Genomic DNA, 56,403 nt, shown 5'->3' on the forward strand with positions numbered 1-56,403 from the left:
GACCCCCGCATAGCCAAGGCTCAAGGTCTCGCGGTCGACACGTACCGGCCGATCCTGAAGCGGGCGGACCAGTTCCTCTGCGGCGTCCATGAGCATGTAGAGGTCGCAGCCATGCTTCCAGCCCTTGCGCTCAGCGGCAGCAATAAAGACCTCCAGGGGCGCATTGCCGGCACCGGCCCCCATGCCGGCAAGGCTGGCATCGATACGGATTGCTCCGGCTTGCACGCCCACGATCGAATTGGCGACCCCCAAGGACAGGTTGTGATGAGCATGGATGCCGCGCTCGGTTTCCGGCTTCAGAACCCGGTCATAGGCCTCGCAACGGGCGCGATAGCCATCCATGTCGAGCGCCCCGCCGCTGTCGGTCACATAGATGCATGTCGCGCCATAGCTTTCCATCAGCTTCGCCTGCCGGGCGAGTGCTTCGGGCTCGATCATGTGGCTCATCATCAGAAAACCGACCGTGTCCATGCCGAGATTGCGGGCAGCTTCGATATGCTGCTTCGAAATATCCGCCTCGGTACAATGCGTCGCAATACGCACCGAACGTACGCCCAGGGAATGGGCGTGCTTCAACTCATCGATCGTGCCGATGCCCGGGAGCAGAAGGGTGGTGAGCTTCGCATGAGCCACTACCTCGGCCACGGCCTCTATCCACTCCCAGTCCGTGTGAGCGCCAAAGCCATAGTTGAACGAGGATCCGTTGAGGCCATCTCCATGCGCCACTTCGATAGCATCGACTTTGGCATCATCCAGCGCCTTGGCGATCTTGCGCACATGCTCGAGGCCATATTGGTGGCGTATGGCGTGCATGCCGTCGCGAAGCGTCACGTCCTGGATGTAAAGCTTGGTGGTTGTGGGATCAAAAGCCATCAGGCGGCCTCCTTCTGAAGCCGGCGTGTCGCTATCCTTTCCGCGGTCCTCAAGCCTGCGGACGTCATGATGTCGAGGTTCCCGGCATAGGCCGGCAGATAATGGGCGGCGCCCTCGACCTCCAGGAACACACTGGTCTTGATGCCTTCATAGGTTCCGAGGCCTGGAATCCGCGCGGGATTGTTCGACCCGAAGCGCTCGAACTGGATTTTCTGCTTCAACCGGTAGCCTGGCACATAGGTGTTCACTCTGGCTACCATAGCCTCGATCGCGGCTTCGATCTGCGCCTCATCAGCGCCGGACGACAATGTGAACACCGTGTCGCGCATGATCATGGGCGGGTCAGCGGGATTGAGGATGATGATCGCCTTGCCTTTGCCTGCGCCTCCGACCTGCTCGATGCCCTTGGAGGTGGTCTCGGTGAACTCGTCGATATTGGCGCGCGTCCCGGGGCCCGCCGACTTCGAGGATATTGAGGCGACGATTTCGGCATAGTGGACGGTCGCGACCGAAGAGACTGCCGCCACGATGGGGATGGTGGCCTGCCCCCCGCAGGTCACCATGTTGACATTGGGCGCATCCAGATGCCGGTCGCCATTGACCACCGGCACGACATAGGGACCGATGGCGGCTGGCGTCAGGTCAATCATCACCTTGCCCGCAGCGGTCACCACCTCGCTGTTGCGTTTGTGAGCGCCTGCGGAAGTCGCGTCGAAGACGATGCCGATTTCCCGCCAGACCGGAAGCTCGATCAGGCCGTCAACGCCCTCCGCCGTGGTGGCGACACCCAGGCGCTCGGCACGTTTCAGCCCGTCCGACTCCGCATCGATGCCGACAAACGCTGCCATCTCGAGAACGCCGGATGTCCGCATGATCTTGATCATGAGGTCGGTGCCGATATTGCCCGATCCGATAATGGCCACTTTGATCTTTCTGCTCATATGCGGTCCTCGATGAATTTGAAGCTGCACGAACCTATTCCGCCAATGATCGCGCGAACTTCATCGCCTGGCCTAATGGGCGTCATTGGTCCAAGCGCGCCCGTCAGCACGACATCGCCAGCGCGGAGCGGTTCGCTCCGTGCGGCCAGCGTCCGGGCGAGCCAGGCCGCGGCGTTGAGCGGATGTCCGAGGCAAGCTGCACCGGTCCCAAGGGAGGCCACCTGCCGATTTATCTCGAGCACCATGCCGCAGCTATAAAGGTCGAGGCCATCGAGCGGGCGATGGGGTTCGCCCAATACGAAAAAGGCCGAGGAGCCGTTGTCCGCCACTGTATCGGCGAAACTGATCTTCCAGTCGGCTATGCGGCTGTCGACAATCTCGATCGCGGGAGCCACGAAAGCCGTAGCAGCGGCCAATGCCTCTGCATCGACTTCGGGGTCGCTGACGTCGCTCGCCATAATCAGCGCAATCTCGGCTTCCGCCTTTGGCTGGATTACCTGGGAGGCATATAGTTCGCTGCCATTTGCGATCTGCATGTCCTCAAAGAGCACTCCATAATCGGGCTGATCCACGCCAAGCTGCGCCTGCACAGCCTTGGCCGTCAGGCCGATCTTGCGTCCAACGATGCGCCGGCCTTCAGTTTCCCAGACGCGGGTATTGATTTCCTGTATCCTATAGGCGCCATCGCCGTCGCCCGGCTCCAGAACGCTCCGCATTGGGGAAATCGCGCCTCCCCGATAGGCCCGGCGCAGCGCCGCTGCCGCCGCCTCGAAGCCGTGCGAGCTCATGACCAACCTCCCGAATTTTTCGTGATACCGGTTCAATAAGCGGCTGGCTGGCACCATGCAATTTCAGGGGGCTTGCATCTTCTCAAATGGCGGGAATATGATCTGGAGATGGAAGAGAGCAAGGCCATGGATCGGTTGCTTCGGCTGCTTGATATGCTGGTTCGCGACGAGGGACGAACCCCGCTGCGCGCCCATGCCGCCGCGCTCGGACTGCCCACCTCGACGGCATATCGCATGGTGCAGATGCTACGCAGCCATGGCCTATTGGTTCCCGGGGAGCGGGGACATTATAGAGCTGGTCTGGGCCTTGGCAGCCTCGCCGATTATAGCGAGCGCGGCGCGATCCTTGCCGCTTCTGCGCGGCCGCTGCTCAGGCGGCTTGCCCGGGAATGTCGGGCCACGGCGCATCTGGGCGTTATGGAAGGGGACATGGTCACCTATGTCGTCAAGGAATATGGCGGAGGCACCCCGCTTTTTACGTGCGAAGGAGGGCAGCTTGAGGCCTATTGCTCCGCAATCGGCCGGGTGCTGCTGGCAAACCTGCCGGACTCCGGCCGTGAGGCTTATCTCTCCGCCGGGCCCTTTGTTCCGCTAACGTCCCGGACGGTGATCGATCCAGATCGCATCCGCGATCTTTTGACTGCCGTGCAGCGCGATCATTATGCAGTGGATGACCGCGAGATCGCGGAAGATCTGATCTGTGTCGCTGTGCCCGTGGGCAGCAGCAACAATGTGCTGGCGGCGATCTCGCTTTCAATGACCCATCCCATAATGGAGCTGGACCTGGCGCTGAAAGCGCTTCGCACCTGCGCAAATCGTCTGCTCAAGAGACTTGATCCCAGATTGGCGGAGGCTTGAATAGTGCCGTGGCCTGCCCCTCAGAACCTGGTCTGTCACCAAGTGACGCCGATACGATATCGCAGGCTGGCTTTTGCAGCAGCCCGGATCGGTATAGCAAACGTAATGTTATACCATAATATTGACTTTCCGTCGCGGTGCCGGAATGAGTGGCGCCATGACAAGCGAATCTCAGACCCTTCCGCCCATATTGATCGATCGCCTTGCGCTGCGCCGTGGCGACAGGGATGTGTTGAGTGACCTGTGCCTGTCGGTCGGAAAGGGCGAAATCTACGCTCTTCTCGGCGGCAATGGTGCGGGCAAATCGACCACCTTGTCGGCATTGCTGGGATTTCTGCGCCCGGATGGGGGCTCGCTTCGCGTCGCCGGGATCGATCCGGTCCAAGCGCCCGAAAGGGCGCGTGCACGCATTGCCTACCTGCCGGAAAATGTGGCGCTCTACGATCAGCTTTCGGCCTATGAGAATATTGCTTACTTCATGGCGTTGGCGGGAAGCGAACCCGCCAAGGCAGCAATGGACGAAGCGTTGGACGCGGCGGGCCTGCAGGCAGAGGCAAGGGCGCGGCGGGTAAGCGGCTTTTCCAAAGGGATGCGCCAGAAGGTTGCCATCGCCATGGCGGTGCTGCGGGAGGTGCCTGTGCTGCTGCTGGACGAGCCCACAACTGGCCTTGACCCTCGAGCGACAGCGGATTTCAACGCCTTGCTGGCAACGCTCAAGTCGCGCGGTACTGCCATCCTGATGGTCACGCACGACCTGCTGGGAGCCGCGGGCTGCGCCGACCGGATTGGCTTTCTTGCCGATGGACGCATTGTCGAAGAGGTGCGGCAGCCCGCCGAAATCGATGTCGTTGCACTTCATCACCGCTATGGCGAGGCCGTTGCGGCATGAATTCAGCGCGCTTGCTTGCCAGCAATGAATGGCGGCTCATGCGCCGCAGCCGGGTGGCACAGCTTGCCGTATTGATGCTGCTCGCGCTTACGGCTATTGCGACGCTCACCTCATTGGCCCATCGCGACAATAGCGACGCCTTGCGAGCTCGCTTCCAGGCGCAGGCCGACCGGGAGTTCGACGGCCAGCCAGCCCGTCACCCGCACCGCATGGTTCATTACGGGCACTTCGTTTTCCGCCCGCTACCGGCTCTGGCCGCCTTTGATCCCGGCGTCGATGCCTTTACCGGCAGTACGGTCTTCCTCGAAGGTCACCGGCAGAACAGCGCCAATTTCGGCGATGTTCGCCAGTCCTCGCTGCTCGCCCGTTTCGGGCAGCTCACTCCGGCCTTCGTTCTGCAAGTGCTGGCGCCGCTGGTCCTTGTTTTTATCGGCTTCGGTCTGATCGCTCGGGAGCGGGAAGCAGGGACGCTGCGTGTGCTTGCGGCGCATGGCATGACCGTGCGGTCGCTGATCGCCGGAAAGGCCTTGGCGCTCGGCGGGCTTGCAATGGTCATGCTGCTGCCGGTGGTCTTTGCGTTGGCCTGGCTTGTGCTAGCGAAAGGCGCGCCACTGGCAGCGGCCGCAGTGCTGGCCTTGGGCTATGCCGCCTATCTGGCGCTGTGGGTGATCGGCATTGCCGCTGTATCCAGTCTTGCAAGCAATGCGCGCACCTCGCTCATGAGCTTGCTTGGGATTTGGGCGGTGACGACGATCCTGATTCCCCGGGCGGTGCCCGACATAGCCCTTGCCGCCGCGCCGCTGCCGACCCGGCTTGAAACCGACATCGCCATCCAGCGTGACCAGCGGCGCATCGGCGACAGCCACAATCCAGATGATCCCCATTTCGCAGCGTTCAAGGCCCGCATATTGAAGCAATATGGTGTTTCCCAGGTCGAAGACCTTCCGGTCAACTATCGCGGGCTGCTTGCCATGGAGGGCGAGAAGCTGACTTCGCGGTTGTTCGACGACTATGCTGATCGCCAATTCGCCGAGCAGCGCAAGCAGGGCACCATCGCGACGAGCTTCGGCCTGCTGAGCCCCGCCATTGCTCTTAAAAGCCTGTCCATGGCCGCTGCGGGGACCGGCCTTGAGGGGCATCGGCGCTTCCTCAAGCAGGCCGAGGCTTATCGCTATGCCATCGTCCAGCAGCTTAATCGCCTGCAGGCGGAAGCCCTGACCTATTCCGACGACAGCAGCCGCAACAACGACCCGCAGGCCAGCCGCAGGGTGCGCATCGACCCCCGGCATTGGCACGATGTGCCGGACTTTGCCTACCAGCCCGCCTCGCTGGGCGAAAAGCTTAGCGCGGCCGTTCCAGGCGCGGCTTCGCTGCTCGCTTGGCTGGTGGTTGGAATTTTCTCGTTGCGGCTCGCGAGCCGCCGGCTTGGGGAGGCATTGTGATGTCTTTGTGGGCTCACGAGCTCCGCCTGTTCCTGCGCCAGCGGATCGCCATCCCTGCCTTGCTGCTGATGGCCTTTTTTTCCGCCGCCAGCGTCTGGGCCGGCATGGCCGAGATCAGCCGCCAGCGAGAGGTAATCGCCCGCATCCAGCCGCAGCAGGCGGAAGACGAGGCTGCTGTTGCCGCCTGGGTGTCGGAGGAGGGCGATCCCGGCAATGCCGCTTACTATACCTTCCACGCGACTTGGGACGCGCCTTCGAACCTCGCCTTTGCTGCCATTGGTCAGCGGGATGTCGCGCCCTTCGTGTTGCGGGTGCGCGCTCTCGCGCTCGAAAGCCAGATCCACGAAGGCGAGAATTATAATGCCGAAATGGCGCTTCCGGGGCGGTTCGACTGGTCCTTTGTCCTGATCTATCTTGCCCCACTTTTCCTGATCGCGCTGCTGCACGACCTTGTTTCAGGCGAGCGCGAGGCGGGACGGATGACCTTGCTCGGTGTCATGGCGCATAGCGAACGAGGTTTGTGGGCTCGCCGTATCATGTTGCGCACCAGCCTGCTCTTTGCCGCTTTGGCATTGCCCTTCGCCGCGGGAGCGGTGCTCTCCGGCGCTGGCCTTATGGCCATTCCGGTTCTCGGTGCCGCAGCGCTTTACTTCGTCTTTTGGGCGGTGATCTGCATCCTCGCCGGCCGGGCCAAGCTCGGATCGGTTGCCAATGCCGCAACGCTCGCGGCGTGCTGGCTGATCCTGACACTTGTGCTTCCCGCACTGGCGCTTCTGGCGATCAATTCCGGCATACCGGTGAGGCAGGGGGTGGAGCTCACATTGGCCCAGCGAGAAGCCGTTCATGCGGGATGGGACAAGCCGAAGGAGGCGACCATGCGCGCCTTTTTCCGTCATCATCCAGAGTGGCGCGATACCGCTCCGGTTGAAGGCGGATTCCACTGGAAATGGTATTATGCCTTCCAGCATCTTGGCGACCTACGCGTTTCCTCGCAGGCCCGCGCCTACCAAGCTGGCTTGCAGGCACGCGACCTCTGGACACGGCGCCTTGGCTATGTGTTGCCAGCGGTCGGCGCACAAGTTGCGATACACTGGCTTGCCGAGACGGACCTTGCCGCGCAGCTCGCCTATAGCGGCCGGATAAGGGCCTTTCACGAACGGCTCAGGCGATTCTACTACCCCTATATCTTTAATGATCGCCCTTTCAGGCGTGACGACTTCGATCGGGCGCCGCGCTGGGTAGATCGCGTCGGCGGGGCGGCGCGATCTCAATGGCCGAAAGCGTAGGCGTCCATGCGCAGCACACCATATGTGTTGCTTGAATGGAGCCGGTGCGCAGAGGCGTCCGGCCCAGCGGCGCCCAGCGCCACGAACAGCGGCAGCAGATGCTCCTCGCTTGGATGGTTGCGCTCGGCATGCGGGGCGAGCCTGCGGTAGGCCAGGAGGTCGCATATGCGTCCTTCCTTCAGTGCGGCGTCGAACCAGTCGGCGAAGGCGGTGACCCATTCGGGCTCAGCCATGCCCGCCTGTCCGCGCCAGCTCGAAAGATCGTGCGTGAAACTGCCGCTGGCGACGATCAACACGCCTTCATGGGCGAGCGGAGCAATTGCCCGGCCGACCTCCAAATGATGTCCAGGGCCCAATTGGCTTTGTACGGATAGCTGCACCACTGGGATATCGGCATTCGGCCAGGCAAGCATCAGCGGCACCCAGGCGCCGTGGTCGAGCCCTCGTGTGGTGTCGGTTGCGGCGGAAAGTCCTGCCTCCGCGAGCAAATCAACGACTCTTTCGGCAAGGTGCGGATTGCCGGCAGCGGGATAAGAGAGGCGGTAAAGGGGCTGCGGAAAGCCCGAAAAATCGTGGATCGTCTGATTGCGCTCAACGGCGTTGACAGTTGGAATCCGCGTTTCCCAATGGGCCGAAACGGCAAGAATGGCCCGGGGGCGGGGCATAGTGGCTGCGAGTCCCTCCAGAAAATGCCGGGCGGCCACGTCCTCAAAGGGCAGCGTCGGCGCGCCATGCGAGATGAAAAGCGGACGCAGCAAGTGTCTTACGCCTCTTTCTTCCAAAGATGTCGAGTCCGTTGTGGTCATGACATGTCCTATTTGCTGTTGCCCTATCAAAGTTAAGAGAAAACGGATGTGCACTGAATTGAGAAAAATTGACTATCAGCTATGCGTTTCCGTATGACTTGGCCATGGACTGGGACGATCTCCGCACATTTCTCGCCATTGCCCGGCACGGCACCCTTTCCGCCGCAGCCCGGTCCCTGAGTGTAACGCAGCCGACAATGGGACGCCGGCTAGCTGCAATGGAGGGACGCACCGGCGCCCGGCTTCTGCAGCGTCTGCCCGGTGGCTATGCGCTGACCCCCCTGGGCGAGACGGTACTTGGCAGTGCTGAACGCATCGAAGCCGAAGTCCTGGCCGCCGAACGCACGATCACCGGCAAGGACATCGCACTGGAAGGTGTGGTCAGGCTGACCACCGTTGATACACTCCCGCATGACCAGATTGCGGATAATATGAGCTTGAAGTTTCTGGCTGCTACCTATGCTTGCGTGGAGATGGGCATTCGCTGATACAGGCTACGCTTATGCAGCCTTGAACGTAAGCGGCATGTCATTCCACTCGCGGCCATCAAGCTCTCGCCCTCCCGATTTCGGGCGAAATCCACCCCATTGCTTGAAGAAGAAGGCGACCTTTTGCCGTTCGCATTCGTCGCGGACTTGGCGAGCCCACTCGATGTTCATGGGTCTTGCGCCCGGGCCGCTCTCGCCACCGGCGATCACCCAATGAATGCCTTCAAGCTGTAGTTTGCCCACCGCTCCGATAAGCGGCTCAACTGACAAAAAGCGAACAGCAGCGGGAGCTTGGCGGAGATGCTCAATCCTCGATCGAGCCGAAGCGTTCTCGATAGAGACGCCGAACCACATATGCGATGGAGGCGAGCGATCAAGATAGCGGCGGCGAAGGTAGTTGCGCATTAGCGAGCTACGCTTAGTCAACACCTGAAAGACATGCCAATCGGCTTCCTCCATCGTGTCGAAGACCTGATCTATGAAGGATCGTGGTACTTCCTTGTGAAATAAATCACTCATAGAATTGACAAAAATCATGCGCGGGCGACGCCACGACATAGGTTGCGCGATGCGCTCAGGCCGAAGCGTTAGGTCAAATCCGTTCTCGAACGGGTGACCCGGCACGCCTCGGAAGCGCTCTGAGAATCGGGCTGCGTAGCAATTGTCGCATCCACGGGTGATCTTCGTGCAGCCCGTTATCGGATTCCAAGTTGCATCCGTCCATTCGATAGCGCTGCCGTCTGCCATTACACTCCCCAGAACATCACTGGAACATTGCCACGGTGCAAATCGTGTGGCAACCTTTGCCTTTCGCGCTCAGGCTCAAGCCGTCCTGTGTCAAGGTAACGGCTTTGACGACCGCGATGAATAGACCACGATGTAAAGCAGATTGTTTATCGAGCGATCAAACAGTGGAACTTTGAATGGCGAAGAGAAAGTCGATCGATCCAATAAATATGCTCCCCTTGCCGGGTCTGTATGAACTCGCCAAGCCGAAATCTGCCGCTGATGGCCGGAGCGAGATGGGATATCACTGGAAGGTCGGTACGGAGCCGCCAGTGCTCGGAGCCCACAGCGTGGCAAAGCACGAAATATTTGAGCGCTATGTCAGAATTTACATAGACACTTTGACAAAGAGCCATGTTCAGACTCGCCTTAATCTGACCATTGTGGATGGCTTCTGCGGCGGGGGACGATATCGGTTGGATGGAGCCGAAGTGGATGGATCACCCCTGCGTATGCTGCATGCTGTAGAACAGGCTCAACGTACCCTTGAAGAAGCGCGCGCACGGGGCTTCACGATCGCGGCAGACTTCGTGTTCATCGATGAGAATGCAGAGCATCTCGCTTATTTGCGCGATCTGCTCATCAAACGTGGCTTCGGTGAGAGGCTCGACAAGGATGTCCGGCTCGTCAAATCGACTTTTGAAGAGGCCGCGCCGAGCGTGATCGACGCAATTCGGAGGAAGGGACGCGCCCATCGCTCGCTATTTTTCCTCGATCAGTACGGTTGGAGTGACGTCAAGCTCGCCACGGTCCGAAAAATCATGGGCGAGCTGACCAATCCCGAGATCGTTCTGACCTTCATGGTCGATGCGCTGGCGAATCTACTTTGTGAGAAAAACTCCAGCATCAGCGCTCTCGCCAACATCGATCTTAACCGTGAAGATGCCCGTGCGCTCATAGCTATGAAAGACAATAAGGGCTGGAAGCGGATTATCCAGAACACGCTTTACCAGCACATCCAAGGACACACCGGAGCAGCCTTCTACACGCCGTTCTTTATCCACCCGGCCGAATCGCACCGGGATTATTGGTTGCTACATTTATCGAAGCACCATCAGGCGCGAGAGGAAATGGGGAACGTGTTCTGGGGTATACAGAACACGATGGAGCATTTCGGTGGACCTGGCTTAGATGCACTCGGTTTCGATCCCGGCGTCGATATGCGCCAAGGCATGATGGACTACACGTTCGATGATAATGCCGAAGCCCGGTCGAAGAAGCAGTTGCTTGAGCAGATACCGAGGCTGCTTCATACGGCGACGATTGGAGGAGGTCCGGTGACCAAACGTGATCTTTTTGCGTCGCGTGCTAATGATACACCCGTTGTGTCCAAGATCGTGGATAGCCAGCTCGCTGAGTTGCGTGACGCTGGGGAGATCCTTATCCTTGCTAATAAGAAAGACAGCCTAGGCAATGTGGTAGGGAACACAGTGCGCGAGCGCGCCAGTCGTTATTCATGGGACGATCGCATCCAGTTCACACGCCAAATACCAATGTTTTCTCCGTTGCGCGATAAGGCTGCTTGAGGAAGTTACGTTAGCGTGGATGCTCGTCTATATATGTCGATCCGCCTGATGCCCATATGGGACCCCGCGCCGGATCATCGCAGCGCTCTCGCATCTAAGTCATTGAAAAATGGTGGACGCACTAGGGCTCGAACCTAGGACCCGCTGATTAAGAGTCAGCTGCTCTACCAACTGAGCTATGCGTCCACTGATGCGGTGAATTCATGGGCTGAGCCATGAACCCGTGGTAGGCCGCGGCGGTTAGCATGGGATTCGATGGCTGGCAATGGCCAATTGGCAGGCATTCCATAAAAATATGGCTTGCCGGTTCCGCTGCCTACCAGTTGAGCTGGCCGGAACCATTTTTCCGGCGGTCGATCGCCATGATCATGCCGATGCAGAGCATGATCGTCATCATCGAGGAGCCGCCATAGGACATGAAGGGCAGGGGAATGCCGACCACTGGAGCGAGCCCCATGACCATCATGAGATTGACGCAGACATAGAAGAAGATCGTCATGGTGAGGCCTGCGGCGGTCAGGCGGGAAAATTTGTCCTCGGCTCGCAGGGCGACCCGATTGCCCCAGCGCAACAGCATCATGAAGGCAAAGATGAGTGCGACGCCGCCTGCAAGACCCCATTCTTCGGCCATCGTCGCGAAAACGAAATCGGTATGGCCTTCGGGGAGATAATCCAGATGGCTCTGCGTGCCGCGCAGAAAGCCCTTGCCGAAGATGCCGCCTGATCCGATCGCGATCTTCGACTGGCTGATATGATAGCCCGCTCCCAGCGGATCGCTTTCGGGATCAAGGAAGATGAGGACACGTTTCTGCTGATATTCATGCAGAAAGCTGTAGAAGATCGGCAGAACAGCGATCCCTGCAGCCGCGGATCCGATGAAAAGGCGTAGCGGCAGGCCGGCGAGGAAAGCGACGGTTACGCCACCCACCACGATGGTGGTGGCCGTGCCAAGATCCGGCTGCACCAGGACCAGGCCCGCCGGCACGCCGATCAGGACCAGCGGCGGCCAGACCGCGGTCCATTTGCGGATTTCGCCTGCGGGAAGCAATGAATAGAAACGGGCCACCGCCAGGATGATCGCCGGTTTCATGAGTTCAGATGGCTGCAACTGCATGAAACCGAGGTTAAGCCAGCGCTGGCTGCCCCCGCCTACCGCGCCGATCAGTTCGACGAGCAGCAGCAAGATACCGATGATGACATAGCCAGGAAAGGCGAGCTGCTTGAAAAGGCTGACGGGCAGGCGCGAGATGACGATCGCCATGCCAAGGAAAACGATGAAACGGGCCCCTTGCATGGCTGCCCAGGGCGTGAAGCTGCCGCCCGCCGCGCTGAAGAGGACGATGCAGCCGAACGTCGCTATGCCCATGACGAGGAACAGGAGGCGCCACGGCAAGCGCGCTACGGCGGCGGGAACCAGGGTGCTCACTCGGCCCCCGCTGCCGACACGGCATTTTCCGGCGGCAGGGCGATCTCACCCCGCTTCACGGCTTCCTCCAGCGCCACCTTCTCCTTGTATCGCTGCATGGCTGCGGCCATTCGCTGCTCTATGGTGCCACCCCATGCCTTTTCGAGTGGCTCGAGCGCCGCCATCGCCTTTTCCTTGTCATAGAGATAGGTGAGGACATCGCGGGCGATGGGATAGGCCGCGCCCGAACCGCCCCCATGTTCAATGACCACAGCCGCGGCATAGCGGGGCCGGTCGAAAGGAGCGAAGCAGACGAACAGACCATGGTCGCGGAATTTCCACGGCAGGCTGGCGTTGGAGAGCACGCCCCCGCGCCGTTCCGCCATGGTGATGCGGCGGACCTGCGCCGTCCCGGTCTTGCCCGCGAGCAGCACGTCGGGAATGGGCAGCCGGGCGCGGCCCGCAGTGCCGGGACCATTCACCACATCGCTCATGGCATTGCGGACATAGGTCAGGTGCCGGGGATCAAGGCCGAGCGAGCGCGGCTGCGGCTGATTCCTTTCCACGACGAAGCGGGGGAGAAGCTCGCGGCCTGAAGCGATACGCGCTGCCATCACCGCAAGCTGCGTCGGATTGGCGAGCATATAGCCTTGGCCGATGGTCGCATTCACGGTGTCATAGCGTTCCCACGGCTTCCCGAACTTTTTCATCTTCCAATCGGGATCTGGCACGGTGCCATAGCTTTGCGAGGGGAAGGGAAGGGGAAATTTCTGTCCCAATCCCAGCCGCCGGGCCATGCCAGCGATTTGCTGCATGCCGATCTGCTGGGCGAAATGGTAGAAATAGACGTCGCAGCTCTGGTAAATTCCCTTGGCCATGTTGACCGTCCCGTGGCCGCCGCGCTTCCAGCAATGGAAGAGGCCAGTGCCGACGCGGATGGCACCGGAGCAATTGACGGTCGCGTTGGGATCAAGTCCCGCTTCCAGAAATGAGAGCGCCACCATTGGCTTGACGGTGGAGCCCGGCGGGTAAAGCCCCTGCAGCGTCTTGTTGCGCAACGGGACATGGTCATCCTCTGCCAGCATGTTCCATTCCAGATGGCCGATGCCGTCCGAAAAGCTATTGGGATCATAGCTCGGCATTGAAGCCAGCGTCAGGACATCGCCGGTCAGGCAGTCCATGACGACGACAGAGCCGGACTCGGCGCCCAAGCGGCGCGCGGCATAATGCTGGAGACCGGCATCTATGGTGAGACGCACCACATGACCGGGTGTGTCCGGCCGGGTGGTGAGTTCGCGGACGACCTTGCCGCGTGCTGTCACTTCGACGCGCTTGGCGCCGGGCTTGCCCGTCAGAACCTTGTCGAACGCCTTTTCAAGACCATCCTTGCCGATCTTGAAGCCGGGCGTGATAAGGAGCGGGTCCTTGTTCTCCTCATAATCTTCCGCAGAGGCTGCGCCGACATAGCCGATCAGGTGGCCGACTGCGGCTCCAGCAGGATAGTTGCGGGAAAAGCCGCGCGCGGGGGCCACGCCCGGCAGCTCGGGAAGGCGGACCGATACGGCGGCATATTGCGCATAATCGAGCTTGTCCGCGACCTGGACCGGCTGAAAACCCGCGGCTTTCTTGAGATCTTCCTTGATCCGCTGCACCTCCTCGGGGTCCAGGGAGAGGAGCTCGGCAAGCGAAGCCACCGTGGCGTCCTTGTCGTGCAGGCGGTCAGGGATGATGTCGACGCGGAAATCAGTCCGGTTGTTGGCGAGCGGCTTGCCATGCCGGTCAATGATCCAGCCCCTGCGCGGCGGGATGAGGGTCAAGTTGACCCGATTGCTTTCCGACAGCAGCTCATAATGTTCGTTTTCGGCGATGCTGATCCAACCCATGCGGGCCGCGAGCAGCACGCCTATCCCGCCCTGGATGCCGCCGAGCACCATTGCGCGGCGCGTGAAGGTGAAGGACTGGCTGGCCTCAGTCACATTCTTGCCCGAGCCTGCGATGCGGATCGGCTGAGCCATCAGGGCAATCGCCACCGGTCAATGAGGGCGCAGAGGCGCACGACTGCAGGAAAAAGCAATATGGACCAAGCCATTTGCGGTAAGACCACCAGCATCGACCCCCCACCTGCGGACAGGTGGACAAAATATGCGCCACCAAATAGACAGAAAATAATGGCGGCCGCGGCGATTAGCCAGTCCTGCCAATAGTCGCGCCACAAAAGCCTGCTGCTGGCGATCTCTATGCCGATCAGCGTGACGGTCCAAAGGAACATTGAACTGCCGATTGGCTGTCCGCTCATGATGTCATCGAAGAGGCCGAGGGGCGCTGCGATCCAGAGTGGCCAGAGTTCCGGCCGCAACAATCGCCACGCAAGCAGGAATAGCAGGCCGAATGGCGGGAGCGCCGGTGTGACGGCGATCATCGGCATGATGGGAGCAGCAGAGCCCAGCATCACGCTAATGATGGGTGTACCCTGCGTCCGCAGCCGTGAGCGGTCTTGCGCGATGGTAGAGCGGTAGCGCGGCATCAGGGTTCCGCCTGTCCGGTCTGGTTCTCTGGAAATGGCGGTGCCGGCTCAGGCCTTACCACCACACTGGGTTGAAAAATGTGCTGAACAACGACCGTGTCGGCCTTGGCCGGTGTGGCGAGCGGCACAGCGATGGCGGCATCGCCGTCCACTCGCAGGACAATCGCCACGGGGATATTGGGGCGATAGAGGCCGCCCGTGCCGGAGGTCACCATGATGTCCCCCGGCTTGAACGGATTATGGCCCATGCTGAGCGGCCGGATTTCTACTGAACCGTCGCCAAGCCCGGTGGAAATGCCCGCCACATTGTCGCGCGTGCGCCGGATCGGGACGATGTTTTCGGGATCGGTGAGCAAGAGGACGTTGGCGGTATTGGGCCCCGCCTCATAGATGCGTCCGACAAGACCATCGGGAGCCCGCACCGGCTGGCCCGGCCGCACGCCCTGGCGGCGTCCGGCGCTCAGGCGTGCCAAACGCCGGAGGCTTGTTGAGGTCGAGCTGATCATTCGCGCAGCCACAACCTCATTATCCTCGGATTCGACGAGTTTCAAAAGTTTCTTGAGCTGGCGGTTTTCCTGCTCGATCGCTGCGGCTTCAATGAGCCGGGTGCGGTTCGCTTCCACCTGACGGCGCAGTGCGGCATTCTGTGACCCCGCGCGGACATAGGCGACGATATGTTCGTCGGCGCTGCCGATGCCGCTCACCAGCCTGCGTAAAGTGGCCGAGACAGGACGGCTGATTTCCGCAACCCCACTGCGGATAACTGAAAAGCCGGTCGGATCGGCAATGGAGATGGCCGCCAGCAACAGACCCAGCAAAGCGCCCGCGACGGCTATGACATAGCTCGCGAACAATCCATATTGCGCCTTGCGGTTGTAACCGGGGCGCCGGCTGGGGGGCGCCATGTGGCTTCTCCCCCTGTCAGGCGGTTTGCAATACGCCGCGGAAGATCGGGTCTTCCAGCGCCCTTCCGGTGCCGATGGCAACGCAGGTCAATGGATCATCGGCGATGGAGACGGGTAGACCTGTTTCGTCGCGCAACTCCTCGTCAAGGCCCTTCAAAAGCGCGCCGCCGCCGGTCAGCACGATGCCCTGATCCACGATGTCCGCAGCCAGTTCCGGGGCCGTATTCTCCAGCGCAATGCGCACGCCTTCGACGATGGTGCCGATGGGTTCGCTCAGCGCCTCTGCGATCTGCCCCTGATTGATCGTGATTTCCTTGGGAACGCCGTTCACGAGATCCCGGCCCTTGATGTAGATAGTTTCGCCCACGCCATCGGCCGGAGCTTGCGCCACGCCATATTGCTTCTTGATGCGCTCGGCGGTCGCTTCACCGATCAGCAGATTGTGATGGCGGCGGACGTAGGAGACGATGGCCTCGTCCATCTTGTCCCCGCCAACGCGCACCGAAGTGGTATAGGCGAGGCCGCGCAGCGAAAGCACCGCCACTTCGGTCGTACCGCCGCCGATGTCGACGACCATCGATCCGATGGGCTCCGTCACTGGCATGTCTGCGCCGATGGCTGCGGCCATCGGTTCCTCGATCAGGAAAACCTGGGAAGCACCGGCGTTGCTGGCCGCGTCGCGGATCGCGCGGCGCTCGACCGACGTGGAGCCCGAAGGCACGCAGATCACGATCTCAGGCCAGCTTGGGAAGCGGCGATGGCCGTGCACCTTGTGGATGAAGTGCTTGATCATCTGTTCGGCGATGTCGATGTCGGCGATCACGCCATCGCGCAAGGGACGAATCGCCTCAATCGAATCAGGGGTCTTGCCCATCATCAGTTTGGCGTCATCGCCGACCGCCTTTACCCGCTTTATGCCATTCAGGGTTTCCACCGCGACCACCGAAGGCTCGTTCAGAACGATGCCCTTCCCGCGCGCATAGACGACGGTGTTGGCCGTGCCGAGGTCGATCGCCATGTCATGCGAGGAGAATTTGAAAAGTCGCGAAAAGATCATTTCTTATCCTGTCCATCCGAGCCACCGAGGCGCGGCGCCGTACCCTATAATCGCTCATTCCGCAGGCGGAAAGTCACCCAAGGACGCTTTTCACAAATGTTTGGACAACCGCTCGCGGAAAGCGTCCGCTTGGGCTAGTGACGTGCTTATGTCAATACGCCGCTTGCCCGAGCATCTGGTCAATCGCATCGCTGCTGGCGAAGTGGTCGAAAGACCGGCCAGTGCGCTGAAAGAATTGGTGGAAAACGCCATTGATGCCGGCGCGAGCCGGGTCCATGTGCGGCTGTCCTCGGGCGGGCTCGACCTGATCGAGGTGACCGATAATGGCTGCGGAATGGCGCGGGCGGACATGGCCCTGGCGCTGGAACGGCATGCCACATCCAAAATGCCGGACGACGCCATCGAGAATGTCGTGACCCTGGGGTTCAGGGGAGAGGCGCTTCCGTCGATCGCCAGCGTCGCAAGGCTCAGCATTGAAAGCCGGGAGGCTGGGGCCGACGGCTGGAGCCGAATCGTTGATAATGGCGAACTGGTGGAAGAGGGGCCTGCCGCCATTCCGCCGGGGACCCGGATTCGGGTGGAGCAATTGTTCGCCAGGGTTCCGGCGCGGCGCAAGTTTCTCAGGAGTTCACGCGCCGAATTCGCCGCTTGCGCCGATGCCGTGCGCCGCCTTGCCATGGCGCGGCCGGATATAGGCTTCGTCCTCGAACATGACGGCCGCCGCAATATCGCCGTGCAGCCCGGCGAGAGCCGCGAGGCGCGGGTGGCGGCTCTTACGGACCGGGACCTTGGCGGCAATCATGTGGTGGTGTCGCTGGAGCGCGAAGGTGTCACCATCAGCGGCGTTGCGGGGCTGCCCACATATAATCGGGGCGTCGCCGATCATCAGTTCCTGTTCGTCAACGGCCGTCCGGTGAAGGACCGGCTGCTGGTGGGAGCGGTCAGGGGCGCCTATGCGGACCAGCTCGCACGCGATAGGCATCCGGTGGTCGCGCTGTTCGTCGATCTTCCCCCCGGAGAGGTGGACGTCAATGTCCATCCGGCGAAGACAGAGGTGCGCTTCCGGGAACCGGCGATGATTCGCGGCATGATCGTCAGTGGGTTGAAGCGGGCGCTCGACGAGGCGGGCTTCCGTTCCGTGCAGCGTCCGGCGGCAGAGGCACTGGGGAATTGGCGGCAGGAGCCGCTGGCATCGCCGACGCCGTTCAGTCCGATGCCGATCTTCGGCGAAGGCTGGTCCGCCCCCGTGCCCGCAAGCCATCAGCCCGCAAGCCATCAGAATGTGGGCGATCGCCGGACCAGCTTCATGACGCCACCGCCGCAGGCACGCGCCGAGCCTGCCTATTCGCCTGTACCGCAGGCCGAAAGTTTTCCGCTCGGCGTGGCGCGCGGGCAGGTGGCGAAGACCTATATCGTGGCTGAAGCGGAGGATGGGCTGGTCATTCTGGACCAGCATGCCGCGCATGAACGGCTGGTCCTTGAACGCATGCGGCGGGCGATGGCGGGCAGCGGGGTGCCAGCGCAGAACTTGCTTTTGCCGGAAGTCGTGGAACTGGAGGAAGCGGCTTGCGACCGGCTGGAGGGGAGGGCGGCGGAACTGGCGGAGTTCGGTCTGGAACTAGAGCGCTTCGGCCCGGCCGCCGTGCTGGTCCGCGCCACGCCCGCCATGCTGGGCAATGGCGATGTGAAGGGGCTGGTTGCCGATCTCGCGGATGAGCTTGCCGCCTATGACGAGGCGCTGTCGCTGAAGGAGCGGCTTGATCATGTCGCAGCCACCATGGCCTGTCATGGATCGGTGCGCGCGGGACGCATCCTCTCCGTTACCGAGATGAATGCGCTCTTGCGCGAAATGGAGGTGACGCCGCATAGCGGTCAGTGCAATCATGGGCGGCCGACTTGGGTGAAGCTTGGCCATGGCGACATAGAGAAATTGTTCGGGCGAAAATAGGCTGGGATGAGGAACAGGGAGCAGGCCGAAATGGAGCGGCGGCGGGACCGCCTGCTGGGTTCGCTGGCGCTTATTGGCGGGGCGGGCCTTTTCCTGGCGCTTCCCTTCGCGCTTCAGGCGGGCGCGGAATTCTTCCTGCCGCTGACGGCTGCGCTGGTCATTGCTATCGCGCTTGTGCCATTCCTCGAATGGATGGAACGGCAAAGCGTTCCTTCCAAGCTCGCTGCCCTGATCGCGGTGATTTTCTTTCTCACGATCTGCAATGTGGCGTTGGTGCTGATCATCGTTCCGGCCACTGACTGGTTCCGGATACTGCCTCAGCGCATTCCGCAGATTCAGGCCAATCTGGCACCGCTCATAGATTTTTATTCGCAGCTTCAGCGCTTTGTCGATGAAACCGTACAGATGCTGGCAACGGGTCCGGTGGCTGCGGCGCAGACGGCAGCGGTAGAGGCGCCGCGCTCGCTGCTGGAACTTGCCGCAACTTCCGCGCCTTCGGCCATCATCCAGATGCTGTTTGCCTTGCTCGTCATCTACTTCTTCCTCGCGAGCTGGACCAATTTGCGGAACCAGACCATCAGCAGCCGGGAAAGCTTCGATGGAGCGCTGACGATCGCGCGCGTCATTCAGAATGTGGTCGACGCGACCTCCGCCTATGTGACGACCATCTCGATCATCAATCTGAGCCTTGGCATGGCAGTGGCCATCGCGCTTTATCTGATCGACATGCCTTCTCCGCTCATGTGGGGCGGCATCGTCGCGCTGCTCAATTTCATTCCCTATTTCGGGCCGATCCTGGCAGCCATCCTGTTGGGGCTGGGCGGCCTGATGATCTTTAATGATGTGTGGCTCGCTCTGCTGCCGGCGCTCATCCAGATCAGTTTTCATGTGGTTGAGGCAAATGTCGTCACTCCGCTGGTGCTGGGCCGCCGGCTCACGATGAATCCCTTGCTGATTCTTGTGTCCCTGAGCTTCTGGGGATGGGTGTGGGGGACGCCCGGCGCGCTCCTGGCGGTGCCCTTGCTCATCATTCTTCAGACTGTGATCGCAGCAGCGGGAAGGCCGGATATCGCCGGTTTTCTCTTCGAACATGGCACGCTGATGCACGGCTATCGCGATGAGCTTCCGGATAATTTGCAGAAGACCGCAGAGGATGGTTGACAGGCGAAGCGGGCTCTTCTAACTGCGCCTCCTCACCGCAGAACGCGGGTGTAGCTCAGTTGGTTAGAGCGCCGGCCTGTCACGCCGGAGGTCGCGGGTTCGAGCCCCGTCACTCGCGCCACTTCCCTGTTTCCATCCAGGCGAGAAGTGGCTTTAGCGGCAAGATCCAGACAATCCCCGCCACCGCATAAATGATCAGTTGAACCCAGCCCGGCAGGGCTCCGATCTGCTGCGACAGGCTGGCGATGATGAATGCCCAGACCGCGATAATCCCGAGGATGAGGAACATGCCGACGGGTTTGCGCCAACTGGGATTCATGATTGTGTGGTTCCTTCTATAAATTCGCGTTCAGTGACGACCGCGTGGAGCGGCATGTCCCATGGGTCAAGCACAAGATCGTCCCGCTCCTGCCCGGACCAGGCAACGCCGATGCGGATCGCATGGTCGAAGCGGGCGAACACCCGGTCATAATGCCCGCCGCCCTGGCCGAGGCGGTTGAGACGGCGGTCGAAGGCCACCAGCGGCGCGAAAATGGCATCGGGTATGGCAATCGGCGCTGCGGGGGAGGGTTCGCTGATCCCGGCATAGCCCAGCACCAGCTCCTCGCCGGGAGCCCATTGCCGGAACAGCATGTCGGGGGAATTATCCTCCAGGCAAGGCAGGCAGACCGACTTTCCGGCCATGATCAGCGGCTCGATGAAGGCGTCGGCAGGCGCCTCGCTGCCAACGGGCAGGTAGAGCGCTACGCAAGAGTTCGGACCAATCAGCCGCATCAGTGCCGTGGGCGGCGCGTGGAAGGCGAGCTTCAGGGCTATGGGGGGAAGCGATTCAACAAAGCGGGAGCGGCGCAGGCGCGCGTCGCGGCGAATGTCCTGTTTGGAGGAATTTTCCATAAGCCCGTGATTACAGTGGCGGGAGGCTGATGGGCAATGTCTGTCTGATTTTTGATTAGGTGAGACGTCTCATCGGCCCCTATTTCCGTCGTCCCTACCTACGCAGGGGCGACCGCTCAAAATTCCTCGACGGCCGCAAAGGCCAGGGTTCCACCAAAATCAAGCTGAACTGGAAAAAGGGTGGCGGGACCGCCTCGGCCGATTGCCGGAAAATCCTCTGACGCCTCAACGTCAGGTGGGCGCCGTATAATCCGGGCCGGAACCCGGTTAGGGACAGCTCCCTTGGATGTGATATCGCCTCAGGGATGTTCGCTAAAGCTCGTACCAGGCAGTGCCCGCCGTGGGGTAATTTAGGCATTCTCCGGCACGGCCGCAAGCCTTGAGACAAGGGATTCCATCCGGTCCGCAAGACTTTCCAGCGCATCGGCGAGGCGCGGGTCGGGCGCAGGGGGTGCGGCGGGAATTGCGCCGGTCCGGATGTCGTTCAGTTCATCCGCCAGGAATAGCGCGGCAAAGAGCAATTGCCGGACTTCCGTAAGGCCGGGAACCGCCCGCCGGGCGTCCTGGGTCTTGGCATCGATCAAAGAAGCAAGATGCTGAAGCCGCGCCTCATCTCCATCGCGGCAAGTGATGACATAGCTGCGTCCGCCGATCGCCAGGCTAACCTCAGCCATGATGCTCCTCCTTCAGATGTTCGATCAGGCCGTCGAGTTCCGACAGCACCTGTCCGGTTTCGCTCCGAAGCTGGGCATATTTCTCCTGCAACTGTTCCAGCGCCATATTCGGAGCTTGAAGAGCTTCGAGGCGGCTGAGCGCCCGTTCGATTCGCGCTATGGCACTGATCATGCGATCGTCTGACATGCGTTTCAGATAGCACGCCTGCGGGCCGGTGCAAAAACCCCAATTCTGCGCTGCGGTTGACGCTGAGGCCTTGGGGCGACAAATGGAGGCGATTTTTCGCGACTCGGGCGCGCGCCTTTGCCATGCCCTTCGAACAGGAAGCTTTATGACCGTTACGCAGCAGCAGCTCGCCAATGCCATCAGGGCACTGTCGATGGACGCAGTGCAGGCCGCCAACAGCGGCCATCCCGGCATGCCCATGGGGATGGCGGATGTGGCGACGGTGCTGTTTGGAGAGTTTCTGAAGTTCAACCCGAAAGAGCCCAAATGGGCCGACCGCGATCGCTTCGTGCTGTCCGCCGGTCATGGCTCCATGCTGATCTATTCGCTGTTGCACCTGACGGGCTATGCGCGGCCGACCATCGAGGACATCAGGAATTTCCGTCAGCTTCACAGCCCTTGCGCGGGGCATCCCGAGAATTTCGAACTGGCGGGCGTGGAAACGACCACGGGGCCGCTGGGGCAGGGGCTTGCCACGGCTGTCGGCATGGCGATGGCCGAGCGGCATCTGAATGCCACTTTCGGCGATGAACTTGTCGACCACCGCACCTGGGCGATCGCTGGCGACGGATGCCTGATGGAGGGCATCAATCATGAAGCGATCGGCCTTGCCGGGCATCTGGGCCTTGGCCGTCTGATCGTCCTCTGGGATGACAACAAGATTACCATCGACGGCGCCACCGACCTTTCGACGAGCGAAGATGTCCGCGCCCGCTATGCGGCAACCGGCTGGCATGTGGTTTCGTGCAATGGCCATGATTATGCCGATATCCGGCGCGCCCTTGCCGAAGCGGTGGCCGATCCGCGCCCGTCCCTGGTCGCTTGCGACACCACCATCGGTTATGGCGCGCCCAACAAGGCCGGGTCGCACAATGTCCACGGTTCGCCCCTGGGCAGCGAGGAAATCGCTGCTGCCCGCGTGCATCTCAATTGGCCGCACGAACCCTTTGTGATCCCGGCAGACGTCGCGGCCGAATGGAAGAAGATCGGCGAGCGTTCCGCAGCAGCGCGTGAAGCATGGCAGGGACGGCTCGAAACCCATCCTCAGGCAAAGGAATTTTCCCGCCGGATGGCCGGTGAGCTGCCCGTCGATTTCTCGCTTTCCGCCTATATCGACACGCTGATCGCCGAACCCAAGAAGGTCGCCACCCGCAAGGCGAGCGAGATGGCGCTTGAGGCGGTGAACAGTCTGCTCCCCGAAACCATGGGCGGTTCGGCGGACCTCACCGGCTCCAACAATACCAAGACCAAGTCCACGGCTCCGTTCGGTAAGGACGATTATTCCGGCCGCTATATTTATTATGGCATCCGCGAGTTCGGCATGTCGGCGGCGATGAATGGCCTGGCGCTGCATGGCGGGGTCATTCCCTATGGGGGCACTTTCCTGGTCTTTTCCGATTATTGCCGCGCTGCCATCCGCTTGTCGGCGCTTCAGCAGGCGCGGGTCGTCTATGTGATGACCCATGACAGCATCGGCCTGGGCGAGGATGGCCCGACGCACCAGCCGGTCGAGCATGTCATGAGCCTGCGCATGATTCCGAACCTTGACGTCTACCGTCCGGCGGACGTGGTCGAGACAGCCGAGTGCTGGGAACTGGCGCTCAGGGACCAGAATGGCCCCTCGCTGCTGGCGCTCACCCGCCAAAACCTGCCGCAGTTGCGGCTTGAAAAAAGCGAAAACCTGTCGGCCAGGGGGGCTTACCGATTGCGCGGCGCCGTTGCGCCGCGCAAGGTGGTGCTGCTCGCCAGCGGTTCGGAAGTAGAGGTCGCACTTGGCGTCGCCGAGGCGCTTGAAGGGCAGGGGATCGGCGCGGACGTCGTTTCCATGCCCTGCTGGTCGCTGTTCGACGCGCAGGACGCGGATTACAGGGCCGGCCTCATCCCTTCGGATTGCCTCAAGGTTTCCATTGAAGCAGGCACCACATTTGGCTGGGAACGCTATACTGGCCTTGATGGATTGCGCTTCGGCATCGACCGCTTCGGTGCGTCCGCCCCGGCAGAAGCACTGTTCGACTATTTCGGCCTTACGGCCGCGAAGATTGCGCCGCAGATCGTTTCGGCGCTTGGCAAATAAGGAGCTTGAAAAAGATGGCAGTTAAAGTTGCGATCAACGGATTTGGCCGCATCGGCCGCCTGGTGGCCCGCGCGATCCTGGAACGCACCGACCATAATCTGGAACTGGTCAGCATCAACGATCTGGGCGACGCCCAGTCCAACGCGCTGCTGTTCAAGCGTGACAGCGTCCACGGCAATTTCCCCGGTGACGTCAGCGTGGACGGCGACGCACTCGTCATCAACGGCAAGCGCATCACCGTTACCGCCGAGCGTGATCCCGCCAAGCTGCCGCATGCCGCGCAGGGCGTCGACATCGCCCTGGAATGCACCGGCATCTTCGCAAGCAAGGAAAAGGCGAGCGCACACCTGACCGCTGGTGCCAAGCGCGTCGTCATCTCCGCTCCTGCAACCGGCGTCGATAAGACGGTCGTGTTCGGTGTGAACCATGACACGCTGACCAAGGATGACGTCGTCATCTCCAATGCCAGCTGCACCACCAATTGCCTCGCCCCGCTCGCCAAGGTGCTGCATGATGCCATTGGTATCGAAAGCGGTTTCATGACGACGATCCACAGCTACACCAACGACCAGAATACGCTGGACCAGCTGCACAAGGACATGCGCCGCGCCCGTGCCGCCGCACTGTCGATGATCCCGACAACGACCGGCGCCGCCCGCGCCGTGGGTGAGGTGCTTCCGGAGCTGAAGGGTAAGCTCGACGGTTCGTCGGTTCGCGTGCCGACTCCGAATGTCTCGGTCGTGGACCTGAAGTTCATCCCAAGCCGCGAAACCACGGTTGAGGAAGTCAACGGCCTGCTGAAGGACGCGGCCCAGGGCGCGATGAAGGGCGTTCTGGCCTACACCGACGAGCCGCTGGTTTCGATCGACTTCAACGGCGATCCGGCAAGCTCCACCGTCGACAGCCTGGAAACGGCGGTCATCGACGGCAAGCTGGTGCGTGTGCTCAGCTGGTACGACAATGAGTGGGGCTTCTCCAACCGCATGATCGACACCACCGGTGTGGTTGCGGGATTGTTGTAACACCCCTCCCGTTTGGTTCGAGTAGCCTTCGAGCGAAGTCGAGAAGGCGTATCGAGAACGGTTCTCGACATCTCGACAAGCTCGATGCTCGAACCAAACGATATGTGGTACTGAAATAGTTATCGAGGAACAGCTGTGAAGCCATTCAAAACATTGGACGATATGGGTGACCTGACGGGCAAGGCCGTGCTTGTCCGCGAAGATCTGAACGTGCCGATGAAGGATGGCGTGGTGACGGACGATACCCGTCTCCGCGCGGCTGTTCCGACGATCAATGAACTCTCCGGCCGGGGTGCGAAGGTGCTTGTCCTGGCCCATTTCGGCCGTCCCAAGGGGCAGCCCAGCCTGGACATGTCGCTGGCGCAAATTGCCGGGCCGCTTTCGCAGGTGCTGGGAAGGCCGGTGCGCTATATTGATTGGGAGGGCGACAAAGCGGCGGTGGCCGCGCTTCAGCCTGGTGACGTCGCCGTGCTGGAAAACACCCGCTTCTTTGGCGGCGAGGAAAAGAATGACCCGGCGGTGGCTGAACGCTTCGCCGTGCTCGGCGACCTATACGTCAACGACGCCTTTTCAGCCGCGCACCGCGCCCATGCCTCGACTGAGGCCGTGGCGCATATTCTGCCGGCATTTGCCGGCCGCGCGATGGAAACTGAACTTGACGCCCTGCAAAAGGCGCTGGGATCCCCCGAGCATCCCGTCGCGGCCGTCGTCGGCGGCGCGAAAGTTTCGACCAAGCTCGACGTGCTGAAGCATCTAGTGGCGAAGGTGGATCACCTCATCATCGGCGGCGGCATGGCCAACACCTTCCTTGCCGCGCGCGGGGTCGATGTCGGCAAGTCGCTGTGCGAGCATGATCTGAAAGACACCGCCGAAGCCATTCTAGAAGCAGCGGAAAAGGCAAATTGCACGGTCCACCTGCCCTATGATGTCGTCGTCGCGAAGGAATTCGCGCCCAATCCGCCGACTCGGACCGTCAATGTCCATGAGGTCGCGGCTGACGAAATGATCCTGGACGTGGGGCCCGCCGCCGTCGAGGCGCTCGCCGATGTGCTGAAGACCTGCCGGACGCTGGTGTGGAATGGGCCGATGGGCGCCTTTGAGACGCCGCCTTTCGATGCGGCGACCGTGGCGCTCGCCAGGACAGCCGCTGCCTTGACCAAGGAAGGCTCGCTCGTGTCGGTGGCGGGCGGTGGCGATACCGTGGCCGCCCTCAATCACGCTGGTGTAGCAGGCGATTTCTCCTTCGTCTCCACCGCAGGCGGCGCGTTCCTGGAATGGATGGAGGGCAAGGAACTGCCCGGCGTCAAGGCGCTGATGAGCTAAGGAATTTTCCCGTTTTTCGTTGCCGGAAGGCAACACGACCCCCCAGAAGAGGTATGTGCAGATGCTCGATCAGGAAATGCTGAACAAAATTGCCGCCGGTAACGGCTTTATTGCCGCTCTCGACCAGAGCGGCGGTTCGACGCCCAAGGCGCTCAAAGGCTATGGCATCGAGGAAGGCGCCTGGTCCAATGATGAGGAAATGTTCGGCCTGATCCACCAGATGCGCTCGCGGATCATCACTTCGCCGGTCTTCACCGGCGAAAAGGTGATCGGCGCCATCCTGTTCGAACGCACCATGGACGGGGTTGCCGACGGCAAGCCCGTGCCGGCCGTGCTCAAGGAACGCGGCGTTGTTCCCTTCATCAAGATCGACAAGGGCCTGGAAGCTGAGGAAAATGGCGTCCAGCTCATGAAGCCGATGCCGGAACTCGACGTGCTGCTGAAGCGCGCCAAGGGCCTTGGCGTATTCGGCACCAAGGAGCGGTCGGTCATCAACCTCGCCAATCGCGAAGGCATTGCCGCTATCGTGAAGCAGCAGTTCGAAGTCGGTCAGCAAGTTCTGGCGGCTGGTCTGGTGCCGATCATCGAACCGGAAGTGAACATCAAGAGCCCCGAGCGCGCAGAGGCCGACCAGATCCTGCTGGAGGAATTGCTGAAAACGCTTGATGCCATGACCGGCGATGACAAGGTTATGCTGAAGCTCTCTATTCCCACCAAGCCTGGTCTGTTCGATCCGCTGGTCGATCATCCCCGCGTGCTGCGTGTCGTCGCATTGTCGGGTGGCTATAGTCGTCCGGACGCCTGCGCCGAGCTCGCCAAGAACCATGGCATGATCGCGAGCTTCAGCCGCGCATTGCTGGAGGATCTGCGCCACCAGATGAGCGACGCCGAATTCAACCAGTCGCTGGGCGGTGCGATCGAGGAAATCTACACCGCCTCGACCAATAAGGCCGTTTAAGAGGTAAATGATAGCAAGGCTTTGCTCGTTTGCACTGTGTCTGTCGAAGGGCTCCCCTTTCTCAAAAGGAAGGGGCTTCGACAGGGCTCAGCCCAAACTGGTAAGAGATGTTTGATTTAACAAACTTCTCAACTCCTTCGCGTCGGCAATGGCGCGGGCCTCCGTGTCATTGTTGAAATAGGCCCACACATCGCGGCCCTGGCGGGACGACCGTATCGAAATGCTCTGCGTAAAAGGCAAACCATCGCTTGACCGGCAGCCCTTCGGGGTAGAAGGCGCTGCGCCAATGGCGATAGTTCCAGCCTGAGCAACCGATACGGATCATAGGATGCCCAACGAAGATTTCCCCGATCAGTTCGTCCCTCCCGAGCGGCGGGAGCCGTGCCGGCTGTATCTGATCTCGCCGCCCAGTATCGATGCGTCTTTCAGCGATCGCTTGAAAGAGGCGCTGGACGCGGGTGAAGTGGCGGCGTTCCAACTCCGGCTGAAAGGGTTGGATGAGCACGCGATCGCACGGGCCGCCGAGCCGCTGCAGCGCATTTGCGCCGAGCGGGACGTTGCCATAATCGTGAATGACAGCATGGCGCTGGCCAAGCGCCTAGGCGCGGACGGTGTGCATCTGGGGCAGGAGGACGGAGACCCGCGCGAGGCACGCAAGCTGCTTGGCCCCTCGGCCCAGATTGGCGTTACCTGCCATGACAGCCGCCATCTCGCCATGGAAGCGGGCGAGGCCGGAGCGGACTATGTCGCCTTCGGCGCCTTTTATCCCACCGCCACGAAAGAGACACGGCATCGTCCGGACCCGTCGATCTTGACTTGGTGGAGCACATTGTTCGAACTGCCCTGCGTCGCCATTGGCGGCATTACTCCGCAAAACGCGAGGCCTCTGGTGGATGCGGGGGCCGATTTCATCGCTGTGAGTGCGGCCGTCTGGGGCCATCCCGCCGGACCCGCTGCGGCGGTGCAGGAATTTGAGAGCATCTTGCAGAGCAGTTGATTTCGATTGGTCGATTGCTTAGCCCATTTGGGCGCATTGGCGACAAATGTCCGCCATTCCACTACAATCCCAAGCTTTTTTGGGAAGCGGCATCGACGGATCGTAAAAGTGTGCTGGGGCCCGGCCCCAATGGTCCGGTGGGTGTGGTCTGGATCGAGCTGTCCAAGCCGCACTATGGCATTCACGGCACGCCGGAGCCGGCGCTGATCGGTCAGAGCGAAAGCCATGGCTGCATTCGCCTTAGCAATTGGGATGCCGCGCGGCTCGCCCAGATGCTGCGTCCGGGCGTCCGCGCCACTTTCAAGGCATGATGGCCGCTTGCGAAAAGGAGCGGGGGAGGATAGAGGGCCGCTCAACGGCTCTTTAACATCCTTGAAAAAGCGAGAAGCGCGATGAAAATCAGCGGCGTGGACATTCGTCCCGGCAATAATATCGAATATGAGGGCGGCCTGTGGCGCGCCGTGAAGATCCAGCATACACAGCCTGGCAAGGGCGGCGCCTATATGCAGGTGGAGCTGAAGAACCTGATCGATGGCCGCAAGAATAATGTCCGCTTCCGCTCTGCCGAGACCGTTGAGCGCATCCGCCTCGATACGAAGGACTTCCAGTATCTTTACGCCGAAGGAGACATGCTCGTCTTCATGGACAAGGAAACTTATGATCAGATCAACCTGCCGCAGGACCTGATCGGCGATGCGTCGGCCTTCCTTCAGGACGGCATGGACGTGGTGCTCGAAATGTATGAGGACCGGCCGATCTCCGTGCAACTGCCCGAGCAGGTGGAAGCCACCGTGGTGGAGGCGGACGCTGTCGTAAAGGGCCAAACCGCTTCGGCTTCCTACAAGCCCGCCATATTGGACAATGGCGTCCGCGTCATGGTGCCGCCGCACATCACCACCGGAACCCGGATCGTGGTTGACGTGTACGAACGTGAATATGTGAAGCGGGCGGACTGATCCGTCTCCCCTCCTGCTTGCGGGAGGGGCCAAGGGGAGGGCCTGTCAGCCGGCTTCTCCTGTTACATTCCCTTCCCCGACCCCTCCCCCAAAAGCGGGAGGGGGGAGATTGCAATGGTATCTCATTCCGGCCTCATTACTGTCATGGAACGCGCCGCGCGCAAGGCGGCGCCGCGCCTTCGCCGCGACTTCGGCGAAGTCGAGCATTTGCAGGTTTCTCGCAAGGGGCCGGCCGACTTCGTCACGATGGCGGACCAGCGCGCCGAACGGACGCTCTTCGATGAACTGAAGAAGGCACGGCCCGACTGGGGCTTCCTGCTGGAGGAAGCGGGCGAGATTGAAGGCGATCCCACCAAACCGCGCTGGGTCATCGATCCCCTGGACGGCACCAGCAATTTCCTGCACGGAATCCCTCATTTCGCCATTTCCATTGCAGTGCAGGAGCCGAAGCCAGGCGGCGGATGGGGCGAAGTCACCACTGGCCTTATCTATCAGCCGCTGACCGATGAAAGCTATTGGGCGGAAAAGAGCCGGGGCGCCTGGCTGCATGACCGCCGCTTGCGGGTGTCGGGCCGGCGTGATTTGGCTGAGGCGCTGATTGCCACAGGCATTCCCTTCTTCGGCCATGGCGATTTTTCGCAATGGACGCGCATCTTCGGCGCGGTTGCACCCCAGGTAGCGGGTATCCGCCGCTTCGGTTCGGCAGCCCTTGATCTGGCCCATGTGGCGGCGGGCCGGTATGACGGTTTTTGGGAAAGCGATCTCGCCCCCTGGGACGTAGCGGCAGGCGTTCTTCTGGTGCGCGAAGCAGGCGGTTTCGTCACCGATTTCCGGGGTGGGGATCAATGCATGCAACGTAGTGAATTCCTTGCCGGAAATGACGCAATTCACAGCAAATTGCACAAGCTTGTGGCGCAGGCGCTCCGATGAGGCGGACGATAGGTAATATTACGCATTTTTTGCGCTGCGGCAGGCTTGCTCCTAGGCACACATCTGCCTAAAAGCCCGCCGCAAGACGTCTAGCTAGCGAGAGTCTCTTTGGTCGACCTGTCTCAATATCTGCCTATCCTCCTGTTCCTGGGAGTGGCACTGGTGCTGTCGGGCGCTTGTGTGTTCCTGCCGATGGCGGTGGCTCGTCTCACCGGCACGCACAAGCCCAATCCGGACAAGCTGGCTGAATATGAATGCGGCTTTCCCGCGTTTGAAGACCCGCGCAGCCAGTTCGACGTGCGTTTCTACCTGATCGCCATTTTGTTCATCGTCTTCGATCTGGAAGCGGCCTTCCTCTTCCCCTGGGCGGTCAGCCTGGATGAAATCGGCTGGGCCGGCTGGGCGACGATGATGGTCTTCATTCTCGAGCTTGTGCTCGGCCTCGTTTATGCATGGAAGAAGGGAGCGCTCGATTGGGAGTAATACTTGATCCGCGCACCGAAGGGCCTTTCCCGCCCGAAGGAACGCCGCCCGACCGGGCGTTTTTCGACAGCCTGTCGTCCGAAGTCACTGACAAGGGCTTTCTCGTCACCTCGACCGAGGAGCTGTTCCAGTGGGCCCGGACCGGCTCGCTCTGGTGGATGACCTTCGGCCTTGCCTGCTGCGCTGTGGAGATGATCCACGTCAACATGCCGCGCTATGACATGGAGCGCTTTGGCGTCGCCCCGCGCGCCTCACCGCGACAGAGCGACGTCATGATCGTGGCTGGCACGCTCTGCAACAAGATGGCGCCCGCGCTCCGCAAGGTCTATGATCAGATGTCGGAGCCGAAATATGTCATCTCCATGGGCTCATGCGCCAACGGGGGCGGCTATTATCATTACAGCTATTCCGTAGTGCGCGGCTGCGACCGGATCGTGCCGGTGGACATCTATGTTCCCGGTTGCCCTCCGACCGCCGAGGCTCTGCTCTATGGCGTGATGCAGCTTCAGCGGAAAATCCGCCGCGTGGGGACGATTGAGAGATGATCCCTATGAACTGTTCCCTTTTCCGTTCGTGCCGAGCGAAGTCGAGGCACGTCAGCGCCAGGCCAATGTCCCTCGACTTCGCCCGGGACAAACGGGTTTGTGATCGGGCTGTACGATGAACCATCCCGCACCCAAATATGCGAGCAATGAAGGCGTGGCGGACGCAATCCGCGTTGCGTTGGGCGATGCCGTTGTCGAAATCAGGGACGCGGTGGGCGAGGTCAGCGTGACCGTGCAGCGCGACAGCCTGCCCGGCGCCATGGTGAAGCTGCGCGACGATCTTGCCTATCAGCAGCTCATGGAAATCGCGGGCGTTGACTATCCGGACCGGCCCGAACGGTTCGAGGTCTGCTACCATCTTCTCAGCCTCACGAAAAATCACCGCATCCGCGTCAAGGTGACGACTGACGAGGAAGCGCCGGTTCCCAGCATCACTGGCGTCTGGCCGGTCGCAGGCTGGCTGGAGCGCGAAGTCTATGACATGTACGGCGTTGTCTTTTCCGGCAATCCCGACCTTCGCCGCATCCTGACCGATTACGGCTTCAAGGGCTATCCGCAGCGCAAGGACTTCCCGCTGACCGGCTATGTCGAGATGCGCTATTCCGAGGAGGCGAAGCGCGTGGTCTATGAGCCCGTCAGCCTGGCGCAGGATTTCCGGACTTTCGACTTCATGAGCCCCTGGGAAGGGGCGGCCTATGTGCTGCCCGGCGATGAAAAAGCCAAACCGGAAGCTCCCGGCGCACCTTCGCCCGTTGCGGCCGATGGGGAAAAGAAATGACCTCCGCAACCGAAGAGCTGATGCAGCGCGATCCAGCGACTGCGGACGAGACACAGATCCAGAACTACACGATCAACTTCGGCCCGCAGCATCCGGCGGCGCACGGCGTGCTCCGCATGGTGATGGAACTGGACGGCGAGATCGTCGAGCGCGTCGACCCGCATGTCGGCCTGCTCCATCGCGGCACCGAGAAGCTGATCGAATACAAGACCTATTTGCAGGCGTTGCCCTATTTCGACCGGCTCGACTATTGCTCGCCGCTCTCAATGGAGCACAGCTATGTGCTGGCAATCGAAAAGCTGCTGGGCCTCGAAGTGCCGCTGCGCGCCCAATATCTGCGCGTCTTCTTCGCGGAACTGACGCGCATCTGCAACCATATGCTGAACATCGGCAGCCACGTCATGGACGTGGGCGCGATGACGCCGAACCTCTGGCTGTTCGAAATCCGCGAGGATTGCCTCAATTTCTTCGAGCGGGCGTCGGGCGCGCGCATGCATGCCGCCTATTACCGGCCCGGCGGCGTTCACCAGGACGTGCCCTTGAAGCTGCTCACCGACATTGGCGATTGGCTCGACACTCGCCTGCCGCGCCTGTTTGAGGATGCGATGAGCCTGGTCGTCGACAACCGGATCTTCAAACAGCGCAATGTCGACATCGCCGTGGTGGGCAAGGAAGACGCGATCAAATGGGGCTTTTCCGGCCCGATGATCCGCGGTTCGGGCATCCCCTGGGACCTGCGCAAGTCGCAACCCTATGATGTCTATGACCGCATGGAGTTCGACATTCCCGTCGGCACTAATGGCGACTGCTATGACCGCTTCATGGTCCGTGTCGAGGAAGTCCGCCAGTCCGCGAAGATCATGAAGCAGTGCCTTCAACAGATGCCCGAAGGGCCGGTGCTGACCTTCGACCGCAAGGTTGCTCCGCCCCGGCGCGGCGAGATGAAGCGCTCGATGGAAGCGCTCATTCACCATTTCAAGCTCTATACCGAGGGCTTCCACGTTCCCGCAGGCGAAGTCTATGTCGCCACCGAAAGCCCCAAAGGCGAGTTCGGCGTCTACCTGGTCAGCGACGGGTCCAATAAACCCTATCGCTGCAAGATCCGCCCGACCGCCTTTTCCCACCTTCAGGCCATGGATTTCATGACTAAGGGCCACATGCTCGCCGACGCGACCGCCATTTTGGGCGCGATCGACGTAGTATTTGGAGAATGTGACCGCTGATGGCTGACGCACCCCAAATCCCCGACGAGGCTGAAGTCCGCGCCCGCTGGGGCAATTTCGCCTGGACGAGCGAGAACGCCGAAAAGGTGAAGGAAATCATTGCTCGCTATCCAGCGGGACGGCAGCAGTCGGCGGTGATGCCTTTGCTCGACCTTGCCCAGCGGCAGGTCGGGGCGGAGACGCAGACGCAGGGCTGGCTGCCGATTCCAGTAATGGAATATATCGGCGCGCAGCTTGGCATGGCCTATATCCGCGTGCTGGAGGTCGCGACCTTCTACACCATGTATAATCTGGCGCCCGTCGGCCGCTATCATGTGCAGGTGTGCGGCACGACGCCCTGCATGTTGCGCGGATCGGACGATGTGTTCGCCGCCTGCAAGAACAAGGGGCTGGTCAAGGGCAAGACCACGCCCGATGGCCTTTTCACCCTGACGGAAGTAGAATGCCTCGGCGCTTGCGCCAATGCGCCGATGGTGCAGATCAACGACGATAATTTCGAGGACCTGACCTATGAAAGCATGACGGCGGTGCTCGACGCGCTGGCGAAGGGCGAAACGCCCAAGCCCGGCCCGCAGATCGATCGTCAGGTGAGTTGTCCCGAAGGCGGCCCGACGAGCCTCAAGGAAATGGTCACGGAAAATCACGATTACAGGGGGGAATGGGCATGATGCGCATTTCTGCTCCCTCTCCCTGGCGGGGAGAGGGTCGGGGTGAGGGGGTTCAACGCCTCGGTTCCTTCCCCAACGCCGCAAACCCTCACCCAACTCGGCCTAGCGGGCACGGCCCGCAAGGCTTCGTATCCCTCTCCCTTGAGGGAGAGGATTTGGGAGGCCGCGCATGACCATCGCACCCCTTTCCGACAAGGACCGCATCTTCACCAACGTCTATGGCTTCCAGCCATGGAACATCGACGCCGCGATGAAGCGGGGCGATTGGGACAACACCAAAAAGCTGCTGGAGCAGACGCCCGAAGAGATCATCGAGATCATCAAGGCGTCCGGCCTTCGCGGCCGTGGCGGCGCGGGTTTCCCGACGGGGCTTAAATGGTCCTTCATGCCGAAGGAAAGCCGCGATGGCCGTCCGAGCTTCCTCGTCATCAACGCCGACGAGTCCGAGCCCGGTAGCTGCAAGGACCGCGAGATCATCCGCCACGATCCGCACAAGCTGATCGAGGGAGCGCTGGTCGCGGGCTATGCCATGCGCGCCCGCGCCGCCTATATCTATATTCGCGGCGAGTTCATCCGGGAGGCCGAAACCCTCTTCGCGGCTGTCGAGGAAGCCTATGGCAAAGGCTTTATCGGCAAGAATGCCTGCGGTTCGGGCTATGATTTCGACGTCTTTGTCCACCGTGGCGCGGGTGCCTATATCTGCGGCGAGGAAACCGCGCAGATCGAAAGCCTTGAGGGCAAAAAGGGTCAGCCGCGCCTGAAACCCCCCTTCCCGGCGGGCGCGGGCCTTTATGGCTGCCCGACCACCGTCAACAATGTCGAGAGCATCGCCGTTGCGCCTACGATCCTGCGGCGCGGCGCGGCCTGGTTCTCCAGCTTCGGGCGGGACAATAACAAGGGCACCAAGCTTTTCCAGATCAGCGGCCATGTGAACAAGCCCTGCGTGGTCGAGGAAAGCATGAGCATTCCCTTCCGCGAACTGATCGATCGCCATGCGGGCGGCATTCGCGGCGGTTGGGACAATCTGCTCGCGGTCATTCCCGGCGGCTCCTCGGTGCCTTTGGTTCCGGCGAAGCAGATCATGGACGCGCCGATGGATTTCGACGGCCTGCGCGAGCTTGGCTCCGGCCTTGGCACCGCCGCCGTCATCGTCATGGACAAGTCCACCGACATCGTCCGCGCCATTTCGCGGCTTTCCTACTTCTACAAGCATGAGAGCTGCGGCCAATGCACCCCCTGCCGGGAGGGCACGGGCTGGATGTGGCGCGTGATGGAACGCCTGCGCACGGGCGACGCCGATATTTCGGAGATCGACACGCTCTTCGAAGTCACCAAGCAGGTCGAAGGTCATACCATCTGCGCCCTCGGCGACGCCGCCGCCTGGCCGATCCAGGGCCTCATCCGCCACTTCCGCCCTGAAATCGAGCGGCGGATCCAGGAGAATAAGGGCAGCATGCCGATGATGGAGGCTGCGGAGTAAGTCATGCCTAAACTAACCGTCGACGGCGTAGAGATCGAAGTCCCCGCGGGCGCCACCGTGTTGCAGGCGTGCGAGCTGGCGGGGAAGGAAATTCCGCGCTTCTGCTATCATGAGCGCCTGTCCATCGCGGGCAATTGCCGCATGTGCCTGGTCGAGGTGAAGCCTGGGCCGCCCAAGCCGCAGGCAAGCTGTGCGCTGCCCGCTGCCGAAGGGCAGGAAATCCGCACCGACAGCCCGATGGTGAAGAAAGCGCGCGAGGGGGTGATGGAGTTCCTCCTCATCAACCACCCGCTTGACTGCCCGATCTGCGACCAGGGCGGCGAATGCGATTTGCAGGACCAGTCCATTGCCTATGGCAAGGGTTACAGCCGCTATGACGAGAACAAGCGGGCGGTGACCGAGAAATATATGGGTCCGATCGTCAAGACGGTCATGACCCGCTGCATCCAGTGCACCCGCTGCGTCCGCTTCGCCGAGGAAGTGGCCGGGGTCGAGGAAATCGGCGCGATCGGTCGCGGCGAGAATATGCAGATCACCAGCTATCTGGAACATGCGCTGACCAGCGAGCTTTCGGGCAATGTGGTGGACCTGTGCCCCGTGGGCGCGCTGACGTCCAAGCCCTATGCGTTCGAGGCACGGCCCTGGGAGCTCAAGAAGACGCTCGCCATCGACGTGATGGACGCGGTCGGCACCAATATCCGCCTCGACAGCCGGGGCCGTCAGGTGCTCCGCGCCCTGCCGCGCATCAATGAGGATGTGAACGAGGAATGGGCGTCGGACAAGACGCGCCACGCCGTCGACGGCCTCGTCCGCCGCCGCCTCGACAAGCCCTATGTCCGCAAGGGCGGGAAGCTTGTTGAGGCAAGCTGGGACGACGCCTTCGCCGCCGTCGCCAAGGCTGCTAGGAATGCCGGGAACAGCGTTGCGGCAGTTGCGGGCGATATGCTCGACTGCGAAACCATGTTCGCCGCGCGCGAGTTGGTGAAGGGCCTGGGCGGCACGATGTTCGAGGGCCGCCAGACCGGCCTTGCTTATGATGTGTCGAACCTCGCCGCTGTCAATTTCAACACGACCATTTCGGGCATCGAGACCGCCGATGTCATCCTGCTCGTCGGCACCAACCTCCGCTGGGAAGCGCCGCTGGTCAACACCCGCGTCCGCAAGGCGATCCGCAAGGGCGGGGCGAAGGTTTATGGCATCGGGCCCCAAACCGACCTTAGCTATAAGGTCGAGTGGCTCGGCAATGATGCAGGCCTGCTTGCAAAGCTGCCCAAGGAAGCGGCCGATGCGTTTAAAAATGCGCAGCGCCCCGCGATGATCCTGGGCGGTGGCACGCTGGCAAAGGATGGCGTCCATGGCGCGGCTCTGGCGCTGGCCGATAAATTGGGCGTCGTCAAAGATGCCGCCTCGACTGGCTCTGGACAGGGCTGGAACGGCTTCAACCTGCTCCACTTCGCCGCCGCGCGTATGGGCGGGCTGATGCTTGGCTATGCGATGGAAGGCGGGATCAAGGCGATGGCTGCCGCCAAGCCCAAGCTGCTCTTTTCGCTGGGCGCGGACGAAGTCGATTATTCGGCCTTCACCGACAGCTTCAAGGTCTATATCGGCCATCATGGCGACAAGGGCGCGCATTCCGCCGACGTCGTCCTGCCGGGTGCGGCCTATAGTGAAAAGGCCGGAACCTATGTGAACCTGGAGGGCCGGGTGCAGCGCGGGGACAAGGCAGTCTTTGCTCCCGGCGATGCCCGCGAGGACTGGACCATCCTGCGCGCGCTTTCCGACAAGCTCGGCTGCACGCTGCCCTTTGACAGCTTTGAGGCGCTGCGTGCCAAGATGGCGGAGGCGGTTCCGGCGCTCGGAGCCGAGGGGCTGGCTCACTATGAATGGGCACCGCCCAGGCTTTCCGCCAAGCCGGAGGGCGAGTTCGCCTATCCGATCAAGGACTTTTATCTCACCAACAGCATCTGCCGCGCCAGCCCGACCATGCAGCGCTGCTCGGCGGAACTGCTCCATGGCGAGGAATTTGCGGAGGCAGCGGAGTGAAATACTTGACGCTGCTATCTCCCTCTCCCCGGCGGGGAGAGGGTCGGGGTGAGGGGGCTCGACGTTTCGGCTCTTTCCTCACCGCCGGACACCCTCACCCAACCCTCTCCCTCAGGGGAGAGGGCTTTGATGGACGGCCCGCCTTATGACCGCTTTCTTTCAAACCCTCGGCCTGCCGTTTGAAGGCGCGTGGTTTCTTGCCACCATCATCGGCATTCTCGTCATCGCCTTGCCGTTGCTGCTGGTGGTCGCGATGATCATCTATGCCGACCGCAAGATTTGGGCGGCAATGGCATTGCGGCGCGGACCGAACGTCGTGGGACCCTTCGGGCTACTGCAGAGCTTTGCGGACGGCATAAAGGTGTTCCTGCAGGAAACCATCATCCCGTCGGCCGCCAACCGCGCGCTGTTCCTGATTGCGCCGATCATCACCTTCACCGTTGCGCTGATGGCCTGGGCGGTCGTGCCCTTCGACGTGGGCGTGGTGCTGGCCGACATCAATGTGGGCCTGCTCTACATCCTCGCGATCAGCTCGCTGGGCGTTTATGGCGTGGTGATCGCGGGCTGGGCATCCAACTCCAAATATCCCTTCTATTCCGCGATGCGCGCCTCGGCGCAGATGATCAGCTACGAAGTCTCCATCGGCTTCATCCTGATCACTGTCGTGCTGTGGGCTGGATCATTCAACCTTTCGACCATCGTTGAAAGCCAGAAGGGACTTTACGGCTTCGTCAACGCCAACGGCTTTAATCCGCTGCTGTTCCCGATGGCTGTGGTGTTCCTGATCTCGGCGATGGCCGAAACCGCGCGCGCGCCGTTCGATCTTACCGAAGCGGAAAGCGAACTGGTCGCGGGTTATCAGACCGAATATAGCTCGATGAGCTTCGCGCTCTACTGGCTCGGCGAATATGCGAACGTGATCCTCATGTGCGCATTGAACGCGATCCTCTTCTGGGGTGGATATTTGCCACCGTTCGATTGGACGCCACTTTATTATGTGCCGGGCATCATCTGGCTCTTCGCCAAGATCCTGTTCTTCTTCTTCGTCTTCTCCTGGGTGAAGGCGACCGTGCCCCGCTACCGCTATGACCAGCTCATGCGCCTTGGCTGGAAGATATTCCTGCCCCTGTCGCTGTTCTGGGTGTTTCTGGTCTCGGGCTTCCTCATGCTGACGCGCTACGGAGTAGCATCGTGATTGCGCACTGGATTAAATCCTTCACCCTTTGGGAATTTGTGAAGGCCCATTGGCTGACTTTGAAATATTTCTTCAAGCCAAAGGCCACGATCAACTATCCCTTTGAAAAGAACCCGATTTCGCCGCGCTTCCGGGGCGAGCATGCACTACGCCGCTATCCCAATGGCGAGGAGCGCTGCATCGCGTGCAAGCTGTGCGAGGCGGTCTGTCCGGCCCAGGCCATCACGATCGAGGCTGAACCGCGCGCCGACGGTTCCCGCCGCACGACCCGCTATGACATCGACATGACCAAGTGCATCTATTGCGGCTTCTGTCAGGAAGCCTGCCCGGTCGATGCGGTGGTCGAAGGCCCGAATTTCGAATTCTCGACCGAAACGCGCGAGGAGCTGATCTACGACAAGGCGAAGCTTCTTGAAAATGGCGACCGGTGGGAGCGGGCGATTGCCGCGAACCTTGCCGCCGACGCGCCCTATCGTTAATGGGCCGCAACATAACACATATTCGACTCCGTTCGTCCCGAGCGAAGTCGAAGGACCTGATGAGGTGCAGCGTTTTTCGACTGCGCTCGACACAAACGGGGGTTGAGTTTCTGTGATTCACGTCCTGGCCTTTTATCTGTTCGCCGCGCTGGTCATCGCCAGCGGCGCGCTGACGATATTCGCGCGAAATCCGGTGCACAGCGTGCTCTGGTTGATCATGGCTTTCTTCAACGCGGCGGGCCTGATGGTGCTCCTGCAGGCCGAATTCATCGCCATGCTGCTGGTCATCGTCTATGTCGGCGCCGTTGCGGTGCTGTTTCTGTTCGTGGTGATGATGCTCGACATCGATTTCGCGGAGCTTCGTGCCGGGTTCGTCGAATATCTGCCCTTTGGCGCGATGATCGCGACGGTGCTCGCGGCAGAGATCGTGCTCGGTATCGGCGCGTGGAAAGCGGGCGGGGTTGAACTTGCGCAGCGTGTGGCGCCTGTCGCCACGGATAAGCCGAATATCGAGGCCATCGGGGAACTGCTTTACACTCGCTACATCTTTCTCTTCGAAGCCGCCGGAATCATCCTGCTGGTCGCGATGATCGGCGCAATTGTTCTCACCCACCGCGCTCGCGGCGGCGTGCGGGCGCAGAACGTCGCCAAACAGGTTCGCCGCCGTCCTGAAGAGGCAATCCGCATCGTCAATCAGCCCATAGGGCAGGGGGTGGAACTGTGATCGGCGTCCAGCATTATCTGGTGGTCAGCGCGATCCTGTTCGTGCTCGGCGTGCTCGGCATTTTCATCAACCGCAAGAATGTCATCATCATCCTGATGGCAATCGAGCTGATCCTTCTTGCGGTGAACATCAACCTGGTCGCGTTCAGCGCCTATCTCGGCGACATGGTGGGGCAGGTCTTTTCCATGTTCGTCCTCACCGTCGCGGCGGGCGAGGCGGCGATCGGCCTTGCGATCCTGGTCATCTATTTCCGTGGCCGCGGCACCATTGCCGTCGATGACGTCAACCGGATGAAGGGCTGAGCCAAAATCATGACAATCCAGCTTATCGTCTTTCTTCCCTTGCTGGCGGCTGCGGTCGCTGGGCTTGGCAACAGGGCCATCGGCAATTTTGCAGCGAAGAGCGTCACCACTGGAGCGCTTTTTGTCTCCTGCGCCCTCTCCTGGCCGATTTTTCTGTCCTTCCTAGGCGGACATGCCGAAGCGCAGGTGACGCCGGTTCTGACCTTCCTCCGTTCCGGCGATCTTGCCGTCGATTGGGCGCTGCGCGTCGACACGCTGACCGCCGTGATGCTGGTCGTCGTCACGACAGTCTCCGCGCTCGTCCACCTTTATAGCTGGGGCTATATGGAGGAGGACCCGGACCAGCCGCGCTTCTTCGCTTATCTCTCGCTCTTCACCTTCGCCATGCTGATGCTGGTGACCGCCGACAACCTCATCCAGATGTTCTTCGGATGGGAAGGCGTGGGTCTTGCCTCCTATCTGCTCATCGGTTTCTGGTTCAGGAAACCGAGCGCCAATGCTGCGGCTATCAAGGCTTTCGTGGTGAACCGCGTCGGCGATCTAGGCTTCATGCTCGGCATTTTTGGCACCTTCCTGGTCTTTGGCACAGTGTCCATCCCCGAAATCCTTGAAGCGGCTCCGTCCATGGCGGGGTCAACCATCGGCTTTCTTGGCACGCGCTGGGACACGATGACGATCCTTTGCTTGCTGCTGTTCATCGGTGCGATGGGCAAGTCGGCGCAGCTTGGCCTCCACACCTGGCTTCCCGACGCGATGGAAGGTCCGACCCCGGTGTCGGCGCTGATCCATGCCGCAACAATGGTGACGGCGGGCGTGTTCATGGTGTGCCGCCTTTCGCCCATGTTCGAAACGAGCGATGTGGCGCTTGGCGTCGTCACCTTCATTGGCGCGGCCACCTGCCTTTTCGCAGCCACTGTCGGCACCTGTCAGAACGACATCAAGCGAGTGATCGCCTATTCGACCTGTTCGCAGCTTGGCTATATGTTCTTTGCGGCGGGCGTTGGCGCTTATGGCGCGGCAATGTTCCACCTGTTCACTCACGCCTTCTTCAAGGCGCTGCTGTTCCTTGGCGCTGGCTCGGTCATCCATGCGATGCATCATGAGCAGGACATGCGCTATTATGGCGCGCTGCGTAAGGAAATCCCGCTCACCTTCTGGGCGATGATGGCCGGCACGCTCGCAATCACCGGCGTTGGTTTGCTCGGCGTCTTCGGCTTCGCGGGCTTCTATTCAAAGGATGCGATACTTGAGGCGGCTTATGCCTCGGGCAGCGGGGTCGGCGCCTTCTATATCGGCGCCTTCGCGGCTCTGCTCACCAGCTTTTATAGCTGGCGCCTCATCTTTCTCACTTTCTTCGGAAAGGCGCGCTGGGCAGCATCCGAGCATATCCAGCATGCCGTCCATGGTGTGCACGAGAATCCCGAGGAGGAAGCGCCGGCGCATGAGCATGATGATCATGCCGTCCCGACTGGCACTGCTGGCTATCATCCGCATGAAAGCCCGCTTTCGATGCTGGTTCCGCTGGGTGTGCTGACACTGGGGGCGGTGTTCGCTGGCTTTATCTTCCACCACCAGTTCGTCGATGCCGAACATGGCCTGGAATTCTGGAAGGGCAGCATCGCGTTCGACACCCATCTGATGCACGCCATGCATGAAGTGCCGCTCTGGGTGAAGCTCACCCCGGCTGCCGTCATGCTGATCGGCCTCTTCATCGCTTATATGGCCTATATGCGGCCGACGGGTTGGCCGGAGAAATTCACCAGCCAGTTCCGGGTGCTTTACCAGTTCCTCTTGAACAAATGGTATTTCGATGAGCTTTACGACCTGGTCTTCGTGAAGCCCGCCTTCATCATTGGCCGCATCTTCTGGAAGGGCGGCGATGAAGGAACGATCGACCGCTTCGGTCCCAATGGCGCCGCCGCTCTGGTGGTCGCGGGCGGCCAGGTCACCCGCCGCATACAGTCCGGCTATCTCTATACCTATGCTCTGGTGATGCTCATCGGCCTCTCAGCGGCAGTAACCTGGGCGATGGTGCGCTGACATGAACCAGCTCGACTTCCCGATTCTTTCCCTGATGCTGGCCATCCCAATGGCCGCGGCCTTTGCGTGTCTCTATGTCGAGGCGCAGGCGGCGCGGATGATCGCGCTGCTGGCGACGCTTGCCAATCTCGTTCTTGGCATTGTCCTATGGATGAGTTTCGACACCGGCGCAGATGCTGCTCAGTGGCAGTTCACCGAATATGCACCGATCTTCGGCCGGTTCTCTTGGGCGATGGGCATAGACGGCATCTCGCTCATGCTGATCATGCTCACCGTATTCCTGATGCCGATCTGCATCGGCGCGAGCTGGAGCAGCATCGAGAAGCGGGTGGGCGAATATATGGCCGCCTTCCTGTTCATGGAAACGCTGATGATCGGCGTCTTCACTGCGCAGGACATCTTCCTCTTCTACATCTTCTTCGAAGCGGGCCTCATCCCGATGTATCTCATCATCGGCATCTGGGGCGGCGCGAACCGGATCTACGCCAGCTATAAATTCTTCCTCTACACGCTGCTCGGTTCGGTTTTGATGCTGATCGCGATGCTGTGGATGGTGCGGGAAGCCGGCACGACCTCCATCCCTGTCCTGCTCGAATATGATTTCCCGGCGGTTGCGCAAAACTGGCTCTGGCTCGCCTTCTTTGCCAGCTTCGCGGTGAAGATGCCGATGTGGCCGGTCCACACCTGGCTGCCCGACGCGCACGTGCAGGCGCCGACCGCAGGCTCGGTGATCTTGGCAGGCGTGCTGCTGAAGATGGGCGGTTATGGCTTCATCCGCTTCTCGCTGCCGATGTTCCCGCAGGCCTCGGCTGACCTGGCTTGGCTGGTGTTCGCGCTCTCGATGGTGGCGGTGGTCTATACCTCGCTTGTGGCGCTGGTGCAGAGCGACATGAAGAAGCTCATCGCCTATAGTTCGGTCGCGCATATGGCGATCGTTACCGCGGGCCTTTTTGCCTTCAACCAGCAGGGCGTCGAAGGCGCGATGATGGTTATGCTCGGCCATGGCCTCGTCTCGGGCGCCCTCTTCCTGTGCGTCGGCGTCATCTATGACCGGCTGCACACGCGGGAGATCGACCGCTATGGCGGCCTTTCGATCAACATGCCCAAATATGCGGTGCTGTTCCTGCTCTTCACCATGGCCTCGGTCGGCCTGCCCGGCACCAGCAATTTCGTGGGCGAGCTGCTTTCGCTGGTCGGCGTCTATGAGGCGTCGAGCTGGGTTGCGTTCATCTGCGGAACCGGCGTTATCCTGGGTGCGGCCTATATGCTCTATCTCTATCGCCGCATCTGTTATGGCGACCAGAAGAATTCTGACGCGGCGGCCATGCCCGATCTTTCCATGCGGGAAATCTGGCTATTGGCTCCCATCGCGGCCGTTGTTCTCTGGATGGGCGTTTATCCCGAATCCTTCCTGGCGCCGATGCGCAAGGACGTGATCACCATCGCCGCCCGAATGGAGCCGGTGAAGCCGGCGGGCGATGCGCATTTGAAAATGGGTGAAGCGAAAGCCGCCGAACCCGCCCACCATGCTGCCGAAGGGGAGGCACATTAATGATCGACGCACTCTCCCTATCGATGGTGATGCCGGAGCTGATCCTGACCGGCGCTGGTCTCATCCTCCTGATCGTGGCCGCCTATGCGGGCGACCGCGCAACGCAGGCGATCAACTGGCTTTCGGTGCTGGCGCTGCTCGGCGCGGGTCTTTCCATGGTCGGCGCGCCGCAGGGTTCCGCTTTCGACGGCCTTTATAGCGCTGATGCCTTTTCATCCTTCGCCAAAGCTTTGATCTATGTGTCGGCGGCTGCCGCTATCCTGATGGCGCCACGTTTTTTTGCGCAAGGGGAAGCATTGCGCGCCGAATATCCGATCCTGATCGTCTTCTCTTCGATCGGTATGGGGATGATGGTTTCGGCCGCGGACCTGTTGACCCTGTATGTCGGCCTCGAACTCACCAGCCTATCCTCCTATGTGCTGGCGAGCTTCATGCGGCGGGATGTGCGCTCGGCCGAGGCTGGCCTTAAATATTTCGTCCTGGGGGCGCTTGCGAGCGGTATCCTGCTCTACGGCATTTCGCTCCTCTATGGCTTTACCGGCACGACGATCTTTGACGGCGTCGCGACGGCCATGCGCGACGGTATTTCCAATGGCGAGCTTTTCGGGCTGGTGTTCGTCCTTGCAGGTCTCAGCTTCAAGATCAGCGCCGTTCCATTCCACATGTGGACGCCCGATGTCTACGAAGGCTCGCCGACGCCGGTCACCGCCTTCTTCGCCAGCGCGCCCAAGGTGGCGGCGCTCGGTCTCACCGTCCGCGTCGCCATCGAAGCCCTGGGCCCCGGCAGCAGCGCTTGGCAGCAGATCATCATCTTCCTGGCGCTTGCCTCCATCGTCCTTGGCGGCGTGGCTGCGATCAACCAGACCAATATCAAGCGGCTTCTGGCCTACAGCTCGATCAACAATATCGGTTTCGCGCTGATCGGTCTTGCCGCCGGAACCAAGGAAGGCGTTGCCGCAGTCCTCAGCTATCTCGCCATTTATGTGGTCATGACGCTAGGCAGCTTCGCTTGCGTGCTGCAGATGCGCGATGCAGACGGCAAACCGGTGGAAGAAATCTCCAGCCTTGCCGGCCTGTCGCAGTCCCGCAAAGGGCTTGCTGCCGCCATCGCCATCTTCATGTTCAGTCTTGCCGGTATCCCGCCGCTCTTCGGCTTCTGGGCGAAATTCCTGGTGTTCGATGCAGCGGTCGGCGCTGGCCTCACCGCTCTTGCCGCCATCGGCATTGCGGCTTCCGTGATCGGCGCATTCTACTATATCAAGATCGTGAAGATCATGTATTTCGATGAGCCAGCTCCCGAATATGCACGCAGCGGCAGCTTTATCGAAAACGGGATCATCACCATATGTGCCGTCATCATCGTGTTTGGTTATCTGCTGAATCCGATGCTCGACAGCGCCACCGCCGCAGCCGCGCAGGCGCTTTTCTAATGCCAAGCCCCCCTCTCCGCCGCGGGAGGGGACTGCCATGACCGCAAACATCCGCACCATCGCTGAAACAGGTTCGACCAACGCCGACCTTATCGAGCTTGCGGGGAAGGGCGTGCCGGAGGGTCTCTGGCTTCGCGCGGAGCGGCAGACCGGTGGGCGTGGCCGCCTCGCGCGTACTTGGGAAAGTCCGCAGGGCAATCTCTATTGCTCCACCATCGTCCGGTTGCGCCCCTATGATCCGTCGCCCGGCACGTTGGCGCTGGTTGCCGCCATTGCTGTCCATGAAGCCGTGGGCCTTTTCCTCGCGCCGGACAAAGTGATTATAAAATGGCCCAATGATCTGCTGGTCGAAGGCGCGAAGCTCTGCGGAATGCTGCTTGAACGAGCGGGCGATGCGATCATCATAGGTATTGGGCTCAACATTGCGCATCATCCTGACTTGCCCGATCGCCCGGCGACCAGCCTGGCCGCGTGCGGCGCAGGAAATATCGGTCCTGGCTATTTTCTCGAGACGCTCGCAGAGATATTCGCGCGCTGGCTGGAGATTTGGCGGGGGCAGGGGCTTGCGCCGATCCGCACCTATTGGCTGAAACATGCCCATCCGCCTGGAACTGGACTGAAAGCCAATTTGCCCGACGGCTCCACGCTTGAAGGCATCTTCGCCGGGCTCGATAATGACGGCGCCCTGATCCTCCGCTTGGCGAACGGGACCAGCCATGCCATTCATGCCGGCGACATTTTTCTGATTTGAGGACCGTCCCAATGCTGCTCGCCGTCGATGCAGGAAACACCAATGTCGTCTTCGCGCTAGTGAAGGACGGTGAAATCTGCGCGCGCTGGCGTATCGCTACTGATCCTCGGCGCACGGCGGACGAATATGCCGTCTGGTTGAACCAACTTCTTTCCATGGAAGGTTACGCCATGCAGGACGTGGGCGACGTCATCATCGCCACGGTCGTCCCGCGGGCGCTCCATAATCTCGAAGTGCTTGCCAGCAAATATTTCAAGGTGAAGCCGCTTATCGCGGGCGATCCCTCCGCGCCCTGGACCATCACATTGGACGTCGAAGAGCCAAGTTCTGTCGGGGCAGATCGCGTTGTGAACGCCATTGCGGCCCACCACAGCTATCCGGGCGATCTCATCATCATCGATTTCGGGACCGCAACCACTTTCGACATAGTCGATTTCAACGGCGTGTATAAGGGCGGGATCATCGCCCCTGGCATCAATCTTTCGCTCGACGCGCTCGTCATGGCGGCCGCCAAGCTGCCGCGTATCGCGATCGAAGCGCCGAGCAGTGGCTCTGTCATCGGCCGCAATACGGAGGAACAGATGCACATCGGTGTGTTCTGGGGCTATGTCGCGATGATGGAAGGGCTGGTTTCGCGGCTGAAGGCGGAAATCGGCCGCCCGGCATGCGTTGTGGCCACGGGCGGCCTTGCCGTCCTGTTCGACGGACATACGAAGATATTCGATGCTGTGGCGTTGGACCTTACGATTCAGGGGCTGACGCTGATGCATGAGCGGAGTTTGAAAAAATAAAATGACAACACCAGGTGATGAACTGCTTTTCCTGGCCCTTGGCGGGTCGGGAGAGATTGGGATGAATGTCAATCTCTATGGGTGTCAGGGCAAGTGGGTCATGGTCGACCTGGGCCTGACCTTTTCCGATCCGGCTTATCCCGGTGTAGAACTGGTGCTGCCGGACCTCAGCTTTATTGAGGAGCGCCGCGACGACCTGCTGGGGATTGTCCTTACGCACGGTCATGAGGACCATATCGGTGCCATCCCCTATCTTGCCGCCGATCTGGACGTGCCGCTCTATGCAACCCCGTTCACCGCAGCGCTTATCCGGGGCAAGTTGGAAGAGGAGGGAATCGTTGATGACATCGAGCTGAATGTCATTGATAATGAAGGGTGTTTCTCCATTGGCCCCTTCGGTTTCCGCTATGTCCCGCTTGCCCATTCCATTCCCGAGGGCAATGCGCTTTTGATCGAAACGCCCTATGGCCGCGTGTTCCATACAGGCGACTGGAAAATTGATGAAAAGCCATTGCTGGGTGTGCCGTCCACGCCGCAGCAATTGACGGCGCTTGGCGATGAAGGGGTGCTGGCGCTCGTCTGCGACAGCACGAATGTCTTCAACCCTGAACCGAGCGGTTCGGAAGGCGATGTGCATGTTGGTTTGCTCGACGTCATTTCAAAGGCAAGGCACCGCGTCCTGGTGACGACCTTTGCGTCGAATGCAGCGAGGCTGCAAACGCTCGGCGAGGTAGCCAAGGAGACCGGACGGACGCTCTGCGTCGCGGGCCGGTCGCTGGACCGCATTATCGCGAATGCAAAGGCTTCAGGTTATCTGAAGGATTTTCCGAAGGTCGTTGATTTCGATCAGGCCATGGAAATGCCCCGCGACAAGGTGATGATCATCGCTACAGGCGGGCAGGGGGAACCGCGCGCCGCCCTGTCCCGCATCGCTGCGGACACTCATCCGATCAAGCTGGACAAGGACGATCTGGTCGTCTTCTCCTCCAAGCAGATACCCGGCAATGAAATTGCAATCGGCAAGATACAGAACGCTTTTGCCGCAAGGGGCGTCGAGATGACCACCGACCGGCAGGCACATGTTCATGTTTCCGGCCATCCCGGACGCCCGGAGTTGCTCGCCATGTATGGCTGGATCAGGCCCCGGATCCTGGTACCAGTGCATGGTGAACTGCGTCACATGGCCGAGCAGGCACAGCTTGGTCTTGATTCAGGCATTCCTGAGGCGGTGTTCCAGAATAATGGCAATCTCGTTCGCCTCGCGCCTGGCAAGGCAGAGATCATCGGCCATGCACTGACGGGCCGCCTGGTCCTGGACGGTGACGTGATCCTGCCGGCAGATGGGGCAACGATGAACGAGCGCCGCAAGATTTCCGTTCACGGCCAGATCAGTGTCGCTGTCGCCATTGATGACGATGGCGACCTTATCGGCCAGCCCGCCATTCGCATGCAGGGCGTGCCTGTCGAAGAGGACAGGGATGCGTTTCTGGTGGAGGCGGCCGAGGCCGCTCAGGATGTGGTGGCCGAAGGCTTGGCCGACACAGAGAAGCTACGCGAGAAAATCCGCCTTGCTGTTCGCCGCACGGCCACGCGTTGGACGGGCAAGAAACCGGTTGTCGATGTCCTACTGATCGCGCAATAGCCCGACCATGCAGTTCACATCCATCCTTGCGATCTATTCCCTTTTCTGGGTTCTGTCGGCCTTTCTGGTGCTGCCCTTCGGGGTTCGCACGCCCGATGAAAGTGGCGAGGACATGGTGCCGGGCCAAGCCCATAGCGCACCCAGCAATTTCCGGCCGGGAAAGGTGTTGATCAGGGCCACCATCCTGTCGGTGGTACTGTTCGGGCTCTATTATACCAATTATGTGAATGGCTGGATTGGGCCGGAGGATCTGAATTTCTTTGGCCGCCCGCCGGAGTAGGGAGGGTGTGCGGCTTATCCTGGAAGCCGTCTCTGCACCAAACCGATCGAGATAAAGGTCATGACCGGCTCATCCTTCTGATTGAACACGGTCATCCGGCTGCGAAAGCTGCCCATTTCCGGCCGGCTGCGGGACGGCGTCTTTTCCAGTATCTCCCTTTCGCACCGAAGCGTGTCGCCAGGGAAGACGGGTTTCAGCCAGCGCAACTCGTCAATGCCGGGCGAGCCAAGCCCCTTATGGTCGTTCTTTTCGAACTGTTCCGCCATCATTGCCATCATCATGGCGCAGGTGTGCCATCCACTGGCCGACAGCCGGCCAAAATGCGTCTGTGCAGCGGCCTCGTCGGAAAGGTGAAAGGGCTGGGGATCGAATTTCGCGGCAAATTCCACCACTTCGTCGCGCGCTACTTCATAGCTGCCAAAGCTGGACTTGGCGCCGACCTCGATGTCTTCAAAATATTCCATGGTCAGACATTAAACCGGAACAGCATGATGTCGCCATCTTGGGTGACGTAATCCTTGCCCTCGGCACGCAATTTACCGGCCTCACGTGCCCCGGCCTCGCCGCCAAGCCGCACATAATCGTCATAGGCGATGGTTTCCGCGCGTATGAACCCGCGTTCGAAATCGCTATGGATCGCGCCAGCGGCCTGGGGTGCCTTCGCGCCCTTGTTCACGGTCCAGGCACGCGCTTCCTTGGGGCCGACGGTGAAGAAAGTGATGAGGTCAAGAAGCTCATAACCAGCGCGGATAATCCGTGACAGGCCAGTTTCCTCCAGGCCCAGGTCCCCAAGAAACTCCGCGCGTTCCTCTGCCGGCATGGTGACGATCTCTGCCTCGATCGCTGCCGAGACAATAACCGCCTTGGCTCCCTCGGCTGCGGCCTTTTCGAACACTTTGGCGCTGTACGCGTTGCCGGTAGCGGCGTTCGCTTCATCCACGTTGCAGACATAAAGGACCGGCTTGGAGGTCAATAGCTGCGCTTGCTGGAACAGCCGTTCCTCCTCCACATCCTTGGGCTGCGTCAGCCGTGCGGGTTTTCCGGCCCTGAGCAGGTCCAGCGCCTGGCCCAGAACGGACGCGCCGGTCTTTGCTTCCTTGTCACCCTGCTGCCCCTTCTTGACGAGATTGGGAACCCGCTTTTCAAGGCTTTCGAGGTCCGCCAGCATCAGCTCGGTCTCGACCGTTTCCGCGTCCGCAATGGGGTCGATCTTGCCCTCGACATGGGTGATGTCGTCATCTTCGAAACAACGGAGCACATGCACAATGGCATCCACTTCGCGGATATTGGCAAGGAATTGATTGCCAAGCCCTTCGCCCTTGGACGCGCCGCGGACGAGGCCGGCAATGTCGACGAAGGCAAGCTGCGTCTCGATGATCTTTGCGCTGCCCCCGATCCTTGCGATCTCGTAGAGCCGGGAGTCCGGCACCGCCACCTGGCCCACATTGGGTTCGATCGTGCAGAAGGGATAATTGGCTGCCTGCGCCGCCTGTGTCTCGGTCAGTGCATTGAACAGCGTCGACTTGCCGACATTGGGAAGTCCCACGATGCCACAACGAAAACCCATGTCATTCCTCCCGCAGCCGTAGCGCCACGTCATTCATGAACCGCGCGTCGTCGCCGCGCGCCAGCCATTCCGCTTCGGCCCCGATTGCGCCCAACATGTCGGACAAGGGGTCCATCTCTGCCTTGGCATAATTGCCAAGCACATAGCCATGAACCCTGGCCTTGTCGCCTGGATGGCCAATGCCGATCCGGACACGCCGAAACGCATTGCCAATATGTGCTTCAGTCGAGCGAAGGCCATTATGCCCCGCCGTGCCGCCGCCCCGCTTCACTTTCACCTTGAAGGGCGCCAGGTCCAGTTCGTCGTGGAAGACCGTCACATCCTCCGGCCCGAGCTTGTAAAAGCGCATCGCCTCGCCGATCGACTGGCCGCTCTTGTTCATGAAGGTGGCGGGCTTCAGCAGCAAAATCTTTTCAGGGCCAAGCCGCCCTTCGGCGGCCCAGCCCTGAAACTGCTTCTTGGCGGCTGTGAAACCATGCATTTCCGCGATGACGTCTGCGGCCATGAACCCGACATTATGCCGGTTGAGCGCATATTGCGCGCCCGGATTGCCCAGACCCACCCAGATTTGCATGCTGCCCGGAGCCCCTGACTGAAGGGAACGGAAGATCAGCCTTCCGCTTCGCCCTCACCCTCGGCCGCAGCTTCGCCCTCAATCTTCTTGAGCGCGGAAGGAGCAACGATGGTGGCGATGGTGAAATCGCGGTCTTCGATTGCCGACTTGGCGCCGGCGGGGAGCTTCACCTGCGCGATGTGGATGCTGTCCCCAACGTCGAGCCCGGTCAGATCGATGACCACGTCGTCAGGAATATTCGCTGCGTCGCAGACCAGATCCAGCTCGTGCCGGACAACGTTGAGAACGCCGCCGCGCTTGATGCCGGGGGACGCTTCTTCGTTCTGGAAAACGACAGGGACTTGCACGGTCACAGCAGCATGCTCGGCGACGCGCATGAAATCGACATGCAGAGGACGGTCGCTAACCGGGTGGAAGGCAACATCCTTCGGCAGGGTGCGGGCAGCCTTGCCGCCGACGTCCACCATGACCACGCTGTTCATGAAGTGGCCGGTGCCAAGCAGCTTGTTCAGCGCCTTTTCTTCCACATGGATCATCTGGGGATCCTGATTGTCGCCATAAATGACGGCGGGTACGCGACCTTCGCGGCGCAGTGCACGGGAGGCTCCCTTGCCAGCCCGATCACGCGCCTCGGCCGACAGCGTAAGCTGTTCGCTCATATGCATGTCTCCAAAAGCTTGATGTTCAACAGACCCGCCACGCCTCCAGGGATGACCATGACGGGATGGGCGCCTTTAGCATTTGTCGCGCAGAATGCAAGAAGGAAGGGGCCGGGGGATGGGCTATTTGACTGGCGTCTCATGGTGCGGCACCCGCTGTGCTGCAATGCCGAGCTTCTGCAGATAGTCCTGCACGCTCTTCGTCCCCGCCAGATGCCCGGCGCCAACGGCGACGAACACGGTGCCGGGCTTCTCCAGCATCGCCTCGATCTGCGCGGCCCAATTGCGATTGCGCTGAAAGAGCAGGGTTTCCGCCAGCTCTGGTGTAGCCTCAAGCGACTCATTCATCTTCTCGGCAAGAGCCTCCGGCTTGCCGGCCGCCCAGCTCTCGACGAGGCTGGTGAAATCCTTTTCCACGTCCGCCATGCCATCCACCGTGGCATTCAGAAAGGCGACTTGCTGCTTTTCCGGCAGGCTGTCGAAATAGCGTAGCTGCTGTTCCGGCGTTTCCAGTGCGCCGATCGACTTGCCATGTGTCCTGGCAGCAGCGGTCAGCACTTTCTCTGCCCCCAACTCATCATCATAGCCGAGCTTGCTCAAGGGGGCGAGTGATAGCGTTATGGCCGCGATCCAGGGCTTCAGCCGCTCAAAGGGCTGCCAGGGAATGCCCGCCTCCGTCATGGCGGCGACATATCTGGCATGGGCCGTTTCGCCCATCTTGTCCTTAAGCGGCTTGCCGCTCGCATCGGCCGCGAGCGTTGCGACCTTCTGCGCCATCTCATTCTGCTCAGGCGTCACGATTTCCAGCACCAGCCGGTCTGCTCTGGCAAAGGCGTCGCCGACCTCGTCATCGAGCCACACCGTGCCGGGCTTCAGCACATGTACGGTGCCGAAGAGATAGATGGTCGTGTCCTCATCCTTCACCGCCCAGAGCGCGGGGTCGGCGCTGGCAAGATCTATGCCGCCCTGGCGCGCCGGGGGATTGGCGCAAGCCGCAAGGCTGAAGGACAGCGCCAGCATGAAGGCAGGCAGGCGAAACAGCATAGGTTCTGGCTCCTTGGAATATGGCACTCTTCTCCATGCCAAACCCGGAACTATCAAGGCGAATCTTGTCGTCTTCTTGACCCGCCGCCCGCCATGCGCCAAAGCGGCGCGCGAAAAAGTCATTTCTGTTGCAGATGCGAAGGCAATAGCGGGTGAATGAGAAGAAAGTCCTGAGCTTCCAGGATCTTATCCTGACCCTCCATGCTTATTGGAGCAAGCAGGGCTGCGTGATTCTCCAACCCTATGACATGCGCGTGGGCGCAGGCACTTTTCATCCTGCCACCACCCTGCGTGCTCTAGGGCCGGAAAAATGGAACTGCGCCTATGTGCAGCCGAGCCGGCGCCCGACCGACGGCCGCTATGGCGAGAATCCCAACCGGCTCCAGCATTATTACCAATATCAGGTGATCATGAAGCCCTCGCCTGCGAACCTGCAGGAGCTTTATCTGGGTTCGCTGGCGGAAATCGGCATTGATCCGCTGCTTCACGACATCCGCTTCGTCGAGGATGATTGGGAAAGCCCGACGCTCGGCGCCTGGGGCCTTGGCTGGGAGGTCTGGTGCGACGGCATGGAGGTGACGCAGTTCACCTATTTCCAGCAGATGGGGGGCTTTGACTGCAAGCCGGTCGCGGGCGAACTTACCTACGGCCTTGAGCGCCTCGCCATGTATATTCAGGGCGTCGACAGCGTTTACGATCTCAAATTCAATGACGACGGCGTCACTTATGGCGACGTTTTCCTTGCCAATGAGCAGGAATTTTCCACGTGGAATTTCGAGGTTGCCGACACCGGCAAGCTCTTCCAATGGTTCCGCGACGCCGAGGCCGAATGCAAGAGCTGTATTGAAAAGGGCTTGCCTCTCCCTGCCTATGACCAAGCGATTGAGGCAAGCCACATCTTCAACCTGCTGCAGGCCCGCGGCGTGATCTCCGTCGCCGAACGCCAAGCCTATATCGGCCGCGTCCGTGACCTCGCCAAAGGAAGCTGTGAGGCATGGATGCAGAAGAACGGGTGGGCGGAATGATGGCCGCAGCAAATCCTCCCCGGAACGGGGAGGGGGACCGGCCGAAGGCTGGTGGAGGGGGCTCCCGGCAGGCGCCACAGCAACTGCACCGCCCCGAAACCTACACCGCCCGCAAACTCCGCCGCGAAATGAGTCTGCCCGAAGTCATTCTCTGGCAACACTTGCGCGGTTCCCAACTGGGCGTAAAATTCCGCCGTCAGCACCCTATCGGCAACTACATCGCCGATTTCTATTGCAGCCCCCTGCGTCTCGTGATCGAGGTCGACGGGCAAGCGCATAATATGGGCAACCGGCCCATGCAGGATGTCTCTCGCGATAATTTTCTGAATGAGAACGGGTATAAAGTGCTTCGAATTGCCGCTTCCGACATTTTGAAGGACGTGAATTCGGTCATCGGCTCGATAGCTGCGATTGCCGGGGACCCCCTCCACCACCAGCCTGCGGCTGGCGGTCCCCCTCCCCGTGCCGGGGAGGAGCCTAAACCATGACCGACTTCCTCCTCGAACTTCTCTCCGAAGAAATCCCCGCCCGCATGCAGGCGAAGGCGTCGGACGACCTTGCCCGCATGTTCACCGAAAAGCTCGCCGAAGCGGGGCTGAAGGCGGAGCGGCTGACGAGCTATGTGACGCCTCGCCGCCTTGCGCTCATTGCCCATGACCTTCCGCTCCAGACCGAAGCGGTGACCGAGGAACGCAAGGGCCCCCGCGCCGACGCGCCCGCTCAGGCGCTGGAAGGCTTCCTCCGCTCCACCGGCCTTACCCGCGACCAGTTGGTCGAGCGCGAGGACAATAAGGGCAACGCGATCCTTTTCGCCGTCATCGAAAAGCCCGGCCGCGCCACGGCGGAAGTCATCGCTGAGATTGTGCCGCAGATTATCCGCGCATTCCCCTGGCCCAAGTCGATGCGCTGGGGCAAATCGAGCCAAAGCACCGAAAGCCTCCGCTGGGTCCGCCCGCTGCAAGGCATCGTTGCGCTGCTGGGCGACGATGTGGTGGAGTTCCGGATAGACGGCATCACGTCCGGCAGCGCCACCGTTGGCCATCGCTTCCATCATCCCGGCCCGATCACCATCGGCAGCGCGCATGATTATGCCGAAAAGCTGCGCCTCTGCCATGTGATAGTGGATCATAAGGAACGTCAGCAACTCATTGAGGAAAAAGCCAAAGCTTCTGCGGAAGCGGCTGGCTTGAAGCTGGTCGAGGACAGAGGGCTGGTTGCGGAAAACGCGGGGCTTACCGAATGGCCGGTTCCGTTGCTTGGGACTTTCGACCCGGCCTTCCTCGAGGTGCCGCCCGAGGTGATCCAACTCACCATGCGCACCAACCAGAAATATTTCGCGGTGCAGGACAGGGAAGGCGGACTCGCTCCCGCGTTCATTTGCACCGCCAACATCGACGCGCATGATGGCGGGCAGGCGATTGTCGCCGGGAACCAGAAGGTGCTCGCGGCGCGGCTCAGCGATGCGCGTTTCTTCTGGGAACAGGACCGGAAGACGAGCCTTGCGGAGCACGCAAAGAAGCTCGACCGCATTGTCTTTCATGAGAAGCTCGGCACGGTAGCCGACAAGGTCGACCGTGTCGCGAAACTGGCAAGATGGCTGGTCGAAGAGGGGATCGTAAAGCCCTCCCCCCTTCAGGGGAGAGGGTTGGGAGAGGGGCCAGCCCCCACCTCCAGCGCTCCATCAAGTTCGCAAGACAGCCCCCTCTCCCCTGAAGGGGAGAGGGAGCGATTGGCCGACCTCGCCGAACAGGCGGCCCGCCTCTGCAAGGCCGACCTCGTCACCGAGATGGTCGGAGAATTCCCTGAACTTCAAGGCCTTATGGGTGGCTATTACGCCCGCGCCGAAGGCCTGCCCGATGAGGTCGCCAACGCCATCCGCGACCATTACAGGCCCGTCGGGCAGGGCGATGAAGTGCCGACCGATCCGGTCACCGTGGCGGTGAGTCTGGCGGATAAGCTGGATACTCTAACCGGCTTCTTTGCAGAAAACATGTTGCCGACAGGATCAAAAGATCCATTTGCTTTAAGGCGTGCGGCAATTGGTGTTATCGCGCTGCTTTTGGAGAAAGCTATCCGCTGCAATTTGCGGGTTACGATCTTGGCGTCCCTGTACCAACATTATGTCCAAAACTATACGGGACAAGCTATTGATATCGTAAGGGATGTATATCGAGGTCTGGAAACTGCTCTTGGGCAGCGCCCTTCAAAGGAAGTCGTTCAGAAGATTCTGGCAGGTCGGTCAGATGAGCTTTCCAACGATCCGATCTTGGCGCGTCATGGAGATGCTTTGAATCAACTTCTAGATTTCTTCGCCGACCGCCTCAAAGTCCAGCAACGCGAGGCTGGCGTCCGCCATGACCTCATCGACGCCGTTTTCGCCCTCGGCGGAGAGGACGACCTCGTTCGCCTGCTCGCACGGGTGAAGGCGCTGCAATCCTTTGTCGCTACGGAAGATGGCGCGAACCTCCTCATCGGGTACCGCCGCGCCGCGAATATCCTGAAAAAGGAACAGTTTGACGGCTCCCCCACAATATCCCTTTCCTATCAACCGGAAAATGAGGAAGCTGCCTTGATCGCGGCGCTTGACGCTGCGGAACCTAGGGCGGCGGATGCAGTTGAGGCGGAGGATTTCGAAGGCGCCATGTCGGCGCTCGCGTTGTTGCGTGCGCCCATCGACGCCTTTTTTGACAAGGTGACGGTGAATGATGCTGATCCGGCAAAACGGACGGCCAGGCTCGGTCTCCTCATGCGCGTTCGTAACGCCGTGCATGAAGTGGCTGATTTTTCGAGGATTGAGGGTTGATGTAATAGGAGCTTCAATCTCCGTTCGCTTCTCGGCAGGCTCGAACCTCCGCTCGAAGCAAACGGGGATTTTTGGCCCATGTCATTGACCCGGCGACGGTGTGAACTTCGGGGGCAATCCCGATCATCAGTGCAGGATGAGAGCAGAATGACCAAATATGTGTACAGGTTCGGCGGCAATGTTTCCGATGGCGGGAACGGCGACAGGAACTTGCTTGGCGGCAAGGGCGCGAACCTGGATGGCATGGCCTCCATCGGTCTGCCGGTGCCCCCGGGCTTCACGATCACGACCGAAATGTGCACGCGCTATTATACCGATGGGGAAACCTATCCCGAGAGCCTCTATGAGGAAGTGAAGCTGGGGATCGCGCATATTGAGGGCATCACTGGCAAGACCTTCGGCAATCCTGCCGATCCGCTGTTGGTCTCCGTCCGCTCGGGCGCGCGCGTTTCCATGCCGGGGATGATGGACACGGTCCTCAATCTCGGCCTCAATGATGAAACCGTTCTCGGCCTTGCCGCTGCCTCGGGCGACGAGCGCTTCGCCTGGGACAGCTACCGCCGCTTCATCCAGATGTATTCCGACGTG

At 60.9% G+C, this 56,403-nt stretch carries 55 protein-coding genes, 2 tRNA genes, 1 other RNA gene and 2 pseudogenes (1 of these 60 only partly in view); 39 read left to right on the forward strand and 21 right to left on the reverse strand.

From position 1 onward, the window contains the following. The 3 genes from dmpG to VJS46_RS08045 all read right to left on the reverse strand — a co-directional run. The coding region (gene dmpG, locus VJS46_RS08035) for a 4-hydroxy-2-oxovalerate aldolase (protein ID WP_324059325.1) at positions 1-873 on the reverse strand (873 nt) is incomplete at its 3' end. Further along, the gene (locus tag VJS46_RS08040; RefSeq protein WP_324059327.1) at positions 873-1,814 is read right to left on the reverse strand and encodes an acetaldehyde dehydrogenase (acetylating); all 942 of its coding nucleotides are present in this window, start codon (positions 1,812-1,814) and stop codon (positions 873-875) included. The genes VJS46_RS08040 and dmpG, both read right to left, overlap by 1 nt. After that, positions 1,811-2,602 (reverse strand): 2-keto-4-pentenoate hydratase, encoded by a 792-nt coding sequence (locus VJS46_RS08045; protein WP_324059328.1) that lies wholly within the window; start codon positions 2,600-2,602, stop codon positions 1,811-1,813. Before VJS46_RS08045 ends, VJS46_RS08040 begins: the two co-directional genes overlap by 4 nt. Positions 2,603-2,674: 72 nt before the next feature. Between VJS46_RS08045 and VJS46_RS08050 the strand changes: the two genes are divergently transcribed. The 4 genes from VJS46_RS08050 to VJS46_RS08065 all read left to right on the forward strand — a co-directional run bounded on the left by VJS46_RS08050 (position 2,675) and on the right by VJS46_RS08065 (position 7,077). Beyond that, positions 2,675-3,460: an IclR family transcriptional regulator gene (locus tag VJS46_RS08050; RefSeq protein ID WP_324059330.1), complete on the forward strand. Its 786-nt coding sequence runs from the start codon at positions 2,675-2,677 to the stop codon at positions 3,458-3,460. A gap of 157 nt (positions 3,461-3,617) precedes the next feature. Beyond that, positions 3,618-4,349, forward strand: coding sequence for an ABC transporter ATP-binding protein (locus tag VJS46_RS08055; protein ID WP_324059332.1), 732 nt, complete (start codon positions 3,618-3,620; stop codon positions 4,347-4,349). Next, complete coding sequence (locus tag VJS46_RS08060; protein ID WP_324059334.1) at positions 4,346-5,791, forward strand: DUF3526 domain-containing protein; 1,446 nt, start codon at positions 4,346-4,348, stop codon at positions 5,789-5,791. Before VJS46_RS08055 ends, VJS46_RS08060 begins: the two co-directional genes overlap by 4 nt. Then, entirely contained in the window at positions 5,791-7,077 is a 1,287-nt protein-coding gene (locus VJS46_RS08065; RefSeq protein WP_324059336.1) for a DUF3526 domain-containing protein, read from the forward strand. The genes VJS46_RS08060 and VJS46_RS08065 overlap by 1 nt, the downstream gene beginning before the upstream one ends. On the opposite strand, the gene VJS46_RS08070 is transcribed toward VJS46_RS08065, so the two are convergent. Further along, complete coding sequence (locus VJS46_RS08070; protein WP_324059338.1) at positions 7,059-7,835, reverse strand: class III extradiol ring-cleavage dioxygenase; 777 nt, start codon at positions 7,833-7,835, stop codon at positions 7,059-7,061. The two genes, VJS46_RS08065 and VJS46_RS08070, sit on opposite strands and share 19 nt — an antisense overlap. Positions 7,836-7,987: 152 nt before the next feature. On the opposite strand from VJS46_RS08070, the gene VJS46_RS08075 reads away from it, so the two are divergent. After that, on the forward strand, positions 7,988-8,371 hold the full coding sequence (locus tag VJS46_RS08075) for a LysR family transcriptional regulator (RefSeq protein WP_324059340.1): 384 nt from the start codon (positions 7,988-7,990) through the stop codon (positions 8,369-8,371). Positions 8,372-8,383: 12 nt separating this feature from the next. On the opposite strand, the gene VJS46_RS08080 is transcribed toward VJS46_RS08075, so the two are convergent. Beyond that, positions 8,384-9,118 (reverse strand): phage Gp37/Gp68 family protein, encoded by a 735-nt coding sequence (locus VJS46_RS08080; protein ID WP_324059342.1) that lies wholly within the window; start codon positions 9,116-9,118, stop codon positions 8,384-8,386. 176 nt (positions 9,119-9,294) lie between these two features. Between VJS46_RS08080 and VJS46_RS08085 the strand changes: the two genes are divergently transcribed. Beyond that, positions 9,295-10,683: a three-Cys-motif partner protein TcmP gene (locus tag VJS46_RS08085; protein ID WP_324059343.1), complete on the forward strand. Its 1,389-nt coding sequence runs from the start codon at positions 9,295-9,297 to the stop codon at positions 10,681-10,683. A gap of 110 nt (positions 10,684-10,793) precedes the next feature. Here VJS46_RS08085 and VJS46_RS08090 read toward each other — a convergent pair. The 6 genes from VJS46_RS08090 to VJS46_RS08115 all read right to left on the reverse strand — a co-directional run bounded on the left by VJS46_RS08090 (position 10,794) and on the right by VJS46_RS08115 (position 16,574). Then, a tRNA-Lys gene (locus tag VJS46_RS08090) sits at positions 10,794-10,869 on the reverse strand. A gap of 130 nt (positions 10,870-10,999) precedes the next feature. Continuing rightward, a complete protein-coding gene (gene rodA / locus VJS46_RS08095) occupies positions 11,000-12,109 on the reverse strand; it encodes a rod shape-determining protein RodA (RefSeq protein ID WP_324059345.1) in 1,110 nt (369 codons plus the stop codon). Continuing rightward, a complete protein-coding gene (gene mrdA / locus VJS46_RS08100) occupies positions 12,106-14,103 on the reverse strand; it encodes a penicillin-binding protein 2 (RefSeq protein WP_324059473.1) in 1,998 nt (665 codons plus the stop codon). The genes rodA and mrdA overlap by 4 nt, the downstream gene beginning before the upstream one ends. Next, positions 14,103-14,612, reverse strand: coding sequence for a rod shape-determining protein MreD (mreD, locus tag VJS46_RS08105; protein ID WP_324059347.1), 510 nt, complete (start codon positions 14,610-14,612; stop codon positions 14,103-14,105). The genes mrdA and mreD overlap by 1 nt, the downstream gene beginning before the upstream one ends. Beyond that, a complete protein-coding gene (mreC, locus tag VJS46_RS08110) occupies positions 14,612-15,517 on the reverse strand; it encodes a rod shape-determining protein MreC (protein ID WP_324059349.1) in 906 nt (301 codons plus the stop codon). The genes mreD and mreC overlap by 1 nt, the downstream gene beginning before the upstream one ends. Positions 15,518-15,533: 16 nt before the next feature. Continuing rightward, positions 15,534-16,574, reverse strand: coding sequence for a rod shape-determining protein (locus VJS46_RS08115; protein ID WP_324059351.1), 1,041 nt, complete (start codon positions 16,572-16,574; stop codon positions 15,534-15,536). A gap of 148 nt (positions 16,575-16,722) precedes the next feature. Here VJS46_RS08115 and mutL point away from each other — a divergent pair, with 148 nt between their 5' ends. From mutL to VJS46_RS08130, 3 genes are all read left to right on the forward strand, one after another. Further along, a complete protein-coding gene (gene mutL / locus VJS46_RS08120) occupies positions 16,723-18,522 on the forward strand; it encodes a DNA mismatch repair endonuclease MutL (RefSeq protein ID WP_324059353.1) in 1,800 nt (599 codons plus the stop codon). A 6-nt stretch (positions 18,523-18,528) separates the two neighbouring features. Continuing rightward, positions 18,529-19,683: an AI-2E family transporter gene (locus VJS46_RS08125; protein ID WP_324059355.1), complete on the forward strand. Its 1,155-nt coding sequence runs from the start codon at positions 18,529-18,531 to the stop codon at positions 19,681-19,683. A 44-nt stretch (positions 19,684-19,727) separates the two neighbouring features. After that, a tRNA-Asp gene (locus VJS46_RS08130) sits at positions 19,728-19,804 on the forward strand. Here the strand turns inward: VJS46_RS08130 and VJS46_RS08135 are convergent. The 5 genes from VJS46_RS08135 to VJS46_RS08155 form a co-directional block, all read right to left on the reverse strand. Further along, positions 19,793-20,002 (reverse strand): DUF2842 domain-containing protein, encoded by a 210-nt coding sequence (locus VJS46_RS08135; protein WP_324059357.1) that lies wholly within the window; start codon positions 20,000-20,002, stop codon positions 19,793-19,795. The two genes, VJS46_RS08130 and VJS46_RS08135, sit on opposite strands and share 12 nt — an antisense overlap. Next, on the reverse strand, positions 19,999-20,577 hold the full coding sequence (locus VJS46_RS08140; protein WP_324059359.1) for a 5-formyltetrahydrofolate cyclo-ligase: 579 nt from the start codon (positions 20,575-20,577) through the stop codon (positions 19,999-20,001). The genes VJS46_RS08135 and VJS46_RS08140 overlap by 4 nt, the downstream gene beginning before the upstream one ends. 182 nt (positions 20,578-20,759) lie before the next feature. Further along, positions 20,760-20,915: non-coding RNA, 6S RNA (gene ssrS / locus VJS46_RS08145), on the reverse strand. A gap of 12 nt (positions 20,916-20,927) precedes the next feature. Then, positions 20,928-21,251 carry a cell division protein ZapA gene (locus VJS46_RS08150; protein WP_324059360.1) on the reverse strand — a complete coding sequence of 108 codons (324 nt, stop codon included), beginning with the start codon at positions 21,249-21,251 and terminating at the stop codon, positions 20,928-20,930. Then, the gene (locus tag VJS46_RS08155) at positions 21,244-21,438 is read right to left on the reverse strand and encodes a hypothetical protein (protein ID WP_324059362.1); all 195 of its coding nucleotides are present in this window, start codon (positions 21,436-21,438) and stop codon (positions 21,244-21,246) included. Before VJS46_RS08155 ends, VJS46_RS08150 begins: the two co-directional genes overlap by 8 nt. Before the next feature lie 145 nt (positions 21,439-21,583). Between VJS46_RS08155 and tkt the strand changes: the two genes are divergently transcribed. The 26 genes and pseudogenes from tkt to VJS46_RS08285 all read left to right on the forward strand — a co-directional run bounded on the left by tkt (position 21,584) and on the right by VJS46_RS08285 (position 48,143). Beyond that, entirely contained in the window at positions 21,584-23,551 is a 1,968-nt protein-coding gene (gene tkt, locus VJS46_RS08160) for a transketolase (protein ID WP_324059364.1), read from the forward strand. 14 nt (positions 23,552-23,565) lie between these two features. Next, the gene (gene gap, locus VJS46_RS08165; RefSeq protein WP_324059365.1) at positions 23,566-24,573 is read left to right on the forward strand and encodes a type I glyceraldehyde-3-phosphate dehydrogenase; all 1,008 of its coding nucleotides are present in this window, start codon (positions 23,566-23,568) and stop codon (positions 24,571-24,573) included. A 162-nt stretch (positions 24,574-24,735) separates the two neighbouring features. Next, complete coding sequence (locus tag VJS46_RS08170) at positions 24,736-25,896, forward strand: phosphoglycerate kinase (protein WP_324059475.1); 1,161 nt, start codon at positions 24,736-24,738, stop codon at positions 25,894-25,896. A gap of 61 nt (positions 25,897-25,957) precedes the next feature. Further along, positions 25,958-26,854, forward strand: a complete 897-nt coding sequence (locus VJS46_RS08175) for a fructose bisphosphate aldolase (protein ID WP_324059477.1) — start codon at positions 25,958-25,960, stop codon at positions 26,852-26,854. 328 nt (positions 26,855-27,182) lie between these two features. Beyond that, positions 27,183-27,851 (forward strand): thiamine phosphate synthase, encoded by a 669-nt coding sequence (gene thiE / locus VJS46_RS08180; protein ID WP_324059367.1) that lies wholly within the window; start codon positions 27,183-27,185, stop codon positions 27,849-27,851. A gap of 50 nt (positions 27,852-27,901) precedes the next feature. Beyond that, positions 27,902-28,162: pseudogene (locus VJS46_RS08185) on the forward strand (L,D-transpeptidase); the annotation flags it as partial. Positions 28,163-28,243: 81 nt separating this feature from the next. After that, positions 28,244-28,807: an elongation factor P gene (efp, locus tag VJS46_RS08190; protein WP_324059369.1), complete on the forward strand. Its 564-nt coding sequence runs from the start codon at positions 28,244-28,246 to the stop codon at positions 28,805-28,807. Between the two features lie 114 nt (positions 28,808-28,921). Further along, the gene (locus tag VJS46_RS08195) at positions 28,922-29,737 is read left to right on the forward strand and encodes an inositol monophosphatase family protein (protein WP_324059371.1); all 816 of its coding nucleotides are present in this window, start codon (positions 28,922-28,924) and stop codon (positions 29,735-29,737) included. A gap of 108 nt (positions 29,738-29,845) precedes the next feature. Then, on the forward strand, positions 29,846-30,220 hold the full coding sequence (locus VJS46_RS08200) for an NADH-quinone oxidoreductase subunit A (protein ID WP_324059373.1): 375 nt from the start codon (positions 29,846-29,848) through the stop codon (positions 30,218-30,220). Then, the gene (locus tag VJS46_RS08205) at positions 30,190-30,765 is read left to right on the forward strand and encodes an NADH-quinone oxidoreductase subunit B family protein (RefSeq protein ID WP_324059375.1); all 576 of its coding nucleotides are present in this window, start codon (positions 30,190-30,192) and stop codon (positions 30,763-30,765) included. The genes VJS46_RS08200 and VJS46_RS08205 overlap by 31 nt, the downstream gene beginning before the upstream one ends. A gap of 115 nt (positions 30,766-30,880) precedes the next feature. Then, a pseudogene (locus VJS46_RS08210) lies at positions 30,881-31,525 on the forward strand (NADH-quinone oxidoreductase subunit C); the annotation flags it as partial. Between the two features lie 14 nt (positions 31,526-31,539). Beyond that, positions 31,540-32,766 carry an NADH-quinone oxidoreductase subunit D gene (locus VJS46_RS08215; protein WP_414707986.1) on the forward strand — a complete coding sequence of 409 codons (1,227 nt, stop codon included), beginning with the start codon at positions 31,540-31,542 and terminating at the stop codon, positions 32,764-32,766. Beyond that, positions 32,766-33,434, forward strand: coding sequence for an NAD(P)H-dependent oxidoreductase subunit E (locus VJS46_RS08220; protein WP_324059377.1), 669 nt, complete (start codon positions 32,766-32,768; stop codon positions 33,432-33,434). Before VJS46_RS08215 ends, VJS46_RS08220 begins: the two co-directional genes overlap by 1 nt. Before the next feature lie 169 nt (positions 33,435-33,603). Then, the gene (nuoF, locus tag VJS46_RS08225) at positions 33,604-34,914 is read left to right on the forward strand and encodes an NADH-quinone oxidoreductase subunit NuoF (protein WP_324059379.1); all 1,311 of its coding nucleotides are present in this window, start codon (positions 33,604-33,606) and stop codon (positions 34,912-34,914) included. A gap of 3 nt (positions 34,915-34,917) precedes the next feature. Continuing rightward, complete coding sequence (gene nuoG, locus VJS46_RS08230; protein ID WP_324059381.1) at positions 34,918-36,957, forward strand: NADH-quinone oxidoreductase subunit NuoG; 2,040 nt, start codon at positions 34,918-34,920, stop codon at positions 36,955-36,957. Between the two features lie 145 nt (positions 36,958-37,102). Continuing rightward, a complete protein-coding gene (gene nuoH, locus VJS46_RS08235) occupies positions 37,103-38,152 on the forward strand; it encodes an NADH-quinone oxidoreductase subunit NuoH (protein WP_324059383.1) in 1,050 nt (349 codons plus the stop codon). After that, positions 38,146-38,631, forward strand: a complete 486-nt coding sequence (nuoI, locus tag VJS46_RS08240; protein ID WP_324059481.1) for an NADH-quinone oxidoreductase subunit NuoI — start codon at positions 38,146-38,148, stop codon at positions 38,629-38,631. The genes nuoH and nuoI overlap by 7 nt, the downstream gene beginning before the upstream one ends. A 112-nt stretch (positions 38,632-38,743) precedes the next feature. Beyond that, positions 38,744-39,355, forward strand: coding sequence for an NADH-quinone oxidoreductase subunit J (locus tag VJS46_RS08245; protein ID WP_324059385.1), 612 nt, complete (start codon positions 38,744-38,746; stop codon positions 39,353-39,355). Beyond that, positions 39,352-39,657, forward strand: a complete 306-nt coding sequence (nuoK, locus tag VJS46_RS08250; protein ID WP_324059387.1) for an NADH-quinone oxidoreductase subunit NuoK — start codon at positions 39,352-39,354, stop codon at positions 39,655-39,657. Before VJS46_RS08245 ends, nuoK begins: the two co-directional genes overlap by 4 nt. Positions 39,658-39,666: 9 nt before the next feature. Next, positions 39,667-41,697, forward strand: a complete 2,031-nt coding sequence (gene nuoL, locus VJS46_RS08255) for an NADH-quinone oxidoreductase subunit L (RefSeq protein ID WP_324059389.1) — start codon at positions 39,667-39,669, stop codon at positions 41,695-41,697. A gap of 1 nt (position 41,698) precedes the next feature. After that, entirely contained in the window at positions 41,699-43,249 is a 1,551-nt protein-coding gene (locus VJS46_RS08260; RefSeq protein ID WP_324059391.1) for an NADH-quinone oxidoreductase subunit M, read from the forward strand. Further along, entirely contained in the window at positions 43,249-44,679 is a 1,431-nt protein-coding gene (nuoN, locus tag VJS46_RS08265; RefSeq protein WP_324059393.1) for an NADH-quinone oxidoreductase subunit NuoN, read from the forward strand. The genes VJS46_RS08260 and nuoN overlap by 1 nt, the downstream gene beginning before the upstream one ends. A 37-nt stretch (positions 44,680-44,716) precedes the next feature. Next, positions 44,717-45,430, forward strand: a complete 714-nt coding sequence (locus tag VJS46_RS08270) for a biotin--[acetyl-CoA-carboxylase] ligase (protein WP_324059395.1) — start codon at positions 44,717-44,719, stop codon at positions 45,428-45,430. Between the two features lie 11 nt (positions 45,431-45,441). Further along, on the forward strand, positions 45,442-46,221 hold the full coding sequence (locus VJS46_RS08275; RefSeq protein ID WP_324059397.1) for a type III pantothenate kinase: 780 nt from the start codon (positions 45,442-45,444) through the stop codon (positions 46,219-46,221). 1 nt (position 46,222) lies between these two features. Further along, positions 46,223-47,863, forward strand: a complete 1,641-nt coding sequence (locus VJS46_RS08280) for a ribonuclease J (RefSeq protein WP_324059399.1) — start codon at positions 46,223-46,225, stop codon at positions 47,861-47,863. Between the two features lie 7 nt (positions 47,864-47,870). Beyond that, complete coding sequence (locus VJS46_RS08285) at positions 47,871-48,143, forward strand: DUF1467 family protein (protein WP_324059401.1); 273 nt, start codon at positions 47,871-47,873, stop codon at positions 48,141-48,143. Positions 48,144-48,157: 14 nt separating this feature from the next. Here VJS46_RS08285 and VJS46_RS08290 read toward each other — a convergent pair whose 3' ends face one another. The 5 genes from VJS46_RS08290 to VJS46_RS08310 form a co-directional block, all read right to left on the reverse strand. Beyond that, positions 48,158-48,607, reverse strand: coding sequence for a MaoC family dehydratase (locus VJS46_RS08290; RefSeq protein WP_324059402.1), 450 nt, complete (start codon positions 48,605-48,607; stop codon positions 48,158-48,160). Between the two features lie 2 nt (positions 48,608-48,609). Further along, positions 48,610-49,710 (reverse strand): redox-regulated ATPase YchF, encoded by a 1,101-nt coding sequence (gene ychF, locus VJS46_RS08295; RefSeq protein WP_324059404.1) that lies wholly within the window; start codon positions 49,708-49,710, stop codon positions 48,610-48,612. A 1-nt stretch (position 49,711) separates the two neighbouring features. Next, positions 49,712-50,284, reverse strand: a complete 573-nt coding sequence (pth, locus tag VJS46_RS08300) for an aminoacyl-tRNA hydrolase (protein ID WP_324059406.1) — start codon at positions 50,282-50,284, stop codon at positions 49,712-49,714. 35 nt (positions 50,285-50,319) lie between these two features. Further along, positions 50,320-50,943: a 50S ribosomal protein L25/general stress protein Ctc gene (locus tag VJS46_RS08305; protein WP_324059408.1), complete on the reverse strand. Its 624-nt coding sequence runs from the start codon at positions 50,941-50,943 to the stop codon at positions 50,320-50,322. A gap of 123 nt (positions 50,944-51,066) precedes the next feature. Then, a complete protein-coding gene (locus VJS46_RS08310) occupies positions 51,067-51,987 on the reverse strand; it encodes a TraB/GumN family protein (RefSeq protein ID WP_324059410.1) in 921 nt (306 codons plus the stop codon). Between the two features lie 152 nt (positions 51,988-52,139). Here VJS46_RS08310 and VJS46_RS08315 point away from each other — a divergent pair, with 152 nt between their 5' ends. From VJS46_RS08315 to ppdK, 4 genes are all read left to right on the forward strand, one after another. Next, positions 52,140-53,012 (forward strand): glycine--tRNA ligase subunit alpha, encoded by an 873-nt coding sequence (locus VJS46_RS08315; RefSeq protein ID WP_324059412.1) that lies wholly within the window; start codon positions 52,140-52,142, stop codon positions 53,010-53,012. Then, positions 52,982-53,500, forward strand: a complete 519-nt coding sequence (locus VJS46_RS08320) for an endonuclease domain-containing protein (protein WP_324059414.1) — start codon at positions 52,982-52,984, stop codon at positions 53,498-53,500. Before VJS46_RS08315 ends, VJS46_RS08320 begins: the two co-directional genes overlap by 31 nt. Next, positions 53,497-55,815 carry a glycine--tRNA ligase subunit beta gene (glyS, locus tag VJS46_RS08325; protein ID WP_324059416.1) on the forward strand — a complete coding sequence of 773 codons (2,319 nt, stop codon included), beginning with the start codon at positions 53,497-53,499 and terminating at the stop codon, positions 55,813-55,815. The genes VJS46_RS08320 and glyS overlap by 4 nt, the downstream gene beginning before the upstream one ends. 147 nt (positions 55,816-55,962) lie before the next feature. Next, positions 55,963-56,403, forward strand: the 5' end (the start) of a protein-coding gene (gene ppdK, locus VJS46_RS08330; protein ID WP_324059418.1) for a pyruvate, phosphate dikinase. The gene runs 2,226 nt beyond the window's last position; only the first 441 of its 2,667 coding nucleotides appear in the window; it begins with the start codon at positions 55,963-55,965; its stop codon lies off the right edge, out of view.

This window comes from Rhizorhapis sp., assembly GCF_035276005.1.
Classification (GTDB): domain Bacteria; phylum Pseudomonadota; class Alphaproteobacteria; order Sphingomonadales; family Sphingomonadaceae; genus Rhizorhapis.

Coding starts and splice junctions, on each gene's coding strand:
- mrdA (WP_324059473.1), bottom strand. CDS start 14,103: ATGGCTCAGCCGATCCGCATCGCAGGCTCGGGCAAGAATGTGACTGAG.
- VJS46_RS08080 (WP_324059342.1), bottom strand. CDS start 9,118: ATGGCAGACGGCAGCGCTATCGAATGGACGGATGCAACTTGGAATCCG.
- nuoL (WP_324059389.1), top strand. CDS start 39,667: ATGACAATCCAGCTTATCGTCTTTCTTCCCTTGCTGGCGGCTGCGGTC.
- nuoG (WP_324059381.1), top strand. CDS start 34,918: ATGCCTAAACTAACCGTCGACGGCGTAGAGATCGAAGTCCCCGCGGGC.
- mreD (WP_324059347.1), bottom strand. CDS start 14,612: ATGCCGCGCTACCGCTCTACCATCGCGCAAGACCGCTCACGGCTGCGG.
- VJS46_RS08155 (WP_324059362.1), bottom strand. CDS start 21,438: ATGTCAGACGATCGCATGATCAGTGCCATAGCGCGAATCGAACGGGCG.
- VJS46_RS08075 (WP_324059340.1), top strand. CDS start 7,988: ATGGACTGGGACGATCTCCGCACATTTCTCGCCATTGCCCGGCACGGC.
- glyS (WP_324059416.1), top strand. CDS start 53,497: ATGACCGACTTCCTCCTCGAACTTCTCTCCGAAGAAATCCCCGCCCGC.
- VJS46_RS08045 (WP_324059328.1), bottom strand. CDS start 2,602: ATGAGCTCGCACGGCTTCGAGGCGGCGGCAGCGGCGCTGCGCCGGGCC.
- VJS46_RS08140 (WP_324059359.1), bottom strand. CDS start 20,577: ATGGAAAATTCCTCCAAACAGGACATTCGCCGCGACGCGCGCCTGCGC.
- VJS46_RS08065 (WP_324059336.1), top strand. CDS start 5,791: ATGTCTTTGTGGGCTCACGAGCTCCGCCTGTTCCTGCGCCAGCGGATC.
- pth (WP_324059406.1), bottom strand. CDS start 50,284: ATGCAAATCTGGGTGGGTCTGGGCAATCCGGGCGCGCAATATGCGCTC.
- VJS46_RS08040 (WP_324059327.1), bottom strand. CDS start 1,814: ATGAGCAGAAAGATCAAAGTGGCCATTATCGGATCGGGCAATATCGGC.
- VJS46_RS08125 (WP_324059355.1), top strand. CDS start 18,529: ATGAGGAACAGGGAGCAGGCCGAAATGGAGCGGCGGCGGGACCGCCTG.
- VJS46_RS08305 (WP_324059408.1), bottom strand. CDS start 50,943: ATGAGCGAACAGCTTACGCTGTCGGCCGAGGCGCGTGATCGGGCTGGC.
- VJS46_RS08195 (WP_324059371.1), top strand. CDS start 28,922: ATGGTATCTCATTCCGGCCTCATTACTGTCATGGAACGCGCCGCGCGC.
- VJS46_RS08275 (WP_324059397.1), top strand. CDS start 45,442: ATGCTGCTCGCCGTCGATGCAGGAAACACCAATGTCGTCTTCGCGCTA.
- thiE (WP_324059367.1), top strand. CDS start 27,183: ATGCCCAACGAAGATTTCCCCGATCAGTTCGTCCCTCCCGAGCGGCGG.
- VJS46_RS08260 (WP_324059391.1), top strand. CDS start 41,699: ATGAACCAGCTCGACTTCCCGATTCTTTCCCTGATGCTGGCCATCCCA.
- VJS46_RS08205 (WP_324059375.1), top strand. CDS start 30,190: ATGGAAGAAGGGAGCGCTCGATTGGGAGTAATACTTGATCCGCGCACC.
- VJS46_RS08280 (WP_324059399.1), top strand. CDS start 46,223: ATGACAACACCAGGTGATGAACTGCTTTTCCTGGCCCTTGGCGGGTCG.
- VJS46_RS08150 (WP_324059360.1), bottom strand. CDS start 21,251: ATGGCTGAGGTTAGCCTGGCGATCGGCGGACGCAGCTATGTCATCACT.
- nuoF (WP_324059379.1), top strand. CDS start 33,604: ATGACCATCGCACCCCTTTCCGACAAGGACCGCATCTTCACCAACGTC.
- VJS46_RS08115 (WP_324059351.1), bottom strand. CDS start 16,574: ATGATCTTTTCGCGACTTTTCAAATTCTCCTCGCATGACATGGCGATC.
- VJS46_RS08175 (WP_324059477.1), top strand. CDS start 25,958: ATGCTCGATCAGGAAATGCTGAACAAAATTGCCGCCGGTAACGGCTTT.
- nuoH (WP_324059383.1), top strand. CDS start 37,103: ATGACCGCTTTCTTTCAAACCCTCGGCCTGCCGTTTGAAGGCGCGTGG.
- VJS46_RS08285 (WP_324059401.1), top strand. CDS start 47,871: ATGCAGTTCACATCCATCCTTGCGATCTATTCCCTTTTCTGGGTTCTG.
- VJS46_RS08220 (WP_324059377.1), top strand. CDS start 32,766: ATGGCTGACGCACCCCAAATCCCCGACGAGGCTGAAGTCCGCGCCCGC.
- VJS46_RS08170 (WP_324059475.1), top strand. CDS start 24,736: ATGGGTGACCTGACGGGCAAGGCCGTGCTTGTCCGCGAAGATCTGAAC.
- efp (WP_324059369.1), top strand. CDS start 28,244: ATGAAAATCAGCGGCGTGGACATTCGTCCCGGCAATAATATCGAATAT.
- VJS46_RS08085 (WP_324059343.1), top strand. CDS start 9,295: ATGGCGAAGAGAAAGTCGATCGATCCAATAAATATGCTCCCCTTGCCG.
- VJS46_RS08270 (WP_324059395.1), top strand. CDS start 44,717: ATGACCGCAAACATCCGCACCATCGCTGAAACAGGTTCGACCAACGCC.
- VJS46_RS08060 (WP_324059334.1), top strand. CDS start 4,346: ATGAATTCAGCGCGCTTGCTTGCCAGCAATGAATGGCGGCTCATGCGC.
- VJS46_RS08055 (WP_324059332.1), top strand. CDS start 3,618: ATGACAAGCGAATCTCAGACCCTTCCGCCCATATTGATCGATCGCCTT.
- VJS46_RS08290 (WP_324059402.1), bottom strand. CDS start 48,607: ATGGAATATTTTGAAGACATCGAGGTCGGCGCCAAGTCCAGCTTTGGC.
- tkt (WP_324059364.1), top strand. CDS start 21,584: ATGACCGTTACGCAGCAGCAGCTCGCCAATGCCATCAGGGCACTGTCG.
- VJS46_RS08310 (WP_324059410.1), bottom strand. CDS start 51,987: ATGCTGTTTCGCCTGCCTGCCTTCATGCTGGCGCTGTCCTTCAGCCTT.
- ychF (WP_324059404.1), bottom strand. CDS start 49,710: ATGGGTTTTCGTTGTGGCATCGTGGGACTTCCCAATGTCGGCAAGTCG.
- VJS46_RS08320 (WP_324059414.1), top strand. CDS start 52,982: ATGGATGCAGAAGAACGGGTGGGCGGAATGATGGCCGCAGCAAATCCT.
- mreC (WP_324059349.1), bottom strand. CDS start 15,517: ATGGCGCCCCCCAGCCGGCGCCCCGGTTACAACCGCAAGGCGCAATAT.
- VJS46_RS08135 (WP_324059357.1), bottom strand. CDS start 20,002: ATGAATCCCAGTTGGCGCAAACCCGTCGGCATGTTCCTCATCCTCGGG.
- gap (WP_324059365.1), top strand. CDS start 23,566: ATGGCAGTTAAAGTTGCGATCAACGGATTTGGCCGCATCGGCCGCCTG.
- mutL (WP_324059353.1), top strand. CDS start 16,723: ATGTCAATACGCCGCTTGCCCGAGCATCTGGTCAATCGCATCGCTGCT.
- nuoN (WP_324059393.1), top strand. CDS start 43,249: ATGATCGACGCACTCTCCCTATCGATGGTGATGCCGGAGCTGATCCTG.
- VJS46_RS08215 (WP_414707986.1), top strand. CDS start 31,540: ATGACCTCCGCAACCGAAGAGCTGATGCAGCGCGATCCAGCGACTGCG.